The 41,222-nt window shown below is 70.0% G+C and carries 32 protein-coding genes and 4 pseudogenes; 25 read left to right on the top strand and 11 right to left on the bottom strand.

Features of this window, described 5'->3' with window-relative positions:
* Window positions 1-313: pseudogene (locus ALLO2_RS26620) on the top strand (thiolase domain-containing protein); the annotation flags it as partial.
* Here the strand turns inward: ALLO2_RS26620 and ALLO2_RS19365 are convergent.
* Complete coding sequence (locus ALLO2_RS19365; RefSeq protein ID WP_051875437.1) at window positions 283-2,163, bottom strand: chloride channel protein; 1,881 nt, start codon at window positions 2,161-2,163, stop codon at window positions 283-285. The pseudogene ALLO2_RS26620 and the gene ALLO2_RS19365 overlap by 31 nt on opposite strands.
* 80 nt (window positions 2,164-2,243) lie before the next feature.
* On the opposite strand from ALLO2_RS19365, the gene ALLO2_RS19360 reads away from it, so the two are divergent.
* From ALLO2_RS19360 to ALLO2_RS19345, 4 genes and pseudogenes are all read left to right on the top strand, one after another.
* Window positions 2,244-2,780, top strand: a complete 537-nt coding sequence (locus tag ALLO2_RS19360; protein ID WP_011436910.1) for a MarR family winged helix-turn-helix transcriptional regulator — start codon at window positions 2,244-2,246, stop codon at window positions 2,778-2,780.
* Window positions 2,781-3,092: 312 nt separating this feature from the next.
* Window positions 3,093-3,833 (top strand): annotated as a pseudogene (locus ALLO2_RS19355) (SCO family protein).
* Window positions 3,830-5,182, top strand: a complete 1,353-nt coding sequence (locus tag ALLO2_RS19350; protein ID WP_023841673.1) for a Dyp-type peroxidase — start codon at window positions 3,830-3,832, stop codon at window positions 5,180-5,182. The pseudogene ALLO2_RS19355 and the gene ALLO2_RS19350 overlap by 4 nt, the downstream one beginning before the upstream one ends.
* 26 nt (window positions 5,183-5,208) lie before the next feature.
* Complete coding sequence (locus ALLO2_RS19345; RefSeq protein WP_011436907.1) at window positions 5,209-6,393, top strand: cytochrome c oxidase assembly protein; 1,185 nt, start codon at window positions 5,209-5,211, stop codon at window positions 6,391-6,393.
* Window positions 6,394-6,476: 83 nt separating this feature from the next.
* On the opposite strand, the gene hpnR is transcribed toward ALLO2_RS19345, so the two are convergent.
* Window positions 6,477-7,985: a hopanoid C-3 methylase HpnR gene (hpnR, locus tag ALLO2_RS19340; RefSeq protein WP_035734003.1), complete on the bottom strand. Its 1,509-nt coding sequence runs from the start codon at window positions 7,983-7,985 to the stop codon at window positions 6,477-6,479.
* Between the two features lie 414 nt (window positions 7,986-8,399).
* Between hpnR and ALLO2_RS19335 the strand changes: the two genes are divergently transcribed.
* From ALLO2_RS19335 to ALLO2_RS19285, 12 genes are all read left to right on the top strand, one after another.
* On the top strand, window positions 8,400-10,199 hold the full coding sequence (locus ALLO2_RS19335; RefSeq protein ID WP_011436905.1) for a thiamine pyrophosphate-requiring protein: 1,800 nt from the start codon (window positions 8,400-8,402) through the stop codon (window positions 10,197-10,199).
* Between the two features lie 270 nt (window positions 10,200-10,469).
* Complete coding sequence (locus ALLO2_RS19330) at window positions 10,470-12,281, top strand: glycoside hydrolase family 15 protein (protein WP_051875435.1); 1,812 nt, start codon at window positions 10,470-10,472, stop codon at window positions 12,279-12,281.
* 260 nt (window positions 12,282-12,541) lie between these two features.
* Entirely contained in the window at window positions 12,542-14,308 is a 1,767-nt protein-coding gene (gene ctaD / locus ALLO2_RS19325) for a cytochrome c oxidase subunit I (RefSeq protein WP_108913839.1), read from the top strand.
* Window positions 14,305-14,748 (top strand): cytochrome c oxidase subunit 4, encoded by a 444-nt coding sequence (locus ALLO2_RS19320; protein ID WP_011436902.1) that lies wholly within the window; start codon window positions 14,305-14,307, stop codon window positions 14,746-14,748. The genes ctaD and ALLO2_RS19320 overlap by 4 nt, the downstream gene beginning before the upstream one ends.
* An 89-nt stretch (window positions 14,749-14,837) precedes the next feature.
* Window positions 14,838-15,014 carry a hypothetical protein gene (locus ALLO2_RS25935; RefSeq protein ID WP_157493468.1) on the top strand — a complete coding sequence of 59 codons (177 nt, stop codon included), beginning with the start codon at window positions 14,838-14,840 and terminating at the stop codon, window positions 15,012-15,014.
* Window positions 15,015-15,115: 101 nt separating this feature from the next.
* A complete protein-coding gene (locus ALLO2_RS19315) occupies window positions 15,116-15,967 on the top strand; it encodes a ubiquinol-cytochrome c reductase iron-sulfur subunit (RefSeq protein ID WP_023841669.1) in 852 nt (283 codons plus the stop codon).
* The gene (locus ALLO2_RS19310) at window positions 15,964-17,571 is read left to right on the top strand and encodes a ubiquinol-cytochrome c reductase cytochrome b subunit (protein WP_035734001.1); all 1,608 of its coding nucleotides are present in this window, start codon (window positions 15,964-15,966) and stop codon (window positions 17,569-17,571) included. Before ALLO2_RS19315 ends, ALLO2_RS19310 begins: the two co-directional genes overlap by 4 nt.
* Before the next feature lie 1,083 nt (window positions 17,572-18,654).
* Entirely contained in the window at window positions 18,655-19,821 is a 1,167-nt protein-coding gene (pdhA, locus tag ALLO2_RS19305; protein WP_035733999.1) for a pyruvate dehydrogenase (acetyl-transferring) E1 component subunit alpha, read from the top strand.
* On the top strand, window positions 19,818-20,807 hold the full coding sequence (locus ALLO2_RS19300; RefSeq protein ID WP_011436897.1) for an alpha-ketoacid dehydrogenase subunit beta: 990 nt from the start codon (window positions 19,818-19,820) through the stop codon (window positions 20,805-20,807). Before pdhA ends, ALLO2_RS19300 begins: the two co-directional genes overlap by 4 nt.
* A 4-nt stretch (window positions 20,808-20,811) precedes the next feature.
* The gene (locus ALLO2_RS19295) at window positions 20,812-22,104 is read left to right on the top strand and encodes a dihydrolipoamide acetyltransferase family protein (RefSeq protein ID WP_035733996.1); all 1,293 of its coding nucleotides are present in this window, start codon (window positions 20,812-20,814) and stop codon (window positions 22,102-22,104) included.
* Window positions 22,105-22,176: 72 nt separating this feature from the next.
* Window positions 22,177-23,226, top strand: a complete 1,050-nt coding sequence (gene pheA, locus ALLO2_RS19290; RefSeq protein ID WP_035733994.1) for a prephenate dehydratase — start codon at window positions 22,177-22,179, stop codon at window positions 23,224-23,226.
* 278 nt (window positions 23,227-23,504) lie between these two features.
* Window positions 23,505-24,908 carry a WS/DGAT domain-containing protein gene (locus ALLO2_RS19285; protein ID WP_011436894.1) on the top strand — a complete coding sequence of 468 codons (1,404 nt, stop codon included), beginning with the start codon at window positions 23,505-23,507 and terminating at the stop codon, window positions 24,906-24,908.
* 77 nt (window positions 24,909-24,985) lie between these two features.
* Here ALLO2_RS19285 and ALLO2_RS19280 read toward each other — a convergent pair whose 3' ends face one another.
* Entirely contained in the window at window positions 24,986-26,110 is a 1,125-nt protein-coding gene (locus ALLO2_RS19280) for a CapA family protein (protein ID WP_011436893.1), read from the bottom strand.
* Between the two features lie 374 nt (window positions 26,111-26,484).
* Between ALLO2_RS19280 and ALLO2_RS19275 the strand changes: the two genes are divergently transcribed.
* The gene (locus ALLO2_RS19275) at window positions 26,485-26,994 is read left to right on the top strand and encodes a hypothetical protein (protein ID WP_023841665.1); all 510 of its coding nucleotides are present in this window, start codon (window positions 26,485-26,487) and stop codon (window positions 26,992-26,994) included.
* A 262-nt stretch (window positions 26,995-27,256) separates the two neighbouring features.
* On the opposite strand, the gene ALLO2_RS19270 is transcribed toward ALLO2_RS19275, so the two are convergent.
* On the bottom strand, window positions 27,257-27,649 hold the full coding sequence (locus tag ALLO2_RS19270; protein WP_011436891.1) for an SCO5389 family protein: 393 nt from the start codon (window positions 27,647-27,649) through the stop codon (window positions 27,257-27,259).
* A pseudogene (locus ALLO2_RS28395) lies at window positions 27,640-27,969 on the bottom strand (PT domain-containing protein); the annotation flags it as partial. The gene ALLO2_RS19270 and the pseudogene ALLO2_RS28395, both read right to left, overlap by 10 nt.
* A gap of 143 nt (window positions 27,970-28,112) precedes the next feature.
* On the opposite strand from ALLO2_RS28395, the gene ALLO2_RS19265 reads away from it, so the two are divergent.
* Genes ALLO2_RS19265 through ALLO2_RS19250 form a run of 4 tightly spaced genes read left to right on the top strand, consistent with a single transcriptional unit; the run spans window position 28,113 to window position 31,843 of the window.
* Window positions 28,113-29,087: a metal ABC transporter solute-binding protein, Zn/Mn family gene (locus ALLO2_RS19265; RefSeq protein WP_035734017.1), complete on the top strand. Its 975-nt coding sequence runs from the start codon at window positions 28,113-28,115 to the stop codon at window positions 29,085-29,087.
* A 16-nt stretch (window positions 29,088-29,103) separates the two neighbouring features.
* Window positions 29,104-30,012 (top strand): metal ABC transporter ATP-binding protein, encoded by a 909-nt coding sequence (locus tag ALLO2_RS19260; RefSeq protein WP_011436889.1) that lies wholly within the window; start codon window positions 29,104-29,106, stop codon window positions 30,010-30,012.
* Window positions 30,009-30,935, top strand: coding sequence for a metal ABC transporter permease (locus ALLO2_RS19255; RefSeq protein WP_011436888.1), 927 nt, complete (start codon window positions 30,009-30,011; stop codon window positions 30,933-30,935). The genes ALLO2_RS19260 and ALLO2_RS19255 overlap by 4 nt, the downstream gene beginning before the upstream one ends.
* Window positions 30,932-31,843: a metal ABC transporter permease gene (locus ALLO2_RS19250; protein ID WP_035733989.1), complete on the top strand. Its 912-nt coding sequence runs from the start codon at window positions 30,932-30,934 to the stop codon at window positions 31,841-31,843. The genes ALLO2_RS19255 and ALLO2_RS19250 overlap by 4 nt, the downstream gene beginning before the upstream one ends.
* Window positions 31,844-31,897: 54 nt before the next feature.
* Here the strand turns inward: ALLO2_RS19250 and ALLO2_RS19245 are convergent, their stop codons facing one another.
* From ALLO2_RS19245 to ALLO2_RS19225, 5 genes are all read right to left on the bottom strand, one after another.
* Complete coding sequence (locus tag ALLO2_RS19245) at window positions 31,898-33,043, bottom strand: TetR/AcrR family transcriptional regulator (RefSeq protein WP_255361221.1); 1,146 nt, start codon at window positions 33,041-33,043, stop codon at window positions 31,898-31,900.
* 103 nt (window positions 33,044-33,146) lie between these two features.
* On the bottom strand, window positions 33,147-34,331 hold the full coding sequence (locus ALLO2_RS19240) for a lipid-transfer protein (RefSeq protein ID WP_035734012.1): 1,185 nt from the start codon (window positions 34,329-34,331) through the stop codon (window positions 33,147-33,149).
* 158 nt (window positions 34,332-34,489) lie between these two features.
* The gene (locus ALLO2_RS19235) at window positions 34,490-34,708 is read right to left on the bottom strand and encodes a hypothetical protein (RefSeq protein WP_011436884.1); all 219 of its coding nucleotides are present in this window, start codon (window positions 34,706-34,708) and stop codon (window positions 34,490-34,492) included.
* The gene (locus ALLO2_RS19230; RefSeq protein WP_011436883.1) at window positions 34,705-35,301 is read right to left on the bottom strand and encodes a sigma-70 family RNA polymerase sigma factor; all 597 of its coding nucleotides are present in this window, start codon (window positions 35,299-35,301) and stop codon (window positions 34,705-34,707) included. The genes ALLO2_RS19235 and ALLO2_RS19230 overlap by 4 nt, the downstream gene beginning before the upstream one ends.
* Window positions 35,298-36,845, bottom strand: a complete 1,548-nt coding sequence (locus ALLO2_RS19225) for a sodium:solute symporter (protein WP_023841663.1) — start codon at window positions 36,843-36,845, stop codon at window positions 35,298-35,300. Before ALLO2_RS19225 ends, ALLO2_RS19230 begins: the two co-directional genes overlap by 4 nt.
* A 365-nt stretch (window positions 36,846-37,210) precedes the next feature.
* On the opposite strand from ALLO2_RS19225, the gene ALLO2_RS19220 reads away from it, so the two are divergent.
* Genes ALLO2_RS19220 through ALLO2_RS19210 form a run of 3 tightly spaced genes read left to right on the top strand, consistent with a single transcriptional unit; the run spans window position 37,211 to window position 40,082 of the window.
* Window positions 37,211-37,471, top strand: coding sequence for a DUF3311 domain-containing protein (locus ALLO2_RS19220; protein WP_076807387.1), 261 nt, complete (start codon window positions 37,211-37,213; stop codon window positions 37,469-37,471).
* Window positions 37,468-37,815, top strand: a complete 348-nt coding sequence (locus ALLO2_RS19215; protein ID WP_011436880.1) for a hypothetical protein — start codon at window positions 37,468-37,470, stop codon at window positions 37,813-37,815. The genes ALLO2_RS19220 and ALLO2_RS19215 overlap by 4 nt, the downstream gene beginning before the upstream one ends.
* Window positions 37,812-40,082 (top strand): carbon starvation CstA family protein, encoded by a 2,271-nt coding sequence (locus ALLO2_RS19210; RefSeq protein ID WP_011436879.1) that lies wholly within the window; start codon window positions 37,812-37,814, stop codon window positions 40,080-40,082. Before ALLO2_RS19215 ends, ALLO2_RS19210 begins: the two co-directional genes overlap by 4 nt.
* A 771-nt stretch (window positions 40,083-40,853) precedes the next feature.
* Here the strand turns inward: ALLO2_RS19210 and ALLO2_RS27485 are convergent.
* Window positions 40,854-41,074 (bottom strand): annotated as a pseudogene (locus tag ALLO2_RS27485) (IS66 family transposase); the annotation flags it as partial.
* Window positions 41,075-41,222: the final 148 nt, after the last annotated feature.

Here is a 41,222-nt window from a genome sequence, read left to right as displayed (position 1 = left end):
CGACTGTTTCACCATCGCGGAGTTGCTGGAGTACGAGGTCGTCGGGTTGTGCCCGCCGGGCGGCGGGGGGCAGGTCATCCTCGGTGGGGTCGTGGACCGGGACGGCACGCTGCCGGTCAACCCCTCCGGGGGGTTGAAGGCCAAGGGTCATCCGGTTGGTGCCACCGGGGTGTCCCAGCATGTGATGGCGGTCCTGCAGCTCACCGGCACCGCCGGGGCGATGCAGATCCCCGGGGCCACCGTCGCCGGGGTGTTCAACATGGGTGGCCTGGCGGTCGCCAACTATGCGAGTGTCCTGGAGCGTGTGCGATGAGTGATCTCACCGGGAAAAGTGACCTGACCCTGAAGGCGGTGTTCGTCGACGCGTTGGACCGGTTCGGTGCGCGTCCCGCCCGTTTCGGCCGGCGGCGGGTAGACGGCGGCAAGTACCGACTGGTGGGTGACCCATCCCGCGACGGTATGGCCGTCGCTGGTGAGCACGGGCAGGCCCGGGGCGCCGGGGTCGTCGGTGAGTGCATGCAGGGCGGTGGCGACACTGTCGTCGACGGTGAGGGCGGGAGGGCGGACAGCGAGGTCGCCAGCGGCGCGCTGCTCGGCCCGGGCGTCGGTCTCGAGGGCGTGGGTGACGGCCGGTGTGGTGATGATCCCCTGGTAGTGCCCGTGTCCGTCGGTGACGGGGCGGGCGGGGAACGGCGAGCCGGCGAGCAGGGCGGCGACCTCGGAGAGGAGCGCGCCGGCCGGGACCGGCGGGGGCGGTGACCGCATCGCGGCGGTGGCCGGGATGGCCCGCAGGCGGCGCAGGTCGTGGGAGGCGTCGAGGTCGACGCCACGGCGGGTCAGCTTCAGGGTGTAGATGGTGTCGGTGCTCAGGAGCCGGCTGGTCAGGGTGGCGACGACGACGGCGGTCATCAGGGGGAGGATGATCGTGTACTCGCCGGTGAGCTCGAACAGGATGAGCACGGCGGTGATGGGCGCGCGGGCCGCGCCGGCGAAGACGGCACCCATGCCGACCAGGGCGTAGGCCCCGACAGGGGCGATGGTGCCCGGGGCGATATGGTGGGCGAGGGTGCCGAAGGCGGCGCCGGTGGACGCGCCGATGAANAGGGACGGGGCGAAGACGCCGCCGGAGCCGCCGATGCCGATGGTGAGACTCGNGGCCACGATCTTCCCGCCGATGAGGACGAGCAGGAACCACNGGGCGTACCCGCCGTGAACGGTGTGTTCGAGGACCGGGTAGCCGACGCCATACATCTGGGGCAGGGCGAGCAGGACGGTGCCGAGGAGCAGGCCGCCGACAGCGGGGCGTAGCCATTCGGGGCCGCGCCAGGCCCAGTCGCAGAGGTCCTCGATGAGATAGAGCAGGCGGGTGAACAGCACGCCGGTTAGGCCGGCCACCACGCCGAGCAGGATGAACAGGGGGTATTCGCCCTGGCTGTGAAGGGCGAAGGTGGGCAGGCTGAGAAAGGGAGTGTCACCGAAGGCGGCGCGCCCGATGACGCTGGCGGTGACGGCGGCCAGCACGACGACGCCGAAGGCCTCGGCGGTGAAGGTCCGCAGGATCACCTCCAGGGCGAACAGGACGCCGGCGACGGGGGCGTTGAAGGTGGCGGCGATGCCGCCGGCGGCGCCGCAGGCGACGAGGATCGGCAGCCGGCGGCCCGGCACGCGCAGGAGCTGGCCGAGAGCCGACCCGAGGGACGCGCCGATCTGCACGATCGGGCCTTCCCGGCCGACCGACCCTCCGGCACCGATGCACAACGCCGAGGCCAGTGACTTCACCGCCGAGACGCGGGGGGAGATGCGGCCGTCGCGTTCGGCGACGGCGGACATCACTTCGGGGACTCCGTGGCCGCGGGCCTCCCGGGCGAACCGGTGGATGAGCGGTCCGTAGACCAAGCCTCCGATCACCGGGACGGCCAGCAGGAACCAGAAACCCAGGTCCGGGATGTGGGGGTTGGGCAGCCGTCCGCCGACCGAGCAGTCCGCCCGGCCGCAGAACACCTCTGTGAAGAGGTTGATCAGCCCGCGGAAGGCGACCGCGCCGAGCCCGACCCCCGCGCCGATCACGACGGCCAGGGCCGCGAGGACGGCGCCGGCTCGGTGCTGGTAGATCTCCGGACGGGCTGCCCATCGGGTGGAGATCCCGCGTGACGTCACCGGCATGTTTGCACCATACAACTGTTGCTTTGTGCTTGTCATGATCCGGTCCGAGTAGAGATCGCGTTGCGCGGTAAAACGGTGACATGGCATGCCCGCCGGATGGCTCCGCCCTGCCGCCCTCGGTTCCCGACCCCGCGGGAGTGCCGGGCGTGGACGTCGACGAGGTCACCGATGCGGTCCTGACGGCATCCCGGCTGCTGGTGGCGGTGTCGGCCCGCTCGATCGCCGCCGTCGGCGAGGATGTCACCCTGCCGCAGTTCCGGATGCTCGTCGTGCTCGCCGGGCGTGGACCGCAACGCGCCGGGGAGCTCGCCGAGTCGCTTGACGTGCACCCCTCCACGGCCACCCGGATGGCCGACCGGCTCGTCGTTGCCGGGCTGATCCTCCGAGTCGGCAACCCGCGTAACCGGCGGGAGGTCATCGTCGAGCTGACCGGGCCGGGCCGGCGCCTCGTCGACGAGGTCACCGCCCGGCGCCGGGCCGAGATCGCGACGATCGTCGCCCGGCTCGCTCCGGACGTGCGGGGCAGCCTGGTCGGCGCGTTGCGCGCCTTCGCGGACGCCGGCGGCGAACCGGCGGCGATATCCGGTCGGGACGCCTCGGCCCTCGGCTGGACCTGACCGGCCTTCGCGGGTGGCCGACAAAATCTTCGACCCAAATCTTCGACGTCACGTAGAACATTCGGTCGGGAAGGCTCCTACACTCTGACGGCATGGAGGCGTCCGCCGGAGCGGGGGCACGCGTGATGCGAACAACCGTGTTCGCCGGCACATGCGTGGCCCTCTCNGCGCTTGCCCATCTCGCCGGGCACGGTTCCGCCCCGGCCGGGCCGGGTGGAGATCCCCTGGGGTATCTCATCCGAATCATCGCCGAAAGTGACGGGTTCGCGTCACACCGTGTCGCCGGGGTGGTACCCAGTCTGGAGTTCTCCCATGCCCTACATGCCGGCGCCTCGCGCCACCCGGTTCCGCCGTGGCCTGTCCACCCCCGCCGGGACCGACCGCCCGTTCCTTCCTCCCGGCCGGACATTCCTCGTTCCCGTCCTCCCCCTCGTCCTTCTCGTCGCTCTCGTAGCGATCTCCAGCTGTTCCTCGGGAGGCTCCTCGGCGGGCCCGTTGGTGCGCGGCGCATCCACGTCACCGAGCGCGGGGATCCGCGGCACCACGCTCGGCGCACCGATCGCGATGCCGGACCTGCGTCTGACGGACACCGCCGGGCGGCCCTACGACCTGCGCCCGCATGCCGCGGGCCGGCTCACCCTGCTGTTCTTCGGCTACACCCACTGCCCGGACATCTGCCCGACGACGATGGCCGATCTCGCCGCCGCGTTGACGCAGGTCTCCCCGGCCGTGCGCCGGCAGACGAGCGTCGTGTTCGTCNCCTNGGNCCNGGCGNGGGACNCCCCGCCGGTGATCCGCCACTGGCTGGACATGTTCGACCACACCTTCGTCGGCCTGACCGGTGACGTGAAGACCATCGACACCGCCGCGCGCAGCGTCGGGGTGCCGCTGGAGCCGCCGCGACGGCAGGCCGACGGGAGCTACACCGTGGACCACGGTGCTCAGGTCCTGGCATTCACGCCGAAGGGCCAGGCGCGTGTCGTCTACCTCGCCGGCACCCCGGTGGCCGACTACGCCCATGACCTCCCGCTGCTCCTGCGGGGCGACGCGTGACCGGCGACGCGCCGACCGACGCGCCGACCGACGCGCCGACCGACGCGCCGACCGGAAGCCCGGGAGCCGCGCCGGTCGACGAGCGCGGACGGCCGGGGCCGGACCGCCGTCGGCTGCTGGGCGGCGCCGGGCTGCTCGGCCTCGGTGGCGGAGTCGTCCTCGGCACGGGGGTCGCCCTGGGCACGCAACGCCTGCTACCGGACCGGCCGAACCCGGTCGAGGCGGCTCGCCGCGCCGCGGTGGCCGCCGTGGCCGGTGACGGCCGTCACCAGCCCGGGATCGCCGAACGGGCCCCCGCGCATCTGATCTTCACCGCCTACGACCTGATCTCGACCGAGCCGACGGCGGTCCGATCCGCCCTCGCCGCGCTGCTGCGGACCTGGACGTCGGCCTCGGCGGTGTTGATGCGCGGCGAACCGACCGCCGGCGCCGAGCGGGACACGGCGGGGCTCGGGCCGGCCGCCTTGACGGTCACCGTCGGGCTCGGCGCGTCAGCGTTGCGCCGCGCCGGCCTCGACACGCGGATTCCCGGTCCGCTCGCGGACATCCCTGCCCTGCCCGGCGACCGGATCGACGCGGCCCGTGGCGGCGGGGACCTCGCCGTGCAGGTCTGCGCGGAGGACCCGATGGTCGCTTACTCGGCGGCCCGCCAACTGCGTCGCATCGCCGCTGCGTACGTCCAGCCCCGCTGGGTGCAGCGAGGGTTCCAGCGCACCGCGGCCGGTGCCGCCGACCCCGATGCCACCCCGCGTAACCTGATGGGGCAGGTCGACGGCACCGACAATCCCCGGCCGGGCACGGCACAGTTCGACCTCGCGGTGTGGGCCGCCGACGGGCCGGCATGGATGCGAGGCGGGACCTACGTCGTCTGCCGGCGGATCCGCATGCTGCTCGACAGCTGGGACCGGCTGACCGAGGCGGCGCAGAGCGAGGTCATCGGCCGGCGCAAGTCCGATGGCGCACCGCTGTCCGCCCCGCCCGCCGACCAGGGCGGGGGCGAGACGACAGCGCCGGACTTCGCCGCCCGCACTGCCGACGGCCGGCCCGCGATCGCCGTCAACGCCCACATCCGACTGGCCCATCCGCAGTTCCACGGCGGCGTCGCGATGTTCCGCCGCGGCTACTCCTACGACGACGGCCTCGACGCCACCGGTGAACCGGACGCGGGGCTGTTCTTCCAAGCCTACCAGGCCGACCCACGTACCGCCTTCGTTCCCGTCCAGCGCGCCCTCGCCGCCTCCGACGCGTTGAGCACCTTCATCCGGCATACCTCCAACGCCCTGTTCGCCATCCCACCCGCCCCGCCGCCGGGCGGCTTCCTCGCTCAGCAGCTCCTCGATGGCGCATGAGCGCACCCCGACCTCGCGGAGACACCATGACCCGGGACACCTCATCTCTGATCGATCTCGGCGAGCGCGGAAGGCGTGGGCGCCGTGCCCGGGTCGCGCTGGCCGCTGTCACTGTCATGGCGGGGGCGGCGGCCGCGGCCACCTGGTGGACCCGCCGCCAGCCGACGACACCCCTGTTGCCGGTTTCGTGGTGCCGCTGGGGCCAGGGCGACGGGCCGCCCCCGCTGACCCCGGCGCGTCTGGTGGACACCTGGCAGCTTGACGCGGCCGCGCTCGCCTTCCTCGTGCCGGTCACTGTCCTGTACCTGTGGGGCGTCGCCCGGGTCCGCGCCCGCCATCCCGCGCGGTCCTGGCCCTGGCCCCGCACCTGCGCCCACCTCGCCAGTGTCGCGGTGGTGGTCCTCGCGACGAGCAGCGCCGTCGGCGTCTACGATGAAGCGCTGTTCAGCATGCACATGGTCCAGCATCTGATGCTGATCATGGTGGCGCCACCGCTGTTCGTCGCGGGCCGGCCCCTCATCCTCCTGCTGCACGCTGTCGGCAACCCCCTGCACACCAGGGTCCGTAAGATGATCCGCTCATGGCCGGTCAGCGTCCTGGTCTCCCCGCCCGCCGCCCTCGCCGGCTACGCCATCACGATCATCGGAACCCACCTCACCGGCTTCATGAACGAGGCGATGGCCCGGCCCTGGCTCGGCCAGCTCGAACACGTTCTCTACCTCGCTGCCGGCTACCAGTTCTTCGTGCTGCTCGTCGGCGACGAACCGATCCGCTGGCGGTTGTCCATGCCCGGCCGGCTCGCGCTCGTCATCCTGTCCATGGGCGTCGACACCCTCGTCGGCGTCGTCCTGCTACAGTCCCGCACCCCGATTGCCATGGCACCGCACACCTGGGGCAGCAGCCCCCTGCTGGACACTCAGACCGGCGGCGCTATCATGTGGGTCGTCGGTGACGGGATCATGGTTGTGCTCATCGTGCTGCTGTTTCGGGTATGGACGCGTAAACCCGAGCCGGTGCGCCGGGCCCGTTCGAGCTGGCTGGAACGGGCCCGTACCGCGACCTTTGCCACCCACACCGGCCACGAACCCGCCCCCACCACCATGGTGGTCGCCAGACCGGCCGCCCGGGCGCGATCCGTCGACCTCGACGATGATGAGGCGAGCTGGCGGGCGTACAATGACTGGCTCGCTCGCCTGGACACGACCCGTTGACCTGGGCGGGCACGACCGTTGACCGGTGCGACCGCGGTAGCCGAGACCGTGGCAGCCTCAGCGGCAGGACCGCCTCCCGGTCGTCATGGATCGGTCCTCTCCCGTTCCCTGCTCGCCACTGGGTGGCGAGCGGCGGGCTGATGGACGTACAGCTCGCGCCGCCGCGGGGTCATGGCCGCGGGGACGGGCTCCGGCAGCCGGTAGCGGGCGGGATGCTGGTGCTCGGCGTACAGCCGGCCGGCATTGTAGACCCGGGGGAATTTCCAGAGCATCCGTGGGAAGTTCGTCTGGCCGCGCGCCAGGTTCGCGGCGACGATCCGGGCGGTCGCGGCAAGCGCCTTCGCGCCCAGGTGTTTGCGGTTGAGGACCGCCTGGGTGGCGACGAGCTCGCGGTAGAAGCGGTCGAGGGGGAGCCGGGTGGGGACGACGGCGTGCTGGATGTCGAACAGCCGGTAGTCCAGGGTGGTGAGCCGCCGGGACTGGGTGTGCCAGATCTCCGTACCCGGATAGGGGGTGCACACCGTGAGATGCACGATTTCCGGCACCGACAACGCCCATTCGCGGACGAGACGGAACTGCTTCTCGTCCCAGTCCGGGTCGGCGATGAGGTTCACCGCGACCGTGATGCCGATCTTTCGGGCAACTTCGAGGGCGCGGATGTTCTCGTCCGGGGAGATCCGCTTGTGGTAGAGGTCCAAGCCGTCCGCGTCGAGGGCTTCCATGCCCAGAAACATGTATTCGAGGCCGAGGCGGCGCCAGCGCTCGAACACCTCGGGATGGCGCAGCAGGACGTCGCTACGGGTTTCCAGATAGTACCGTTTGCGAATCCCTCGGCGTTCGACCTGATCGGCGATGGCCATGCCGTGTTCAGGCCTGATGAAGGCGACGTCATCGACGATGAAGACGTTCGGTTCCCGGATGGCGGACAGTTCCTCGCCGGCCGCGTCCGGGGAGAGGCGGCGGTAGCTGCGGCCGTAGAAGGTCCAGGCGCTGCAGAAGGAGCAGTCCCATGGGCAGCCGCGAGTGAACTCGACCGAGGCGCACGGGTCCAGTTCCCCGATGAAGTAGCGGCGGCGGTGGGCCAGCAGATGGCGGGCCGGTAGCGGCTCGTCGAGGCCGGGTAGCAGGGCCGGGGNCGGGCCCGCCCCGTCGGCGGTGACCGCGCCCGGGACGTCCGCGAGACGGGCGCGGTCGGCTTCGAGGATGCGTGGGGCGACCACTTCGCCCTCGCCGCGCGCGACCACATCGAGTGCGCCGTCGCACTGCTTCAGCAGGTGCTCGGCGATGAAGGAGACGCTGTGGCCGCCGGCCACGACCAGGCAGTCGGGCAGTTCCCGCTTCGCCCGGTGCGCGAACTCGATGACCTCGGGGACGTTCGCGAGATAGTTCACCCCGAACATCACCGCGTCGGGACGGCACTTTCGCAGGTGGCGCGCGTAGGCGGCCGGTTTCTCCACCTGAAGATCGAGCATGCTCACCTCGTGGCCCGCGGCGAGCAGCGCGGCCGCCACCCGTTCCAGCCCCAGCGGTTCGAGCCGTAGGAAGATCTTCGAGTACATCAGCGCGCTGGGATGAACCAGCAGGACACGCATGTTGCTCCTCTCGCCTGTTCGGGGACGGATCTAGGTGTTCGAGGGCGGGCCTGGGCGGATCGGACTGATGCGGACTGATGCGGTCCCGCCCCGAACGTGCGTGCCGGGGACCCTGCGTGCCGGGTACTGCCCGTGGGTCGCCCGTGGGTCGCTCTCCGCCCGGGCGCCGACTCCGCGTCGCCTGTCATCTTCCTGTTCCTGCCCCGGGATGCCGGCATGACTCGGGAACGAACCTTACATTCGGCTGACAATGACGTCGGTGCGTCGGGCGACGGTCCTTCAACGGCACGAGAGACCGGCCGGGACCGGCCGCGACGAACGGGTTTGACGGTGGCGTGCACCGTCCATACCCAGACTCACGGTGCTGGTGCGAGCGGCGGTCGGCTGATCGATGGGTGGGAGGGAAGCGCAGCTATGTCACAGGTCGCGGACTATGTCCTGCAGCGGTTGACCGGCTGGGGNGTTCACCGCATATTCGGCTATCCCGGGGACGGCATCAACGGCTTCCTCGGGGCTTTCGACCGGGCCGGCGGTGATCCTGGGTTCCTGCAGACCCGGCACGAGGAGATGGCGGCGTTCATGGCCTGCGCGCACGCCAAGTTCACCGGTGAGGTAGGCGCGTGTGTCGCGACCTCCGGCCCGGGGGCGATCCATCTGCTCAACGGTCTCTACGACGCCCGGCTCGACCATCAGCCGGTGCTGGCGATCGTCGGCCAGCAGCGGCGGACCTCCCTCGGCGCCCACTACCAGCAGGAAATCGATCTGATCTCGCTGTTCAAGGACGTCACCGAGTACGTGCAGTACTGCATGGCCCCGCCCAGCGCCCGTCATCTCGTCGATCGGGCGATGAAGACAGCGCTGTCCAGCCGGGCGCCGGTCTGCCTGATCTTCCCGGAGGATGTCCAGGAGGAGAAGTACACCGAGCCTCCGCATGAGCACGGGGCGGTGCGGACCAGCATTGGCTGGACGAAACCACGCATCCTGCCGGATCCGGACGAGGTGCGCCGCGCCGCNGCCGTGCTGAATCGGGGCCGCCGGGTGGCGATGTTGATCGGGCAAGGGGCGGCCGGCGCCCGCGAGGAGGTGACGGAGGCCGCCGACCTGCTCGGCGCGGGTGTCGCCAAGGCCCTGCTCGGCAAGGATGCGCTCCCCGATACCCTGCCGTTCGTGACCGGCCCCATCGGGCTGCTCGGCAGCGAAGCCAGCCACAAGATGGTGATGGGCGCCGACACGCTCCTCCTGGTCGGGACGAGCTTCCCCTACTCGGAGTGGCTGCCGCGGGAGGGCCAGGCCGCCGGCGTCCAGATCGATATCGACGGCCGGATGATCGGTATTCGTTATCCGATGGATGTTCATCTCGTCGGCGACGCGGCCGAGACGCTGCGCCAGTTGATTCCCCTGCTCATCCGCAAGGAGGACCGTTCCTGGCGGCGGTTCATCGAACGGGAGGTGGCGACCTGGCAGCGGGTGCTGGCGGACCGGGCCAGGCTGCGGGCGGATCCGATGAACCCGCAGATCGTCGCGTACGAGTTGGACAAGCGACTGCCCGATAACGCGATCCTCACCGCGGACTCCGGGTCGGCGACCACCTGGTGGGCCCGTTACCTGCGCATCCGTGGGGACATGAAGGCGTCGTTGTCGGGAACCCTGGCGACCATGCTGCCCGGAGTGCCCTACGCGGTGGCGGCGAAGCTGGCCTATCCGGAACGACCGGTGATCGCGTTCGTCGGCGACGGGGCGTTCTCGATGCTGGGCATGAACGAGCTGTTCACGGTCAAGCGGTACTGGGAGAGGATGAACACCGATCCGCGGCTGGTGTTCACCGTGTTCGTGAACGAGGACCTCAACCAGGTCTCCTACGAGCAGCGGGTGATGGCGGGTGATCGGATCAATGTCGAGACGCAGAAGATCCCGTATGTGCCGGCGGCGGATTTCGCCCGGCTCCTCGGTTTCACCGGGATCCGCTGCGACTCGCCGGACAAGATCGGTGCCGCGTGGGAACAGGCGCTGGCTGCGGACCGGCCGGTTGTGCTTGAGGTCGTTGTCGACGCGAAGGTGCCGCCGCTGCCGCCGCACGTCCGGCCCGAGCAGATGCGCAAGACCGCCCGGGCGTTCCTGCAGGGCGACCCAGAGGCCGTCGGCATCGCCGTGCAGGGCTTCAAGGGCAAGTGGCAGGAGGCGAGGGAGCACCTCCCGCACGCCGCCCGCAGGTAGTTTCCCCACCTGCGATCTGCCCGTTCCCGCCACCCCGCCCGGGGAGGCCATCCCCTACCTCGGGCCCCTACCTCGGGAGGTAGCCGCTGTGCCGGCGATCGAGCGCCTGGGCATCGCGGCCTGTGCCGTGCCGAGGTGCCGTGTCGGCAGCTGTCGTGCCGGCAGCGGAACCCCTACGTCGTGCCGACAGCCGAGGGAGTGACAGCCCGGTCCGGGGAGTGGCGGGGCAGGGAAGGGGGTGGGCATGCCGGATGTGGAGGGCACGCGCCGATGACAGCGGAGCGGAGCGAGCGGGACGATAATCCGGGGCTGGTGCCGACGCTGCGTGAGTTCGCCCTGCTCGCGGACGGGGAACGGGGTGCGCTGATCGGCCCGGACGGCCGCGTGTGTTGGATGTGCGTGCCCTCGTGGGCGGACGACGCGGTGTTCTCGACGCTGATCGGTGGCGCCGGCTCCTACTCGGTGACTCCGGCGACCGCCTTCACCTGGGGCGGTTACTACGAGGACCGGTCGTTGATCTGGCACAGCCGGTGGGTGACGCGGGCGGGCGTGGCGGAGTGCCGGGAGGCTCTCGCCCTCCCCGGGCGGCGGCACCGTGCGGTGCTGCTGCGCCGGATTCTCGGGGTCGAGGGGACCGTGCCGGTGCGGGTGACGCTGGATCCGCGTCCCGGGTTCGGCCGGCGGGCGGTGGCGGGGCTGCGGCAAGACGGGCCGGACGGGCCGGACGGGGTGGAGGCCTGGTGCGGGCGAGTCGGCGAGCTGGAGCTGCGCTGGTCGGGACGGCTCGCGGCGGTCGCCCGGATCGACCATGATGCGGGCGGTGGCAGTCTCGTCGCGGAGCGCCTGGTGCGGGCCGGCGACTGTCTCGATCTTGTGCTGGAGCTCGGTGAGCTGCCGGCGGACCGTCCGGTCCCGGACGTGCTGTGGGCCGAGACGAAGCGGGCCTGGCGGTCCGCGGTACCGGAGCTGCCGAGCCTGGCCGGTGTCCGCGACGCTCAGCACGCGGTCGCGGTGCTGCGCGGGCTGACCGGCGGCGGGCACGGGATGGTGGCCGCGGCCAGCACCTCCCTGCCCGAGCGGGCCCGTCAGGGCCGCGACTACGACTATCGGTATGTCTGGATCCGAGATCAGTGCTACGCGGGGCTGGCGGCCGCGCGGGCCGGCCTCGACGGGCTGCTCGACGACGCCGTCACGTTCGTCACCGAACGGCTGTTGGCGGACGGCCCGAACCTGCGTCCGGCCTACACCGCCCGCGGTGGCCCGATCCCGGACGAGCGCCGACTCGATCTGCCGGGGTACCCCGGCGGCGACGACGTGGTCGGGAACAAGGTCGGCCACCAGTTCCAGCTGGACGTCTTCGGGGAGGCGGCGCTGCTGCTGGCGGCCGCGGCGCGGCGGGGCCGGCTGACCGATGACGCCCGGCGGGCCGCGGCGGNGACCGCCGGGGNGATCGCGGCACGCTGGCGGATCCCGGACACAGGGGTCTGGGAGCTGGAGCCGCGGCACTGGACGCACAGCCGGTTGACCTGCGCGGCAGGGCTGCTCGCCTTGGCCGGCGTGGACGGCGCCGGGGTGGGGGAGGCCGACGGCTGGCGGGCGCTGGCAAGGCGGCTGCTCAGCGCCGCCCGCGAGGAGATGCGGCATTCGAGCGGGCGCTGGCAGCGGGCGACCGACGACCCGCGGGTGGACGCGGCGCTGCTGCTGCCCGCGGTGCGGGGAGCGGTCGACGTCCGCGACCCGGTGTCGGTGGCGACGCTGCGGGCGGTGGCCGAGCAGCTGACCGACGACGGCTACGTCTACCGATTCGATCATGCCGGGATCCGGCTCGGGGTGGCCGAAGGGGCCTTCCTGCTGTGCGGCTTCTGGCTGGCGCTGGCCTACCACCGTGCCGGCCGGCACGATCAGGCCCGGCGGTACTTCGAGCGTGGCCGCGCCGCCTGCGGGCCGCCCGGCATCTACGCCGAGGAGTTCGATGTCACTCAGCGCCAGCTGCGTGGCAACATTCCCCAGGCGTTCGTCCATGCCCTGGTTCTGGAGACTGCCGCCACCCTCCGACCCCTCGACGGCACCGACCCGGGATGAGGCGTCTCTGTCACGGCCCGGCGGCGGTCGCGGATCTGTGGGGAGTGGATTTTCCGGTGGCCGGGCGTTTCAACGCGGCGGAGGTTGGTAGAGACGTGATGCACTGCCGGTACATCCATACGCCGACGAGCGGGTGAGCCATTCGTAGCGGGTGATCCTGGCGGCATGTCCGGTTGTCGAGACCGCCCGTTTTCGCTGGCTTGAATAGTATGCGAGGAGGAACTCGTGCCCGACGTGGCCGTGTCTGGTCGGATGGCCCGATGACGGTCGAGGTCCGTCCTTTTCCGCCGAGTGTCGGGGAGCAGCGAGGGGAGCCGCCGACGGCCCTGGACATCCTCGGTACGACCGATCACAAGTCGATCGGTCTGATGTATCTGGTGACCTCGTTCGGGTTCTTCCTATTCGCCGGGATCCTCGCGATGCTAATGCGGGGGGAACTGGCCCGGCCCGGTCTACAGATCGTCTCGAACGAGCGGTACAACCAGTTTTTTACGATCCACGGCACGGTGATGATGCTGTTGTTCGCGACCCCGCTGTTCTCCGCGTTCGCGAACTATCTTGTCCCGTTGCAGATCGGGGCGCCTGACATCGCCTTCCCCCGGTTGAACGCCTTGGGCTACTGGCTGTATCTGGTCGGCGGTCTGATCGTCGTCTCCGGGTTCCTGACCCGGGGCGGGGCGGCGGACTTCGGCTGGTTCGCGTACTCCCCGTTGACCTCGGCGCAGTACTCGCCGCACCTCGGCGGTGATCTGTGGGCGGTGGGCCTGGTGATGTCCGGGCTGAGCACCGTGCTGGCGAGCGTCAACTTCATCACCACGATCATCACGCTGCGCGCGCCGGGCATGCTCCTGTTCCGAATGCCGATCTTCACCTGGAACGTGCTGATTACGTCGGTGCTGGCGCTGCTCGCGTTCCCGGTACTCACCGCGGCCCTGCTGGCGCTGGAGGCCGATCGCCGGTTCGGCGCCCACGTGTACGACGCGAGCAACGGAGGAGCGATCCTCTGGCAGCACCTTTTCTGGTTCTTCGGTCATCCCGAGGTCTACATCGTCGCGCTGCCCTTCTTCGGCATCGTCACGGAGATCCTGCCGGTGTTCAGCCGTAAACCGATTTTCGGGTACCGGGGGTTGGTCTTCGCGACCGTGGGAATCGGCGCGCTGTCGATGGCGGTGTGGGCGCACCACATGTTCGCGACCGGTGCCGTGCTGCTGCCGTTCTTCTCTCTGCTGTCCTTTCTGATCGCCGTCCCGACCGGGGTGAAGTTCTTCAACTGGATCGGCACCATGTGGCGCGGAACGATCATCCTGAACACGCCAATGCTGTTCTCGATCGGATTCCTTATCACCTTCCTGTTCGGTGGGCTGACCGGGGTCACCCTGGCCAGCCCACCCATCGACTTTCACGTCACCGACAGCTATTACGTCGTGGGTCATCTGCACTATGTCCTGTTCGGGACAATCGTCTTCTCCGCGTTCGCCGGTGTGTACTTCTGGTTCCCCAAGGTGACGGGAAGGTTCCTGAACGAGAAGTTGGGGAAGCTGCACTTCTGGAGTCTTCTCGTCGGTTTCCACGTGACGTTTCTGCCGATGCACTGGCTGGGTGTCAGGGGAATGCCGCGGCGGGTCGCCGACTACCTGCCCACCGACGGTTTCACCACGCTGAACACGATCGAGAGTGCCGGCTCCTTCCTGCTCGGCCTGTCCACCCTACCGTTTCTGTACAATGTTTGGCGGTCGCTGCGGCATGGTGACCCGGCGACCAGTGGTGACGCCTGGGGCTACGGGAACTCGTTGGAATGGGCGACGTCCTGCCCACCACCGAAGCACAACTTTCACCAGATACCCCGTATCCGATCCGAGCGGCCGGCCTTCGACCTGAACCACCCCCGGCAGGGGCCGGAGGGGCGGGAAGGTCGCCAGCGGCAGCCGCGCCGGGTCGACCAGAGGCACCGGCGCGAGCTGGCCTCCGTCGAGGGGGAGACGGCCTCGCGGCGTGATACCGCGGTGGACCCGGACGCGGCCGGGTGATTACCTCCGCCCGGCTGTTCGCCGTTCTGGCTCTGTTCTTCCTGGTCACCGGCGGGGTGTACCTGTTCACCGGACATGACCCGGCAGGTGCGGCCGCGCTCATCTTCAGCATGGTGATGAGCCTGTTGGTCGCTGGATTCCTCTGGTACACCGGCCGGCGCAGCCGCCTGCCCGCCGACGACAGCCAGATCGAGATCCCCGAGGGGGCCGGTGACATCGGCTTCTTCAGCCCGTTCAGCTACTGGCCGGCGGCGATTGCGGTCAGTTTCGGGCTGCTCCTGCTGGGGCCGATCATCAGCTACTGGCTGCTGTTCATCGGTGGCGTGCTGACCGCGATCACCATCGTGGGCCTGGTGTTCCAGCACGAATCCACCGATGAGAAGAACTCGCAGGACGCCGCCCGGGGTCACGGCACCTCCGCACCGGGCGAGGGCCGGTGATGGTCGATACAGGGGCGCCGGTGAAGGCCGGTGAAGGCCGGTGGGGGCCGCCACGGCGGCGTACGGCGATGAGCCCGAAGGAGGAGTATATGATCTTTCCACGCGGTCTGGCGATCTCTGCGGCGTTCGCGACGCTTGCCGGTGCGCTGTTCGCTGTCGATGCCGTGGTCGTGACGAGCCGGGCACTGGGTGACACCCTCGTGCTCGCCGGCGCCGTGTTCGCCTTCGGGGGCGTGATGGCACTGCTTCCGCGGGGACGGCGTTGACTCCGGCGGGCTCCGCCGACGCGGAGCGACCGCAGCGACCGCAGCGACCGCAGCGACCGGCTGGACCAGACGGGGCAGCCCGGCCCGGCGGGCCCGGGGGCGTGGCGGGGATAGCGGCCTGCCTGTCGCTCTCGCTCGTCGGCGCGGTGGCGTTCGCGGTGGTGAACTTCACCGGCCGGACGGGCACCGTCGGCTACAACGCGCTGCTCGGTCTCTCCCTGGGGTTGGCCATCATCGCCGCCGGCATCGGCGCGGTGCTGTGGGACAAGCGTCTCATCCCCCAGGAGGAGGCGGTCGAGGAACGTCACCCCATGGTCTCGCCGGGCGCCGAGGAGGCGGCCACCCAGCAGACCGTGGACCGGGTCGTGGCCGAGACAGGGCTGCGCCAGTTGCCGGTGCTGCGCCGGCTCGTGCTCGCCATGCTCGGCGGTTTCGGGGTGATAGCCGTGGTGCCGCTGCTCAACCTGGTCAGGCGGGCCCCGCATCGGGACCTGTTCACCACCCGCTGGTCACCCGGGGCGCGGCTGGTGACGCCGGAGGGCCGGCCGGTGCGCCTTGGCGACCTGGCGATCGGCGGCATCCTCACCGTGCTGCCTGAGGGGCATCTCGGCCTCGACGCCCAGGCGGACAGCGCGGCGCTGCTGATCAGGCTGCCCCCGGGACTGGCCACCCCGCCCCGGCAGGCCGCGGCCGGGTACGACAACCACGTCGCGTTCTCGAAGATCTGCACCCATGCGGGCTGCCCGGTGAGCATGTACATGAGCCAGCCGCATCAGCTCCAGTGCCCGTGCCACCAGTCGGTCTTCGACATGACCGACCTGGCCAGGCCGATCTTCGGCCCGGCGACCCGTGCCCTGCCCCAGCTGCCCGTCACGGTCGACGCCGATGGGTGTTTCCGAGCCCGGTCGGATTTCCCCGAACCGGTCGGGCCCGGCTTCTGGAGCCGCTCATGACCGCCACCACCGGCTCCGGGACCTCCACGCGGCGCGCGGACCGTCCCGGGCGGGAATCGCCGGGCCCCGGGCGGGAATCGCCGGTGACCGCTGCCGGTCACAAGGCGGTCGGATTCATCGACCGGCGCCTGGGCAGCGCGAGGTTCCTGCGCAGCGTGATGAACAAGGTCTTCCCCGACCACTGGTCCTTCATGATCGGCGAGATCGCGCTCTACAGCTTCGGCGTGCTCGTGGCCACCGGGGTCTACCTGACGTTCTTCTTCGAACCCAGCGAGCAGCAGACCGTCTACGACGGCTCCTACGTGCCGCTGCGCGGGGTGACGATGAGCCGTGCCTACGCCTCGACCCTCGACATCTCCTTCGACGTCCGCGCCGGCCTGGTCATCCGCCAGATCCACCACTGGGCGGCGCTGCTGTTCGTCGCGGCGATCATCGTGCACCTGTGCCGGATCTTCTTCACCGGCGCCTTCCGTCGCCCCCGGGAGATCAACTGGCTGATCGGGGTGAGCCTGCTGCTGCTCGCCATCGCCGAGGGCTTCGCCGGCTACTCCCTGCCCGACGACCTGCTGTCCGGGACCGGGGTGCGTATCGCCTACGCGATCGCCGAGTCCATCCCCGTCGTGGGAACCTGGATCGCCTGGGGCTTCTGGGGTGGCGAGTTCCCCGGCACGCACTTCATCNCCCGGCTCTACGTGGTGCACATCCTGCTCGTCCCGGGTCTCCTCCTCGCGCTGATCGGCGCCCACCTGGGGATCCTGTGGCACCAGAAGCACACCCAGTTCCCCGGCCCTGGCCGGACGGAGGACAACGTTGTCGGTAGCCGGCTGTTCCCCGGCTACGCCGCCAAGTCGGTCGGTTTCCTGCTCATCACCGCCGGCCTGCTCGCGGTGCTCGGCGGCGTCGCGCAGATCAACCCGGTCTGGGCCTACGGCCCGTACACCCCCATGGACGTCTCCTCGCTGGCGCAGCCGGACTGGTACGTCGGGTTCCTCGAGGGCTCGCTGCGGCTGTTCCTGCCCTGGGAGTACCGGGGCCTCGGCCACGACGTCCCGCCCGTACTCTGGCCGGGGGTGGTCCTGCCGGGAGTGCTGTTCGGCCTGCTCGCGGCCTACCCGTTCCTGGAGGCGCTGGTCACCCGGGATCATGATCAGCACAACCTGCTGCAACGCCCCCGCCATCACCCCGACCGCACCGCGTTCGGGGTGATGGCGCTGACCTTCTACGGCGTCCTGCTGCTTGCCGGCGGCGACGACGTGTTCGCCCTCGTCCTGCACCTGTCCCTCAACGCCGTCGTCTGGGCCGGCCGCATCGGCCTGCTGGTGCTGCCACCCTTCGCCTTCTATGCCACCCGCAGGCTCTGCCGCGCCGCTGCCGCCCGCGAACGCCGGCAGGCGGCCGCTCCCGAAGAGACCGGCTGGATCCGCCTCGAACCCGCCGGCCGGTACACCGAGGTCGAACTGCCGAAACCCTCGGCCCCGGCACCCGCCCTCGCCGCCGCCGAGCGAGTCCCACCCGCCATCGAAGGCCCCACCAGTGGCCGCCAGCGCGGGCAGGGCCGCCTCCGTCGCGCCGTCGTCGGCTTCTTCACCCGTCCCCGCGCCTAGCATTCGGCCGGCGGGGGCCCATAATGGGTATTCCCGGAACGCAAGCATCAGCCAACAGGCGACCACCATTTGAACGGCGCGCCGAGAGGATCAACTCGCCTGGCCCAACCAATAAAAACTTGGCGCGGGCTCGGAGAGCAACGTAACAGCCGTCGAAGGCACTTTCGGCGGGCTCCCACGAGACGCTGGTCACAGCGGAGAACCGATGTCCAGGGAAATTCAACCGACAAACATGGCATCGAAACAGCCGGGTACTTCCGCGGCGAGCGGTACTGGCCGGCTCGTTCGGTGAACGTCGCGCTGCGCACTTCACGCCCGCCGGGGCCCGACTCGGCGAGGATCGGGCCCGCACGGCCCTGACCAGGCAGATTCACTCCTGTCGCCGGTGAGATGACAATCACCTCAAGCCCTCGGGGTCGGTTTTCCACCGGTTACGTCAGACTCGCTNCCCCCGCCTCTTCGGCGAGTCGACCTACGAAAGTATTTCTACCTGATGCGCGGCGCGCTCCACGCATTAATGCCATGCCGGAGCCCGCACGATGACTATCAAGGTGATTATGGACACGATCCAGCCGCCGACGGGGGATGGAAAATCAGAGGACCAGAGCCGAGAAGTTGAGCGGAGGAGGATCGTGACCACGGACGGCGCCCGAACCGGGCAAGCCGGCGAACCGGGACAGCTCAAGCGAGGCCACGGCTCCCCGTACCTCGCTTCCTGATCGTCGAACCTGGCCTGGGCGGCTCATCCGGACGGTGAGAAGCACCTCTCGTCCTGGCCAGGCTGTTACTCAGGTCCCGCAGCTCGACTCGGAGTCCGACGTCCGAGGTCCGGCGTCCGCGTCCGGAGCTCGAGACCGCGAGCCAGCACGCATCGAGGACCGCTGGCCGAGCGGACCTTACTGCTGATCGTGCACCGGCGCTCCACTTCCGCGAGACCGACCAGGCCCGATGGTGGACGACTCCTCCCCAGTTCGTCCGCCAGCCCACGGACAGCTCCGACCTGCATCAGCAGCCGGTCAACGGCGGCGTAGACCTGACCGGAATCCCCGAACCCTTTCCGCCACCAACTGCCGAAGGTGGACCATGACAATCCTCGACGACAGCACCGCGCCCGGCTTCGTCGGGCCGCCGAGCTCCCACGGTCCGCGTCGTGACCCGGCTCCGCTCCTGCCCGACCCCGAGCCGGTCCGGGTCCTCGGCACGGAGGCGGCGGGGAAGGTCGACACCGATCTGCTGCGCGTCCTGTACCACCGTCTGGTGCTGGGACGGCGCTTCAACCAGCAGGCCNCGACCCTGGCCAGGCAGGGCCGCCTCGCCGTGTACCCGGCGTCCACCGGCCAGGAGGCATGCCAGATCGCCGCGGCCATGGTGCTGCGGGAGTCGGACTGGCTGTTCCCCAGCTACCGCGACACGCTGGCGGTGGTGTCGAGGGGCGTGCGCCCGGTGGACGCGCTGACGCTGATGCGCGGGAACGCGCACAGCGGCTACGATCCGCGGGAGCACCGGATCGCGCCGCTGTCGACTCCGCTGGCCACCCAGGCCTGCCATGCGGTGGGCCTGGCCCACGCCGCTCGCCTGCGCGCGGCCTCGGATCCGTGGGCGGCGGAGGNCGTCGTGGCGCTTGCCCTGATCGGCGACGGCGGCACCAGCGAGGGCGACTTCCACGAGGCGCTGAACTTCGCCGGGGTGCTGAACGCGCCAGTGGTGTTCCTGGTACAGAACAACGGCTATGCGATTTCGGTGCCGCTGGCCCAGCAGTCCGCGNCGCCGACGCTGGCACACAAGGCGGTGGGCCATGGGATCATCGGTCGTTTGGTGGACGGCAACGACGCGCCCGCGGTGCACGGTGTGCTGCGCGCGGCGGTCGAGCACGCGCGGTCGGGTCGCGGCCCGGTGCTGGTCGAGGCGGTCACCTACCGGCTGGAGGCGCACACCAACGCCGACGACGCGACCCGCTACCGCACCTCGGAGGAGGTCGCCGCCTGGCAGGCCCGCGATCCGCTGACGCTGCTGGAGCGGCAGCTACGCAAGGCCGGTCTCCTCGACGACNCCGGCGTCGCCGCAGTCGCGCGGGCTGCCGAGGAACTCGCCGCCGAGATGCGCGCCCAGTTCGATCGTGTGCCTGATCTCGATCCGGGCTCACTGTTCACGCACGTCTATGCCCAGCCGACCAGCCAGCTTCGTGAGCAGGCCGCCGAGCTGATGGCCTGGCAGGCCGCGGACGCAGCCAAGAGCGACGACGCACGATGAGCGCCGCGACCATGGTGCGGGCCCTCAACGCCGCGCTGCGCGACTCGCTGCGCGAGGACGCGCGCGTCCACATCCTCGGCGAGGACGTTGGCACTCTCGGCGGCGTCTTCCGAGTCACCGACGGCTTGGCTGCCGAATTCGGCGCGCAACGCTGCCTGGACACCCCCCTGGCCGAGGCAGGCATCCTCGGTACCGCCGTGGGCATGGCCATGTACGGCCTGCGGCCCGTCGTGGAGCTGCAGTTCGACGCCTTCGCCTACCCCGCGTTCGAGCAGCTCGCGTCGCATGTGGCCAAGATGCGTAACCGCACGGCCGGGAAGACCACGCTGCCGATCACCATCCGCATCCCGTACGGCGGCGGCGTCGGCGGCGTCGAGCACCACAGCGACTCCAGCGAGGCCTACTACGCGCACACCCCCGGCCTGCACGTCGTCACCCCCGCCACCGTCGCCGACGGCTACGGGCTGCTCCGCTCGGCGATTGCCTCGGACGACCCGGTGGTGTTCCTGGAGCCCAAGCGGCTCTACTGGTCCACGGACGAGCGGTCCACGGACGACTTCTCTGCGGCCGAGGTGCCGCCGATCGGCCGGGCGGTGGTCCGCCGGACCGGTACCTCGGCGACCCTCCTGACCTACGGCCCCTCGCTCCCCGTGTGCCTCCAGGCGGCGGCGGCCGCGCGCTCGGAGGGCTGGGACCTGGCGGTGGTCGACCTGCGCTCGCTGGTCCCCTTCGACGACGAGACGGTCTGCGAGGCGGTCCGCGCCACCGGGCGCGCCGTTGTGGTCCACGAGGCCGCGGGTTTCGGCGGGGTCGGTGCGGAGATCGCTGCCCGCGTCAGCGAGCGGTGCTTCCACCACCTTGCCGCCCCCGTCCTGCGGGTCACCGGCTTCGACATCCCTTACCCGCCCCCCATGCTCGAACATCACTACCTTCCCAGCGTCGACCGCATCCTCGACGCCGTCGCCCGACTCCAGTGGGAGCAGTGACACCGTGGCCGCGGTACGCGAATTCCCCCTCCCCGACCTCGGCGAGGGCCTGACCTCCGCCGAGGTCGTCCGCTGGCTTGTCGGCGTCGGGGACGTCATCACCGTCGACCAACCCGTAGCCGAGGTCGAGACCGCCAAAGCCGTCGTCGAGGTGCCCTGCCCCTACGCCGGCGTCGTCACCTCCCTCGCCGGCCTGGCCGGTACCAGTGTCCCGGTCGGCACACCACTGATCACCGTGGCCGTCAGCGAGCCGGCAGCAGGGCGAACGGGTTCCGGGAACATCCTCGTCGGTTACGGCACCAGCACGGAACCCTCCCGAACCCGCCGCCGACGACGCGTCGGCGCTCCCGAAGCGCCCCCCGTACCGGCGCTCACCCCGACTCCCGGACCGGCGACGCCACTCGGGCCTTCCGCCCAGACCGTGGTCAAGGTCGTCTCGCCCCTCGNTCGCCGCTTCGCCCGCGAGAACTCCGTCGATCTCCGAAAACTCGTCGGCACCGGCCCGGACGGGCTGATTCTGCGCAAGGACGTGGAGAGTGCCATCGCCCCGCGTTCCGCTCCGTCGCGCCCGGCGGAGACCGACTCGACCGTCGTCCCGCTGGACCCGCTGGCGCGGCGCGCGGCGGAGACGTTCGCGCGCAGCAGGCGCGAGGTGCCGGACGCCACCTGCTGGGTCGACACGGATGCCACCGCGCTGCTCGCCGCCAAGGACACCCTCAACGACACCCGCAACGCGGGGGGCGCCGAGCCCAGAATCGGTCTCCTGGCGATCCTGGCCCGCATCTGCGTCGCCGCCCTGGTCCGCTTTCCCGCACTCAACTCCGCCGTCGTCACCGACGCGGACGGCCGCGCGACCGGCGTGCGCCACCACGCCGCCGTCCACCTGGGATTCGCCGCCCAGACCCCGCGCGGCCTGGTCGTGCCCGTGGTGCACCACGCTCAGGGCCTGACCACCGCTCGACTGGCCGCCGAGATCGCCCGGTTGACCGCCGCCGCCCGCGCGGGCACGCTCACTCCCGCCGAGTTGACCGGCGGCACGTTCACGCTCAACAACTACGGCGTCTTCGGTGTCGACGGCTCCACGCCCATCATCCACCACCCCGAGGCCGCGATGATCGGCATCGGCCGGATCGTCCCCAGGCCCTGGGCGGTGGACGGCGAACTGGCGGTCCGCAGGATCGTGCAGCTTTCGTTCACCTTTGACCACCGAGTCTGCGACGGCGCCACCGCCGGGTCCTTTCTGCGCTTCGTCGCCGACGCGGTCGAAGACCCCACGGTGCTGCTGCGCCACCTCTGACCACCGCACCTCTGACCACCGCCTTACCAGCAGGCGATGACCGTTGCCCGCCCCGGTCCTAGGAGGTCTGTCTTGCCTGCTTACCCCCCCCGCTACACCTACCTCGGCCCCGAGGGGACCTTCACCGAGGCCGCGCTGCGGACGCTGCCGGATGCGCGGACGCATGAGCTGTTCCCCTCCCTCTCCGTGGCGGAGGCGTTGGACGCGGTGCGCAACGGGGACGCGTCCGGCGCGCTGGTACCGATCGAGAACTCCGTCGAGGGGGCAGTTACCGCCACGCTGGACGAGCTCGCGACCGGCAGGCCGCTGATGATCTGCCGCGAGGTGCTGCTACCGATCAGCTTCGCGCTGCTCGTGCGGCCGGGAACCACGCTGGAGGACGTCAAGACCGTCACCGGCCACCCGGTCGCCCGGGCCCAGGTACGCCGCTGGCTCGCGGCTCACCTGCCGTACGCGGAGTGGGAATCGGCCGCGTCCAACGCCGAGGGGGCCCGGCTGGTGCGGGAGGGGCGCTTCGACTGCGCCTTCGCCGGGGAGTTCACCGCACGGCGCTACCGACTGGAGGCCCTCGTGACCGACATCCACGACGTCCCCGACGCCACCACCCGTTTCGTCCTGCTCGGCCGTCCAGGCCGCGCCACCGCGCCGACCAACACGGACAAGACGTCCATCGTGGTGTGGCCGGCCGCGGACGAGCCGGGCGCGCTGCTGGAACTCCTGCAGGAATGGGCCGTTCGCGGGGCCAACCTGATGCGGATCGAGTCCCGGCCGACCGGCGAGGGCCTGGGCCGGTACTGCTTCTCGATCGACGCGGAAGGGCACATCAGCGACCGCCGGGTGCGCGAGGCCCTGATGGGGCTGCACCGGATCTGCCGGAAGATCCGTTTCCTGGGGTCTTACCCCCGCGCCGACGAGGCCGCCCCGTCCGTACCCCCAAGCATGACGGATCACGAGTTCGTCANGGCCGCCGACTGGCTCGCTCGCTGCCTGGACGGCCGTGGTGAGGACTGGGAGGCGTGCGGATCTGGGCGGCGTGCGTGCCTGGGCGGCGTGCGAACTGGGCGGCGTGCGGACGCGATCCGGCGGCCATTGTTCGGTGCGCCTGATGAAGCGGTGCCATAGCCCTTTCGTGGTGATGTCGTAAACGTGTCATTATCTTGCGCTGGCGACGCCATATCTGATTGTTGCTGGTGATGGTGCTCTACGGTGTTCTTTTCCCCATTCGGGTCTGTTCCGTGGAGACGTGCGACACAGACCCCCGGTGGCCTGCTCGGAATCAGGAGTAATAGGTACATGGGCCCATGTGTCTTTGGCGTGTTGACGCGTCAATCTGGTGAAGTTGTTCAGCCCGATTTCCAGGCCCGCGCTCCGCGCCCCAGGACGGGGTGGGGGAGCGTCTGATGGCCCTGCTCGACGTGGTCACGAAGGCCGGTCCCGAGCGGACATACGCTCGTCCACTGACCTCGGGTGACCGGGCCTACCTCGCCTTCAGCCGGCTCAATCCCGGGGAGTTCCAGGACGTCGGTGCGCTGCTGTTCGTCGACGGCCCTCCGCTGGAGCTGGCGGACCTGCGTGCGCACGTCGCCGAGCGGCTGCGCGACCCCCGGGCACGGATGCTTACCGACCGTCTCGAGACTGTCGCGGTCCGGTTCTCCGGTCGCCGCTCGACGGCGAACGAGACCCTCTGGGTCCGCGGTCCGGGCCTGAACGTCGACGACCACGTTGTCGCCATGGACCTACCGTCCGCCGACGGTGTTGGCGGTGTTGGCGGTGTGGGCGGGGGCGACGGTGGTGCCGGCGATGCGCGGCTGCGTGCCGCCGTCGACCGCATTGCCGCCCAGCCGATCGACCTCAGCCGGTCGCCGTGGATGCTCTACCTGCTGCGCGCCCCGGGGTCGTCCGGCACGGTGCTGGTGTATCGGACCAGCCACATCCAGCAGGACGGCTTCGCGCTCTACCAGGCGCTGCACCTGCTCTTCGGGGGGGAGGACGAACTCGACCTCGGTCTGCCTCCCGCTGTCCGCCGGCCGCGGCCCTCGGACTATGCGGGTTTCGTCGGCCGGGGGCTGCGTTGCCTGGCGCCCACCCGCGCCCTCGACGCCTGGGGCGGGCCGCCGGCCGGGCCGGCGCGACATTCCTGGGTCACCACCGATCTGGGCACGCTGCGAGCGGTGGCCCGCCACCACGATGTCACGGTCAACGACGTCTATCTCGCCGCGCTCGCCGGGGCGCTGCGGACGTGGTCCCTTCCCGAATGGCGCCGGGACCGTCAGCCCATCCACGCGCTGATGCCCATCAGTTTCCGGACCGCCGCCGAACGGAACGTGCTGTCGAACTATTCCTCGGGCGTGCGTGTCCCGCTTCCCTGCGGGGAGCCGGACCCCGGCCGGCGACTGGCGTGGATCGCCGCGGAGACCCGTCGCATGAAGAAGGGCGGGCTGGGGGTGGTGGAACGTCACCACTTCTCCACCCTGGCGACGATCGCCTCGCCCCGCATGCTCGCGGGCGCCGCCGCTTACCCGGCCCAGATCCGGAAGATGGCCCTGGTGGCGAGCAACGTCCGGACGATGCGCGGGCCGCTGGCTGTCGCGGGACGCGCGGTGACCGGGCTGGTCGGCACGGGCCAACTACTCGTCGGACGTCAGCATCTGGCCGTCGCCATGCTTGGCATCGACGAGCGGGTCGGTGTCACGTTCGTGGCCAGTGCCAGCGTGCCGAACCACGCCCGGTTGGGGCAGCTGTGGCTGGCGGAACTCGACGTGCTCAGCCGGCTGGTGCCCTCACGCCGGCGTGAGCGTGCCTGACGGACCGGTCCTGACCTTCCGGCCTTCGTCGCTGGCCGAGGCTGTCGAAGCGCTGGAGCGCACCATCGAGGGTTCGCTCATGGCTGGCGCAGCGACAGCACGCCGGGCGCGTTGAGATCGAACCGTGTCCCGAAGCCACGGCTGATCCTGGTGAGAACCCCCCGTAGCCACCCGGCGTCTTCGGGTGCGGCGCGCCACAACCGCATCCGCCGTGTCTGCAGGGGCACCATCCGCAGGCCGGTCAGCGTCGCGCCGGGCGGATCGACGGAGACCCCGGCGGAGACGAAGTACGCCAGCCGCAGATCGTCCCGGTACATTTCGTAGCCGGTAATGCCCTCGTAGTCGTTGATGAAGTCGCCACAGCCGTACAGGACAAGCCGGTCCCGGTACACCTCGACGGGACGCGGATGGTGCGACGAATGCCCGTGCACGACGTCGACACCGCCATCGATGAGCCGGCGGGCGAAGCGGATCTGGTCGTCGTCTACGTCATAGCCCCAGTTGGATCCCCAGTGGACGGAGGCGACGACGAGGTCACCGGGGCGCTTCGCCCGCCGGACGCGGGCGGTCACCTCCTCGGCGGTGGCGTCCGACAGTTCGGGGATGACGTCGATGCCGGCCCGGCCCGGGGCCGCGGCCCACGTCCGTGGAATGCCGCTGGAGGACAGGCCGAACGAGGAGACCAGGACCCGCCGGCCCCCGCCGAGCGGGACCATGGCCGGTTTGCACGCCTCGTCCGCGTCGCGTCCGGCTCCCACCGCTCTCAGCCCGGCCGTGAACAACGCGTCGAGGGTCTCGACGAGCCCGCGGTGGCCGAAATCCAGCAGGTGGTTGTTCGCCAGCACGCACACATCGGGCCGGCCGGCGGCCAGACAGGGAAGGTTGTCCGGACTCATCCGATAATGAACCTCCTTTCCGGCGGCGAAGTCATCGCACCGGGTGATGCTGTTTTCCAGGTTCACCACCCGAACATCGGCCCGGACCTCATCCAGCACGGGCAGCGCGTCACCCCAGGGCCAGGAGAATTCGACCGGACGAGGAATCGGGCCGTTCACCGCCTCCGCCAGCTCGACATAGGCGCGGGCATCCTGGACATATCCCTCGGAAAGCCTCGGATCGCCCGGATGCGGCAGAATCTGGTCGACACCGCGACCTAGCATCACGTCGCCGCAGAGGAACAGCGTCACCACGCCATCGTGCACGGTTCCAGCCTAGGCCACCGGCCCCCGGCCACCGGCCCGGATTCCGCCGGTTCGCCAAATTGACACCCCCCAGGGCAGGGCGGAACCTGTAGGCCGCGAGCGGAACCCCCCGAGGGGGTGGCCTCATGCACGGAGTAAGGAGCAACGCCTTCGCCGAGACTCATAACGGCGATCCGTGTCTCCCTCCGTGGCAGGGCCCTGACTCATACCGATTGCCGTGCGCCAGTTACCCGGAAGCGGTCCGCGCGAGCGGCGCACACGCCCCGCGTGCGGTGCCCGGCCCGGCCCGGGCGCCACCACGGGACGCTTGGCCATACGTATCAGGTTGGACGCCTTTCGGTGCCCCTCAAGCAGCGAAGAAAAAGGAACCAGCAATGAGAAGGATCGCCGCAGCCATAAGCGCCGTCCTGCTCCTCACCCTCAGCTTGGTCTTCACCGAGGCGGGGGTTTCTCGGGCGGCGGCTCCACCGGTCACACCCGTGCTCATGCACATCCGCTTCGCCCACGCGGCCAGCGCCCGGGTGGACATCGTCACCTTCGTCTTCCGGCCGTCAGCGCCGAAAGATGTCAGAGCCGAGTACGTGCCGAGATCGGGGCTGATCCAGGACGGATCCGGTAATCGAGTCTTTGTGCTGGGCCGATCCTTCGTGAAGGTCACCTTCCACAATTCCGCCGCGCACAACATCGAAGGTCGACCCACCGCTCCAAGGAACCTCTTCCCTCTCGGCCGGACAACGAATGTCGTCCACGTGAAGCAGGGCGGCGACTTCGAGGGTGTGGTGACCTACTACCTCGGGCTGTGTGGACGCAGGCCAGCACCGCCGGCGCATCCGACCGTGAGCAGCGTGGGCCGCGACGTCATCCTGAGCATCCCAACGCGGTAGCGGTAACACGCCACAGCGCCCTGCCCCGTTGCGCGATCGACGCTTTGGTGTTCGTGGCGTTGATGAACGCGAGGTAGGAGGTCCGTCTGCCTCGACGCTTCCCCGATCGACGCCACATTGTGGGCGTTACCCGATTCTGATCGATGGGCCAGGCGGGCCGGTGGATGAACGTCCAGGACAGATCCGGTACAAAAAATCCGGTACAAAATGGACAACACCGGCCCACCAGGCCATCGGGATCAAAATATCCCGGGAGCCCAGGCTAGCAGTTGACGAACTCCGGTTGCTGGTTGAGGACCTGGCTCTCCGGGGAGACGAAGCGGCGGTACTGCTCGCCGCTCGTGGCCTGGGGGCGGAAAGCGGCCAGCCGATGGCAGTTCTGGAAGGCCAGCGCCACGCCGAAGTGCCGTTCCAGAGCCGCGCGTATCGAGGTGCTGGCCATCGCCCGCAACAGCTGGCCCTGCTCGGCGTCGTCCGCGGGCGGGGTCTGGTTGTCGGCGAAGTCGCGGGTTGCGGTGGGCAGCTCGCCGGCGAGCCGCTCGACCAGGCCGTAGGCGTAGGGCAGGGAAGTGCGGATGCAGGCGAGGAAGTCGGCCTCGTCGACGTGACCTTGTTCGGCCTGCTCCAACAGGTCGGGCGACACCGTCAGGGACATGGATACCTCCTGGGCTGGTGGCAGCGACAACGATCACCACTGTCTTGGATGTAACAACCGTTGTCAATACCAACAGTAATACTCCGTATGCAGATCGATTGCGCCGCGACGGGGCGCCCCGACACCCCGCCGGATCTGCCATGCGATGCGACGCGTCCGCCTCCATGCACCCGGCGCACGCCCCGGTGGACGGTACAGGACGTCCGACCCGACAAAGCACCTGGTCGATCATGTGGACGGTTGGACGGACGGTTGGACGGTTGGACGGTTGGACGGTTGGACGGGTGGACGGACGGGTGGACGGGTGGACGGGTGGACGGGTAGGCGGCGGGGAGGCTCGCCCCGCGTCATCGCCGACCGCTCGAACTCGAACTTGTAACGGTTTCCATTAGCGACTACCTTTGCGGCAATGAATCCCGGTCCTGCTAGCAGGTCCGGTCGGGTAACAAGCAGGGAGATCGTGGTGGATGGTGCACGGCTGGTCACGGTGCGGCGCTGGCGGGTGCGGCCCGGGCGGGNGCCGCGCGGCCTGGGGGTAGTGGCCGCCGGCGTGGCGATGGTCGTGGCCGCGTGTGGGACGTCCTCGTCGGGGAACACCGGGACCGGCGCCACCGGCGGCAAGAAGATCACCGTGGTGGCGGCCGAGAACTTCTGGGGCAGCATCGCCGCCCAGCTGGGGGGCGACCGGGTGGCGGTCACCAGCATCATCGACAATCCCGACGCCGACCCGCATGACTATGAGCCGACCCCCGCCGACGGCCGGGCGATCGCCGGTGCGCGGCTGTTCATCGACAACGGCGTCGGCTACGACCCGTGGGCGGGCAAGCTGGCGGCGGCCAACCCGGCGACCGGGCGGGTGACGCTGACCGTCGGCGACCTGGTCGGCGCGAAGGACGGCGACAACCCGCATCGCTGGTACAACCCGGATGACGTCGCGAAAGTGATCGACCAGGTCACCGCCGACTACAAGAAGATCGNCCCCGTCGACTCGGGCTACTTCGATCAGCAGCGGGCATCCTTCACCGCCACGACCCTCAAGCCGTACACCGATCTCATCGCGACAATCAAGAAGAAGTATGCCGGGACGCCGGTCGGGGCCTCGGAGAGCATCTTCGCGATGCTGTCCCCAGCGCTCGGGCTGAACCTGCTGACCCCGCCGGCCTTCCTGCGTGCGATCTCGGAGGGCAGCGATCCGACTGTCGCGGACAAGAGCACCAGCGACAGCCAGATCAAGACCGGGAAGATCAAAATCTACGTCTACAACAGCCAGAACGCCACCCCGGACGTGCGGCGGCAGATCGAGGAGGCGAAGGCGGCCCACATCCCGGTGACCACCATCACCGAGACGCTCGTCCCGGCCGGAGCGTCGTTCCAGGACTGGCAGGTCGCCCAGTTGGAAGCCCTGCGCGGGTCGCTGGCGCAGGCAACCGGAAAGTAAGCGGAAGGTGACGAGAATGGCGGCGGTGGCGCACCCTCGAACCGACGGCGCGAGCGCCGAGGTTGACGCGGCGGTGGCGCCGGTCAGCGCCGGCAGGCCGGCCGCGCCGGCGGTGATGTTCGAGGGTGCGGCGGTTCGTCTCGGTGGGCGGATGGTGTGGAGCGGGGTGAACGTCGAGGCCGGCGCGGGGGAGTTCGTCGCGATCCTCGGTCCCAACGGCGTCGGTAAGTCCACCCTGCTCAAGGCGGCCCTTGGCCTGCTGCCGCTGGCCGCGGGGCGGGTGGTGGTGCTGGGCCGGCATCCCGGGCGGGCCCGCACCGAGGTCGGTTATCTGCCGCAGCGACGGAGCTTCGACCCGTCGGTACGGATCCGGGGGCTTGACATCGTCCGCCTCGGTCTCGACGGCCACCGGTGGGGTCTGCCGCTGCCCGGCGGAGATCGCGCCCGGACCGCGCGGCGGCGCGTCGCCGAACTCGTCGAGCAGGTCGGCGCCACCGGCTACGCCCACCAGCCGATCGGCCGGCTGTCCGGTGGGGAGCAGCAGCGGCTTCTGATCGCCCAGGCGCTCGCCCGCCGGCCCCGGCTGCTGCTTCTCGACGAACCGTTGGACAGCCTGGACCCGCCCAACGCCGCCTCGGTCGCGACCCTCATCCGCACCATCTGCCAGACGGCGGGGGTGACCGTGCTGATGGTCGCCCACGACGTCAACCCAATCCTGTCCAGCCTCGACCGGGTCATCTACCTCGCCGGCGGCGGCGCGGTCTCGGGCCCTCCCGCCGAGGTCATCACCAGTGCGACGTTAAGCCGGCTCTACCAGGCCCCCATCGAGGTGCTGACCACCTCCGACGGGCGCCTCGTCGTCGTCGGCCAGCCCGAGCCGCCCGCCGTACACGCCGACCGTCACGACGGGACCGGCCACCTGTGATCACTGCAGCGGTGGTCGCGACCGACGCGGGCCTGTCGTGGGACCTGGTCCGCGACGTTCGGCAGATGTTCGCCTACCCGTTCATGGTGAACGCGTTCCGGGCCGGAACCATCGTCGCGCTGACCGCCGGGGCAACCGGATGGTTCATGGTCCTACGCCGCCAGGCCTTCGCCGGCCACACCCTCGCCGTGGCCGGTTTCCCGGGCGCGGCCGGGGCGATCTGGCTCGGCTTGGGCGCGACCTACGGCTACTTCGCCTTCTGCCTCACCGCGGCGCTGATCATCGCGGCCATCCCCGGGGCGGGCGGGGCAGCCGCCGGGCGGGCCGCGGAGTCGGCCACCATCGGTACCGTCCAGGCGTTCGCGCTGGCCTGCGGATTCCTGTTCGTCAGCCTGTACAAGGGATTCCTCGGCGGGGTCAACACGCTGCTGTTCGGCAGCTTCCTGGGAATCACCGACGACATGGTCCTCACGCTGACCGCCGTCGCCGTGGCGGTCCTGGCAGTGCTGGCGCTCATCGGGCGGCCGCTGCTGTTCGCCTCGCTCGATCCAGCCGTGGCTGCCGCCGCCGGAGTGCCGGTGCGGGGTCTGTCGGTGGCTTTCCTGATCATGCTCGGGAGCACCGCCGCGGAGGTCAGCCAGATCACCGGAACCCTCCTCGTCTTCACCCTGCTGGTCATCCCGGCCGCGACCGCACAGGTCCTCACCACCCGACCGGCCCTCAGCCTCACGCTCACCGTGCTGCTAGGCCTGCTGGTCACCTGGGCCGGGCTGACCGTGGCCTACTACTCGCCCTATCCGATCGGCTTTTTCATCACCAGCTTCTCCTTCGGCCTGTACCTCCTCGCCCGTCTCGCCGTCGGCGCGCACGACCTGCTCGGCCGGGCCGCCCGCGTCCCCCGGATGACCGGAGCAGCAGCATGACCGCGGCCACGGCGGACACGGGACTGACCGCGATGTTCGAGCACCCGTTCATGCAGAATGCGTTCATCGCCGGAACGGGGATTGCCATGGCGGCCGGACTCGTCGGCTACTTCCTCGTCCTGCGGGCCCAGGTCTTCACCGCCGACGCGTTGTCCCATGTGGCGTTCACCGGCGCACTCGCCGCCCTGGCCACCGGGATCGACGCCCGAGTCGGCCTGTTCGCCGCCACCGTCGCCGTCGGATGCGCCCTCGGCGCCCTCGGCGCCCTCGGCCCCCGCGGCCACGCCGATGACGTCGTCATCGGCAGCGTGTTCGCCTGGGTCCTCGGCCTCGGGGTGCTCTTCCTCNCCCTTTACNCCNCCCNCCGCAACACCGGCAACGGCACCGCCGGTGTCACCGTCCTGTTCGGCTCGATCTTCGGCCTGGACGCCTCCCACGCCTGGGAGGCTGCCATACTCGCCGTAATCCTCTGTCTCGCCACCATCGCGATCGGGCGTCCCCTGCTGTTCGCCAGCCTGGACGGCGCGGTCGCGGCCGCCCGAGGTGTCCCCGTCCGCCTCCTCGGCGTCGGTTTCCTCGGCCTCGTCGGGGCGACCGCAGCCGATGCCACCCAGGCCGTCGGTNCCCTGCTGCNCCTCGGTATGCTCGCCGCNCCCGCCGGCACCGCCCACCGGCTCACCGCCCACCCTTACCACGGAATGATGATCTCCACCGCGGTGGCGGTCGCGGTGACCTGGGTCGGGCTGACCACCAGCTACCTCNCCCCGCGGATCCCCCCGAGCTTCGCCATCCTTGCCACCGCCACCGCCACCTACACCGTCACGCTGATCGTCACCCGACTGGTCGCGGACTCGGGCTTGGCGCGGCCGGTGCGGCATCTGTCCGCGGATGCGCCTCGTTCGGCCTGATCGAACCCACCGGCGCCACCAGCGCGGTCGCGCGCAATCCCGGGAGGCGCCAGGTCAGAGCCCGAGCAGCCGGCCGCAGATCGACTCGACCGCGCCCGGCACGCCCGGGTTGTGCCGCAGGTGCGGGGTGCGGGCCGTGTCGTTGACGACGGCGACCGCGGCGTGCACCCGGATCCGGGCGGCGGTGGGGTCGAGCTCGGGGTGCACGAGCCGGAGCAGGTGAACCCATTCGGTGAGGTAGTCGTGCTGGGCCCGACGGGCGGCGTGGCGTTCGTCCTCCGGCAGATGCTCGACTTCGGTGATCAGCAGCCCGATCAGGTCGTGGTGGGCCTGGGTGAACCGGATGTAGGAGCCGACCAGTCGGCGCAGGGCGTCGGCGGCGCCGTTCGAAGTCCGATAGATCGCGCTGACGTCCATCAACAGGGCGGCCGTGCTGCGCTGGAACGCGGTGCGCAGCATGTCCAGCTTGCTCGGGAAGTGGTGGTAGACGCTGGGGCCGGTGATGCCGACGGCGTTGCCGACGTCCTCGATGCCGACGCCGGCGTAGCCGTGGGTGGCGAACATCCGCACCGCCTGGGTGAGCAGCGCCTCGCGGCGGGAGGCCAGCCGCAACGGCGGTCCGGCCGGTGGTGGCGGTCCGGCCGGTGGTGGCGGCGATGCGGCGCAGGTGCCGGGCAGCGGGGTGTCCAGCACGAGGTCGGTGAGCTCGGCGAGCAGGTCGTCGTAGGCGGGCCGGGGCAGGTCCAGGTGGTGGAAGGACGGGCTCATCAGCACGGCCAGCATCGCCCAGGTGAGCAGGTCCGCGGTGGGGGCGTCGAGCTCGGGGCGGGCGGCGCGCACCCGGCCGGTGAGGCGGCGTCCGATCTCGCGGACCTCGGCGCGCAGCAGGGCATGGTCGTCAGGGGTCAGATGGCGGGCTTCGCGCTGCCAGAGCACGCCGATATGGCGTTCGTCGAGGCAGCGAGCGGCGAGCCGGGCCGACGCCGTGGCGTGGTCGGCGCGGTCGGCGAGATCGAGATCATCGAGCAGGTGCCGCAGCGGGGCCAGGCCTGCGGCGATGACCTCGCGGAGCAGGTCCTGTTTACCGGAGAAGTGCCGGTACAGCGCGGACGGGCCGACCGCCACGGCTTCGGCGAGATCGGNCATGCCGATCTGGTCGTAGCCGCGGCGGGCGAACAGGTCCGAGGCGGCGCCAAGGATCAGCGCCCGCCGGTTACGCGGGCGGGTGCCGCGCGGCGGCGCAAGCGTGCGGTCCGGCAGAACAACCCCCTCGGTACAACCCCCTCGGTCTCCTCGGTGTGGATCAGCCTACCTTCTCGTAGAGGGTGACCACGGCGGCGCCGCCGAGGCCGATGTTATGCTGCAGCGCCACGGTCACGTCCTCGACTTGGCGCTTGTCGGCCTCGCCGCGCAGCTGCCACACCAGCTCCGCGCACTGCGCCAACCCGGTCGCGCCCAGCGGGTGCCCCTTGGACAGCAGCCCACCCGACGGATTGGTCACCACCCGGCCGCCGTAGGTGTTGTCGCCGTCGACGATGAACTTCTCCGCCGTGCCCTCCGGAGTCAGCCCCAGCGCCTCGTAGGTCATCAGCTCATTGGTGGTGAAGCAGTCGTGCAGCTCCACCACGCGCACATCGAGCGGGTCCACCCCGGCCACCTCGTACACCTGCCGCGCGGCGGCCGCGGTCATGTCGTAACCGACCAGGCGCATCAGGTCCCCGTCGANCGAGGACGGGGTATCCGTGGTCATCGCCTGCGCGGTGATCGCCACATCGGCGCGCAGGCCGTGGGCGCGCGCGAAGTCCTCGGAAACGACCACCGCGGCGGCCGCGCCACAGGTGGGCGGGCAGCACTGCAGCCGGGTCAGCCAACCGAGGATCCGCGGCGAGGCAAGAACCTCCTCCACGGTCACCGGATCAGTGAACACCGCATACGGGTTGTTGGCCGCGTGCCGGCGCGACTTCACCGAGATCCGCGCGAATACCGCCGGGTCCATCCCGTACTTCTCACAGTAGGCCGCACCCGCACCGGCGAAGTACCGCGGTGCGAACGGCACCCCCTCGACCTCGCCCTGCACCTTGGTGACCACCTCGTCGAACCGCTCGAAGGCGTTGGGCCGGTCGTCCCACTGCATCGTCAGCGCGCCGCGCCGCATCTGCTCGAACCCGAACGCCAGCACGCAGTCCGCCGCCCCGGAAGCCACCGCCTGCCGCGCCAGGAACAGCGCCGACGACCCACTAGAGCAGTTGTTGTTCACGTTCACCACCGGCGCCCCGGTCATCCCCACCCGGTACAGCGCCTTCTGCCCGCTCGTCGAGTCGCCGTACACATAGCCGGCGTACGTCTGCTGGACCGCCGCCAGGTCGATCCCGGCATCGGCCAACGCCGCCCTGACCGCCCCCTCGGCCAGCACGTCGTAGCTGNCGCTCCTGCTCGGCGTCGCGAACGGCACCATGCCGACGCCCGCCACCATCNCCCGACCGCTCATCACCACTCCCTAGGCTAGCTGCTGTTCACTTAATACCGTGAGCACCACAGTAGCGCACGTCAGGGGGAGAGGTGTGGCGTAAGCATGCTTGCGAGGATTCACAAGGCGGAGCGATGCGGATGCGTCACGGCCTGCGGTCGAGCGAAGTTCCACGCCGGTCAGTGGTTGAGCGCCCACAGGCCGACCAGGTTCGCGAAGGTGAAGACCACCGCGATGACGACGGCGAGGATGAGCCGCCTGCGGCGCTCGCGGCGGCGCCAGGTGGCCCGCGCCCGCCGGTAGGCGTCGGGCGACACGGGCACGCCGCCGGCGAGAGCGTCCAGGGCGTCGTGCAGCCGTCGTTCGGTGTCGCTGAGCGGCCCGGTGTGATATATCATGTCTGGGACTCCATCGCGCGGGACAGCGCCGTCATTCCTCGCGCCACATGGGATTTCACTGCGCCGCAGGAAATCCCCATGACTGCGGCTATCTCGGATTCCTTCAGATCGAGCCAGTACCGCAGTACCAGGGCCTCCCGCTGGCGCGGCGACAGCCGCTGTAACGCGACGACTACAGCTCGCTGTTCGTGCCGCAGCAGCGCTTGCGTCTCCGCCGATTCTACCTGGTCTGATGGCCATCCCATGTTTTTTCGGACAACCTGGAGATGGCGCAGTCGCATTCGGGTGAGATTGCAGACTATGCTACGTAGATACGGCAGGGTGGCGGTCGAGTCCCGCAGTTTTCGCCAGCGCCGGTAGAGCTCGTAGAACGCCTGCGCGGCGATATCCTCCGGGTCGTCCGCGCCGAGGAGGGCGGCCAGTCGTACCAATGAGACGTAGTGGGTGTTGAAGAGCCGCGCGATGGCGGTCTCCCGATCAAGATCGTGAAGATTCACCTGGATCTTGTCGGCCGGCAGCAGAGTGGCGGCGTCGCCGGCAGTGACGGCTGCTGGATCTTTGGGAATGCCCTGCACCGCCCGCACCGCCCTCACCGCCATCCCGGCGCGTCCGGCCGGGGGAGTCGGTCCACCTGGGATGTCCGGCTGCTCCGGGCCACGCCGACGCGGTGAAGGACCGGGGTGAGCGCGGTGGCGACCGCCAGGTTCAGCCCGAGCGCGAGGAGCGCCGTGTACAGCGGCACGGACGCCCCGAACAGGTGCAGGTTCACCACCGCGGAGAATTCGCCGGAGGTTACCAGGCAGGTTCCCGCCGCCATTCCTACCGCCCATCCGGCAAGCAGCGCACCGCGATGCAGCCAGGTGGAGAACAGGCCGATCCCGACCGCCGGGAAGGTCTGGAGTATCCAGACCCCGCCCAGCAGCTGCAGATCGATGGCATCCTGGTCGCGCAGACCGAGCACGAAGGCGAATGCCCCGATCTTTGTCACCAGCGAGACACCGCGAGCCACCCGGACCTGATGCTTAGGGGTGGCCGTGGGGTGAAAATACTCGACGTATACGTTGCGGACGAAGAGCATGGCGACCGCCACCGACATCACCGCCGCGGGGACGAGCGCCGCGACAACGAGCGCGCCGAATACGACGCCGGTGACAACCGGTGGGGCCAGCTGCTGGACGAGCAGAGGGACAGCTGCTTCGGCCTGCCCGCGGGGTGTGCGTACCCCCGTGGCCAAGGCGGCAACGCCGAGCAGCCCGAAGAGTCCGAGCAGGCCCGTCCATGCGGGCAGGGTGACCGCCGAGCGGCGCAGGACGTCGGGGTCCTTCGCCGCAAATGCGGCGGTGAGCACGTGCGGGTACACCAGCAGGGCCATCGCCGAGCCGAGCACGAGGCTCGCGAACGAGGCGAACGTCGACGGCTCCAGCGTGAGCGACGGATCCGGCAAGCCGTCCGTGGCCATGTTCCGCCGTGCTGCGGCAAAGATCTCGCCGGGTCCGCCGAGCCTGGCTAGGACGAGTCCGACCACGGCGAAGACCGCCAAAAAGATCAGAATTCCTTTGGCGACCGAGACGAGTGCCGGAGCGCGGATGCCGCTGCGGTAGGTCGCGACGGCGAGCACCCCGAACACCGAGGCCAGCACCAGGTCGCCGGGCAGCCCAGGCGGGGTGAGGGCGCCGGCAACGAGCACCGCGCGGACGCCGACCAACTGCAGCGCGATGTACGGCGTGGTGGCCACGATTCCGGTCAGCGCCACGGCGAGCGCGAGCAGCGGCGACCGGTGGCGTTCCCGCACGTAGTCGCCCACCGTGACGTAATCATGGCGCCGAGCCGTCTCCGCCAGACGTGGGAGGAGCACGAAGGCCAGCGGATAGACGATGATCGTGTAGGGCAGCGCGAAGAAGCCGAGAGCGCCCACGCCGTAGACGAGGCCGGGCACCGCGGCGAAGGTATATGCGGTGTAGATCGCACCGCCGAGCAGGAACCAGGTCAGAACGCCACCGAACGGGCGCCCTGCGAGCGCCCACCCTTCCGGCGAGGGGAGCTCGTCCCGCCGATGGAACGCGCGCGCCCTTACCGATAGTAACGAAGTGCCTGCTATCGCGACGGTGAATCCCGCCACGGTCGTCCCGTCGGCCATCCGACACCTTCCGTTGCACGCGGCTTCCCGTACGGCGCGGCGAGGTCGCCGGTGGAAGCCCGCCCGGTCGTCCCCCGGTCCTTATTCCAGTTGCGCACCGAGCCGGCGCGGTTGACACGACATCATCCCGCAACAAGTCGTAAACCTGTAGCTCACCAAGTCGTAAACCGCGGAGGCGCGGCGAGCAACTCTCCCGGTGACACCATCGCGGCCTGCGTGACCACCCGGCCTGGGTACCTGGGCCGGCCGGTGGTCCACCAGGAAGATCAAAATGCAGGGAGATCAGGATGTGGCACGATGAGCAGGGCCGGGACACTCCGCTGGGTGTCCCGGCAAACTCCGCGGCAGGAATCCCGGCAGGGCCCGTGCCTGCAACAGACCGGCCGGCCGCCGGTCGTCCGGCCCGCGCGGCGGCACGTCGGCGGCAAACCGCCGCGGTCGCGTGTCTCGGGACACCGTTCGCAGCCCTGCTGGCGGTCCCGCTTTATGCGCATGATGAGCCACGGCTGGCCGGGGTGCCGTTCTTTTACTGGTATCAGCTTGCCTGGGTGCCCTTAAGCGCGCTGCTGACCGCCGCCGCTTGGCGGCTGGACAGCCGGGGGACGGCGCCGGAAGGCCTGCGGTGATCCAGGTCACCGACCGGGCCCGGGCCGCGCTCCGCGAGGGCGAGGTAGTTATTTTTGACTGGGCCCCGCTGGGGCTGTGCTGCGCCTGCACCGGTCAACTGTGGCTGCGCCCCGCGCCGCGGGCGCTTGTGCCGCGGCACCGGGGCTTCCGCCCGGTGGACGCGGATCCCGGTGGCAGCGCCGTAGCCCATCCACTCGCCTATCCGTTCCTCCTGGGCCGCGATGTCACAATCGACTGCCGCTCGCGGCTCGGCTTCCGGCGCTTCAGCACCGACCTGCCGCCCGATGTCGGGCTCGCTGACCTGCTCGGCCTGGCCGCTCTCGCCAAGGGACGCATCGTATGACTACCCATCTCGATACTGCCGGAACCGGTCTTCCGCCTGGCGGCGGTCGTGCGCCTGGCCATGGCCGGAGGACCGGCCGGCTCCGATCGATAGCCATCTGGACCACGGTGTCGGCGGTCGGCGCGATCAGCTGGGCTGTGCTCGCGATGTCCCGCCACGAGTCGATCTCTGCGGCGTGGATCCTGCTCGCCGGCCTGGGATCCTTCGCCATCGCCTACCGCTTCTACGCCCGGTTCATCGCAAACCGGGTGCTGCGGGTGGATGACAGCCGGGCGACGCCGGCCGAACGCCTCGACAACGGCGTCGACTACGAGCCGACCGACCGGCGGGTCCTGTTTGGCCACCACTTCGCTGCCATCGCCGGGGCCGGTCCGCTCGTCGGCCCGGTGCTCGCCGTACAGATGGGGTATCTGCCCGGGACGATCTGGATCATCGCCGGTGTTATTTTCGCCGGTGCCGTGCAGGACATGGTGACGTTGTTCTTCTCCATGCGGCGGGACGGCAAGAGCCTGGGCCAGATGGCGCGCGACGAGATCGGCCCGGTGGGCGGGACGGCGGCACTAGTCGCCGTCTTCGCCATAATGATCATTTTGCTGGCGGTGCTGGCGCTTGTCGTGGTGAACGCGCTCGCCGCCTCTGCATGGGGCACCTTCTCGATCGCGATGACCATCCCGATCGCCCTGTTCATGGGCATTTACCTGCGGGTGCTGCGACCCGGCCGGGTCGCTGAGGCCACCGCCGTCGGTGTCGCCGGACTGTTCGCGGCCCTTGTCGGCGGCCGCTGGATCCAGGACTCCGCCCTCGCCTCCGCCTTTACACTCAGCCCGAAGGCATTGGTCGCCTGCCTTGTCGGCTACGGCTTTGTCGCCTCGGTGCTGCCGGTGTGGCTCCTGCTCGCGCCCCGCGACTACCTCTCGACTTTTATGAAGGTCGGCACCATCGGGCTGCTCGCCATCGGCGTTCTCGTCGAATTTCCGGTACTTCAGGCGGACGCAGTCAGTACTTTCGCGACCAGGGGAAACGGGCCGGTGTTCGCCGGCAGCCTGTTCCCGTTCGTCTTCATCACCATCGCCTGCGGTGCCCTGTCCGGATTCCACTCCCTCATCGCGTCCGGCACCACGCCGAAGATGATTCAAAAGGAGTCCCAGGTCCGGTTCATCGGTTATGGGGCGATGCTGACCGAGTCCCTTGTCGCACTGATGGCGCTGATCGCGGCGGCGGTGCTCAGCCCGGGCCTCTACTACGCCATGAATGCGCCCGGTGGGGTCGTCGGCAAGACCGCGGCGTCGGCTGCGTCCGCGGTCACCGACCTCGGTTTCACCATCACCCCGGACGCCCTCGACTCCGCGGCCCGGGCCGTCGGTGAATCGACGCTGGTAGCCCGCACCGGAGGTGCACCGACGCTCGCTGTCGGCATGTCCAACATCCTTTCAGGCGCATTCGGGGGCGGCCGCCTCGCCGCCTTCTGGTACCACTTCGCGATCATGTTCGAGGCGCTGTTCATCCTGACCACTGTCGACGCCGGAACCCGGGTCGGCCGATTCATGTTGCAGGACATGCTCGGGAACGTATGGAAGCCAATCGGCCGGGTGAGCTGGTGGCCCGGGGTCTGGCTGAGCAGCGTGCTGGTGGTCGGCACCTGGGGCTACTTCCTCTGGACCGGGGCAACCGACCCGCTCGGCGGCATCAACCAGCTGTTCCCGCTGTTCGGGATGGCCAACCAGATGCTTGCCGCCATCGCATTGGCGGTCGTCACCACCCTGTTCGTCAAGAGTGGGCGAGCGCGGTGGGCCTGGGTGCCCGGCGTCCCGCTCGGCTGGGATGTCGCCGTCACCTTCACCGCGGCCTGGCAGAAGGTTTTCTCGGACGATCCCAAGCTCGGCTTCCTCGCCCAACGGCACCGCTATGCCGACGCGCTCGACGACGGCAGGGTTCTGGCGCCCGCGAGGAGTATCAGCGACATGCACAAAGTCGTCCAGAACTCGACCGTGGACGGGATCATAGCGATAGTGTTCGCTCTGCTAGTGCTCGTCGTGCTCGCCGATGCGGTACGGGTGTGCATACGGGCTGTCCGCACCCGGGCGCCGATAACCACCACCGAAGCGGACTATGTAGCCTCCCGTTTTGTCGCGTCCGGGGGATTGTTGGCGATCGCTGAAGAGCGCCAACTGCTCGCGGATGCGGTCCAGGCGGCCGGGGCCCCTCAGCCCGAGCCCGTCACACCGCCGCTGCGCCGCTGCGCCGCTGACAACATTCCGCGAAAATAGCGAGAGTTGAATCTGTTTGCGCCGGGACGAGCTGGCGACGGCCATCAGGCCGGAACCCGCTCGTCCCGGCGCGACCAATTGACGGGCCGGCGGCCGACGGGGCAATGGCCGTACGTTAAATGGCTCTTCGCGGTAGGCTGGAATGCGTGGTCACACGGCCACGGGCTTCGGTCAGGCTGTGTTCACGAGGTGTACTGATGGTCAATGTGTGGGGGTTAGTGTTCCTGGTGATGGCTGTGGGTGTGTGATAGATCCTTTGCATGAGGCGTGCGACGGGTTGACGCCCGCGGAGCAGGTGGAACGGGAGCGGGTCCGGATGGCTGCGGCTGACCGGTTCGCGGCGGGAACGACCCGAACGGAGATGGCGCGGGAATTCAAGGTGACCCCGAAAACGGCGGGCTGCGGGTATCGCGCCTGGGAATCGAGAGGCGTAGCCGGCACGGCTGGTCGGTCAGATGCCGGCCCGTCGTGCGCTGGAACGCGACGACACCGCGGCGCGGGAGTGGGTCAAGTGGGAGTGGCCGGCGCTACAACCACGGCGGCGGCCCGGGATGCCCGGGTCTGTTTCCTCGACGAGACAGGGCAGGGCCTGAGGCCGCCACGGGGCGGACGTGGGCGCGGCGTGGGGTGACCCCCGGTGGTGCGGGTACCCGGTCGGGGTGGGCCCGGGCGGGTGAGTGTGGTCGGGATGGTCTGCTACCGGTCCGGCTACACCCCCCGACCTGAACCAGCCCGAGAGGGTATCTGGTCCCATCTGAAACGCGCAACCACGCCGATCGGCTCCTTCGACGACAGCACCGAGGGTTTGTGCTGTCCATCGACAACCGCCGCCGCAGGTTGGCAACATCGAGCTCCCCGACCCGCTCACGTGCCCGGTCTCGCTCGGCCCGTGCCGCGCCCAACTCCGTCTCGTGACGCTCGGCCGCGTCCGCCACGGCCCGCCGCAGCCGTTCGTTCGTCGCGGCCAGCTTGTCGTTCACCGCCCGGGCCGCGACCTACTCGCCGGCCAGCTCCTCGGCTGCCGCGAGACGCGGCCCCATGACATCAGGGCTCCGTCAAAGTCTGTTTTGGCTGGTCAGGGCGATGATCTGGAGGACGAGCCCAGGGTCTCTGATGGTGGCTCGGCGGGCCTGTCTGATG

The sequence above is a fragment of the Frankia sp. Allo2 genome (genome assembly GCF_000733325.1).
Taxonomy (GTDB): domain Bacteria; phylum Actinomycetota; class Actinomycetes; order Frankiales; family Frankiaceae; genus Frankia; species Frankia casuarinae.
This window is presented reverse-complemented; position numbering and strand designations above follow the sequence as displayed.

What these genes read in the sequence shown, in the direction of transcription:
- ALLO2_RS19300 (WP_011436897.1), top strand. Translation starts at nt 19,818, where the DNA reads ATGAGCGCCGCGACCATGGTGCGGGCCCTCAACGCCGCGCTGCGCGAC.
- ALLO2_RS19225 (WP_023841663.1), bottom strand. Translation starts at nt 36,845, where the DNA reads ATGGCCGACGGGACGACCGTGGCGGGATTCACCGTCGCGATAGCAGGC.
- ALLO2_RS19270 (WP_011436891.1), bottom strand. Translation starts at nt 27,649, where the DNA reads ATGTCCCTGACGGTGTCGCCCGACCTGTTGGAGCAGGCCGAACAAGGT.
- ctaD (WP_108913839.1), top strand. Translation starts at nt 12,542, where the DNA reads ATGACGGTCGAGGTCCGTCCTTTTCCGCCGAGTGTCGGGGAGCAGCGA.
- ALLO2_RS25935 (WP_157493468.1), top strand. Translation starts at nt 14,838, where the DNA reads ATGATCTTTCCACGCGGTCTGGCGATCTCTGCGGCGTTCGCGACGCTT.
- ALLO2_RS19235 (WP_011436884.1), bottom strand. Translation starts at nt 34,708, where the DNA reads ATGATATATCACACCGGGCCGCTCAGCGACACCGAACGACGGCTGCAC.
- ALLO2_RS19360 (WP_011436910.1), top strand. Translation starts at nt 2,244, where the DNA reads ATGGCATGCCCGCCGGATGGCTCCGCCCTGCCGCCCTCGGTTCCCGAC.
- ALLO2_RS19285 (WP_011436894.1), top strand. Translation starts at nt 23,505, where the DNA reads ATGGCCCTGCTCGACGTGGTCACGAAGGCCGGTCCCGAGCGGACATAC.
- ALLO2_RS19210 (WP_011436879.1), top strand. Translation starts at nt 37,812, where the DNA reads ATGACTACCCATCTCGATACTGCCGGAACCGGTCTTCCGCCTGGCGGC.
- ALLO2_RS19260 (WP_011436889.1), top strand. Translation starts at nt 29,104, where the DNA reads ATGGCGGCGGTGGCGCACCCTCGAACCGACGGCGCGAGCGCCGAGGTT.
- ALLO2_RS19345 (WP_011436907.1), top strand. Translation starts at nt 5,209, where the DNA reads ATGACCCGGGACACCTCATCTCTGATCGATCTCGGCGAGCGCGGAAGG.
- ALLO2_RS19275 (WP_023841665.1), top strand. Translation starts at nt 26,485, where the DNA reads ATGAGAAGGATCGCCGCAGCCATAAGCGCCGTCCTGCTCCTCACCCTC.